The 48,979-nt window shown below is 72.3% G+C and carries 33 protein-coding genes and 2 pseudogenes; 18 read left to right on the top strand and 17 right to left on the bottom strand.

Annotated features, from left to right (window positions below; all coding sequences use genetic code 11):
- From ACGFSH_RS32710 to thiO, 4 genes are all read left to right on the top strand, one after another.
- Positions 1-1,075, top strand: a 1,075-nt coding sequence (locus tag ACGFSH_RS32710) for a beta-ketoacyl reductase (RefSeq protein ID WP_393354898.1), incomplete at its 5' end; no start/stop codon positions are given.
- 56 nt (positions 1,076-1,131) lie between these two features.
- Positions 1,132-1,722, top strand: a complete 591-nt coding sequence (locus ACGFSH_RS32705; protein WP_393354896.1) for an FcoT family thioesterase — start codon at positions 1,132-1,134, stop codon at positions 1,720-1,722.
- Between the two features lie 67 nt (positions 1,723-1,789).
- A complete protein-coding gene (locus tag ACGFSH_RS32700; protein WP_393354894.1) occupies positions 1,790-4,093 on the top strand; it encodes a type I polyketide synthase in 2,304 nt (767 codons plus the stop codon).
- 103 nt (positions 4,094-4,196) lie between these two features.
- Complete coding sequence (gene thiO / locus ACGFSH_RS32695) at positions 4,197-5,324, top strand: glycine oxidase ThiO (protein ID WP_393354892.1); 1,128 nt, start codon at positions 4,197-4,199, stop codon at positions 5,322-5,324.
- 95 nt (positions 5,325-5,419) lie between these two features.
- Here the strand turns inward: thiO and ACGFSH_RS32690 are convergent, their stop codons facing one another.
- The 4 genes from ACGFSH_RS32690 to ACGFSH_RS32675 form a co-directional block, all read right to left on the bottom strand.
- On the bottom strand, positions 5,420-11,641 hold the full coding sequence (locus ACGFSH_RS32690) for a type I polyketide synthase (RefSeq protein WP_393354890.1): 6,222 nt from the start codon (positions 11,639-11,641) through the stop codon (positions 5,420-5,422).
- 624 nt (positions 11,642-12,265) lie between these two features.
- Positions 12,266-15,031, bottom strand: coding sequence for an AAA family ATPase (locus ACGFSH_RS32685; RefSeq protein ID WP_393354888.1), 2,766 nt, complete (start codon positions 15,029-15,031; stop codon positions 12,266-12,268).
- 1,099 nt (positions 15,032-16,130) lie between these two features.
- Complete coding sequence (locus ACGFSH_RS32680) at positions 16,131-17,006, bottom strand: PaaX family transcriptional regulator C-terminal domain-containing protein (protein WP_393354914.1); 876 nt, start codon at positions 17,004-17,006, stop codon at positions 16,131-16,133.
- Between the two features lie 35 nt (positions 17,007-17,041).
- Entirely contained in the window at positions 17,042-17,683 is a 642-nt protein-coding gene (locus tag ACGFSH_RS32675) for a GNAT family N-acetyltransferase (RefSeq protein WP_393354886.1), read from the bottom strand.
- Positions 17,684-17,788: 105 nt separating this feature from the next.
- Between ACGFSH_RS32675 and ACGFSH_RS32670 the strand changes: the two genes are divergently transcribed.
- From ACGFSH_RS32670 to ACGFSH_RS32660, 3 genes are all read left to right on the top strand, one after another.
- Positions 17,789-18,880, top strand: a complete 1,092-nt coding sequence (locus tag ACGFSH_RS32670; RefSeq protein WP_393354884.1) for an alpha/beta hydrolase family protein — start codon at positions 17,789-17,791, stop codon at positions 18,878-18,880.
- An 82-nt stretch (positions 18,881-18,962) separates the two neighbouring features.
- On the top strand, positions 18,963-19,859 hold the full coding sequence (locus tag ACGFSH_RS32665; RefSeq protein ID WP_393354882.1) for an aminoglycoside phosphotransferase family protein: 897 nt from the start codon (positions 18,963-18,965) through the stop codon (positions 19,857-19,859).
- Positions 19,860-19,883: 24 nt separating this feature from the next.
- On the top strand, positions 19,884-20,015 hold the full coding sequence (locus ACGFSH_RS32660; protein WP_393354880.1) for a hypothetical protein: 132 nt from the start codon (positions 19,884-19,886) through the stop codon (positions 20,013-20,015).
- 65 nt (positions 20,016-20,080) lie between these two features.
- Here ACGFSH_RS32660 and ACGFSH_RS32655 read toward each other — a convergent pair whose 3' ends face one another.
- Both ACGFSH_RS32655 and ACGFSH_RS32650 read right to left on the bottom strand, forming a co-directional pair.
- The gene (locus ACGFSH_RS32655; protein ID WP_393354878.1) at positions 20,081-20,662 is read right to left on the bottom strand and encodes a DUF3291 domain-containing protein; all 582 of its coding nucleotides are present in this window, start codon (positions 20,660-20,662) and stop codon (positions 20,081-20,083) included.
- 321 nt (positions 20,663-20,983) lie between these two features.
- A complete protein-coding gene (locus ACGFSH_RS32650; RefSeq protein WP_393354876.1) occupies positions 20,984-21,262 on the bottom strand; it encodes a hypothetical protein in 279 nt (92 codons plus the stop codon).
- 150 nt (positions 21,263-21,412) lie between these two features.
- Between ACGFSH_RS32650 and ACGFSH_RS32645 the strand changes: the two genes are divergently transcribed.
- Together ACGFSH_RS32645 and uvrA are read left to right on the top strand one after the other, a co-directional pair.
- Complete coding sequence (locus ACGFSH_RS32645; RefSeq protein ID WP_393354874.1) at positions 21,413-21,955, top strand: MOSC domain-containing protein; 543 nt, start codon at positions 21,413-21,415, stop codon at positions 21,953-21,955.
- A gap of 210 nt (positions 21,956-22,165) precedes the next feature.
- A complete protein-coding gene (uvrA, locus tag ACGFSH_RS32640; protein WP_393354872.1) occupies positions 22,166-24,628 on the top strand; it encodes an excinuclease ABC subunit UvrA in 2,463 nt (820 codons plus the stop codon).
- A gap of 112 nt (positions 24,629-24,740) precedes the next feature.
- Here the strand turns inward: uvrA and ACGFSH_RS32635 are convergent, their stop codons facing one another.
- A complete protein-coding gene (locus tag ACGFSH_RS32635; protein ID WP_393354870.1) occupies positions 24,741-25,949 on the bottom strand; it encodes an MFS transporter in 1,209 nt (402 codons plus the stop codon).
- A gap of 89 nt (positions 25,950-26,038) precedes the next feature.
- On the opposite strand from ACGFSH_RS32635, the gene ACGFSH_RS32630 reads away from it, so the two are divergent.
- Both ACGFSH_RS32630 and ACGFSH_RS32625 read left to right on the top strand, forming a co-directional pair.
- Positions 26,039-26,800: a DeoR/GlpR family DNA-binding transcription regulator gene (locus ACGFSH_RS32630; RefSeq protein WP_393354868.1), complete on the top strand. Its 762-nt coding sequence runs from the start codon at positions 26,039-26,041 to the stop codon at positions 26,798-26,800.
- Positions 26,801-26,971: 171 nt separating this feature from the next.
- Positions 26,972-28,558: an amidohydrolase family protein gene (locus ACGFSH_RS32625; protein ID WP_393354866.1), complete on the top strand. Its 1,587-nt coding sequence runs from the start codon at positions 26,972-26,974 to the stop codon at positions 28,556-28,558.
- Between the two features lie 26 nt (positions 28,559-28,584).
- Here ACGFSH_RS32625 and ACGFSH_RS32620 read toward each other — a convergent pair whose 3' ends face one another.
- The 3 genes and pseudogenes from ACGFSH_RS32620 to ACGFSH_RS32610 form a co-directional block, all read right to left on the bottom strand.
- Complete coding sequence (locus tag ACGFSH_RS32620; RefSeq protein ID WP_393354912.1) at positions 28,585-30,309, bottom strand: RICIN domain-containing protein; 1,725 nt, start codon at positions 30,307-30,309, stop codon at positions 28,585-28,587.
- A gap of 88 nt (positions 30,310-30,397) precedes the next feature.
- Positions 30,398-31,678, bottom strand: a pseudogene (locus ACGFSH_RS32615) (beta-galactosidase); the annotation flags it as partial.
- Positions 31,679-31,741: 63 nt separating this feature from the next.
- Positions 31,742-32,716 carry a LysR family transcriptional regulator gene (locus ACGFSH_RS32610; RefSeq protein ID WP_393354864.1) on the bottom strand — a complete coding sequence of 325 codons (975 nt, stop codon included), beginning with the start codon at positions 32,714-32,716 and terminating at the stop codon, positions 31,742-31,744.
- A 183-nt stretch (positions 32,717-32,899) separates the two neighbouring features.
- Between ACGFSH_RS32610 and snpA the strand changes: the two genes are divergently transcribed.
- From snpA to ACGFSH_RS32590, 4 genes and pseudogenes are all read left to right on the top strand, one after another.
- The gene (gene snpA / locus ACGFSH_RS32605; RefSeq protein ID WP_393354862.1) at positions 32,900-33,601 is read left to right on the top strand and encodes a snapalysin; all 702 of its coding nucleotides are present in this window, start codon (positions 32,900-32,902) and stop codon (positions 33,599-33,601) included.
- A gap of 152 nt (positions 33,602-33,753) precedes the next feature.
- Positions 33,754-34,026 (top strand): annotated as a pseudogene (locus tag ACGFSH_RS32600) (helix-turn-helix domain-containing protein); the annotation flags it as partial.
- A gap of 336 nt (positions 34,027-34,362) precedes the next feature.
- The gene (locus ACGFSH_RS32595) at positions 34,363-35,331 is read left to right on the top strand and encodes a hypothetical protein (RefSeq protein ID WP_393354918.1); all 969 of its coding nucleotides are present in this window, start codon (positions 34,363-34,365) and stop codon (positions 35,329-35,331) included.
- A gap of 345 nt (positions 35,332-35,676) precedes the next feature.
- Positions 35,677-36,294, top strand: coding sequence for a hypothetical protein (locus ACGFSH_RS32590; protein ID WP_393354860.1), 618 nt, complete (start codon positions 35,677-35,679; stop codon positions 36,292-36,294).
- Between the two features lie 164 nt (positions 36,295-36,458).
- On the opposite strand, the gene ACGFSH_RS32585 is transcribed toward ACGFSH_RS32590, so the two are convergent.
- The gene (locus ACGFSH_RS32585; RefSeq protein WP_393354858.1) at positions 36,459-37,346 is read right to left on the bottom strand and encodes a hypothetical protein; all 888 of its coding nucleotides are present in this window, start codon (positions 37,344-37,346) and stop codon (positions 36,459-36,461) included.
- Between the two features lie 399 nt (positions 37,347-37,745).
- On the opposite strand from ACGFSH_RS32585, the gene ACGFSH_RS32580 reads away from it, so the two are divergent.
- Both ACGFSH_RS32580 and ACGFSH_RS32575 read left to right on the top strand, forming a co-directional pair.
- Complete coding sequence (locus ACGFSH_RS32580; protein ID WP_393354856.1) at positions 37,746-38,750, top strand: SDR family NAD(P)-dependent oxidoreductase; 1,005 nt, start codon at positions 37,746-37,748, stop codon at positions 38,748-38,750.
- A gap of 60 nt (positions 38,751-38,810) precedes the next feature.
- The gene (locus tag ACGFSH_RS32575) at positions 38,811-39,854 is read left to right on the top strand and encodes a terpene cyclase (protein ID WP_393354854.1); all 1,044 of its coding nucleotides are present in this window, start codon (positions 38,811-38,813) and stop codon (positions 39,852-39,854) included.
- A gap of 123 nt (positions 39,855-39,977) precedes the next feature.
- Here ACGFSH_RS32575 and ACGFSH_RS32570 read toward each other — a convergent pair whose 3' ends face one another.
- Positions 39,978-41,096: a fatty acid desaturase family protein gene (locus ACGFSH_RS32570; protein WP_393354852.1), complete on the bottom strand. Its 1,119-nt coding sequence runs from the start codon at positions 41,094-41,096 to the stop codon at positions 39,978-39,980.
- A 7-nt stretch (positions 41,097-41,103) separates the two neighbouring features.
- Positions 41,104-42,159, bottom strand: coding sequence for a ferredoxin reductase (locus ACGFSH_RS32565; protein ID WP_393354850.1), 1,056 nt, complete (start codon positions 42,157-42,159; stop codon positions 41,104-41,106).
- Positions 42,160-42,246: 87 nt separating this feature from the next.
- Between ACGFSH_RS32565 and ACGFSH_RS32560 the strand changes: the two genes are divergently transcribed.
- Positions 42,247-43,386: a PucR family transcriptional regulator gene (locus ACGFSH_RS32560; protein WP_393354848.1), complete on the top strand. Its 1,140-nt coding sequence runs from the start codon at positions 42,247-42,249 to the stop codon at positions 43,384-43,386.
- Positions 43,387-43,815: 429 nt separating this feature from the next.
- On the opposite strand, the gene ACGFSH_RS32555 is transcribed toward ACGFSH_RS32560, so the two are convergent.
- The 4 genes from ACGFSH_RS32555 to ACGFSH_RS32540 all read right to left on the bottom strand — a co-directional run bounded on the left by ACGFSH_RS32555 (position 43,816) and on the right by ACGFSH_RS32540 (position 48,951).
- Positions 43,816-45,585, bottom strand: a complete 1,770-nt coding sequence (locus ACGFSH_RS32555) for an RICIN domain-containing protein (protein ID WP_393354846.1) — start codon at positions 45,583-45,585, stop codon at positions 43,816-43,818.
- Positions 45,586-45,781: 196 nt separating this feature from the next.
- Positions 45,782-46,603, bottom strand: a complete 822-nt coding sequence (locus ACGFSH_RS32550) for a carbohydrate ABC transporter permease (protein WP_393354844.1) — start codon at positions 46,601-46,603, stop codon at positions 45,782-45,784.
- Positions 46,600-47,583, bottom strand: a complete 984-nt coding sequence (locus ACGFSH_RS32545) for a carbohydrate ABC transporter permease (RefSeq protein ID WP_393354843.1) — start codon at positions 47,581-47,583, stop codon at positions 46,600-46,602. The genes ACGFSH_RS32550 and ACGFSH_RS32545 overlap by 4 nt, the downstream gene beginning before the upstream one ends.
- 111 nt (positions 47,584-47,694) lie before the next feature.
- Positions 47,695-48,951, bottom strand: coding sequence for an extracellular solute-binding protein (locus ACGFSH_RS32540; RefSeq protein ID WP_393354841.1), 1,257 nt, complete (start codon positions 48,949-48,951; stop codon positions 47,695-47,697).
- Between the last annotated feature and the right edge of the window lie 28 nt (positions 48,952-48,979).

The raw sequence follows: 48,979 nt of genomic DNA, 5'->3' as shown, positions 1-48,979 counted from the left end.
CCACCCCGTCCTGCGCGCCAAAGCCGACACCGCCTGGCACCTCCACGACCTCACCCGCCACCACCCCCTCACCCACTTCGTCCTCTACTCCTCCGCCGGCGGACTGGTGTCCGGAGCGGGCCAGGCCAACTACGCCGCCGCCAACACCTTCCTCGACGCGCTCGCCGCCCACCGGCAGGAGGCCGGACTGCCCGGCCAGTCCCTCGCCTGGGGACTGTGGGCCGAGGCCGACGGCATGGGCGGCACGCTGACGGCTGCCGACCTCACCCGACTCGAACTCGCCGGCAGCGCCGCCCTGTCCACCACCGAGGGCCTGGCCATGCTCGACGAGGCACTGACCCGCCCGGACGCCCTGCTCGTCCCACTCGCCCTGAATCTCACAGCCCTGCGAGCCGGCTACGACCAGCTGCCCGCCGTGCTCAAGGACCTCGTCGCCCCGCCGGCCCGGCAGTCCGACACCACCGGCGACGTCCCCGCCCCGGCCGACGCCGAGGAACCTCTCACCCGGCGGCTCGCCGCCCTCGAGCCCGAACAGCGGCCCGCCCTCGTCCTGGACCTCGTACGGCAGCACGTCGCCCACGTCCGGCACGACGACCCGGCCGCCATCGACCCCGAGACGCCGTTCACCGCCTTCGGCATGGACTCGCTCGCCGCGATCGAACTGCGCAACGGCCTCAGCGCCGCCATCGGAACCCGGCTGCCCGCCACCATGACCTTCGACTACCCGACCCCGGCCGACCTCGCCGGATTCCTGCTCGCCGAACTCGCCCCGGACGTCGAGGCCCTGGCCGCCGAGCACGCCGACGACGAGCTGCGCGCCAGGATCGCGGCCATCCCGCTGTCCGCCCTGCGCACCGCCGGACTCCTCGACGCCCTCCTCGGCCTCGGCGACCCCGGCCCCGCGACGCCGCGGCCCGGCCCCGCCGGGCAGACGGCCGCGACCACGCCCGACGCCACGAAGCCCGACGCCGCGCCGGACGACCCCGCCGAAGAACCCCCCGCCCCCGCCACCGCGCTGCGCGACATGAGCGTCGAGGAACTGCTGCTCGCCGCCCGGCGCAACCACAGCGGCTGACCGGATCCTGGCCCCCAAGCCCCACACCGCCCCCGGACGAGCTGGAGACACGAGCCATGACGACATCCCTGGCGCGACCCGCGCGGCGCGCCGACAGCCCCACCGCCCGCCGCCTGCCCACCGACGAACCGCTGCTGCACCGTGTGCTCACCCCCTACCGGGCCAAGCGGTGCGAATACCTCAAGACCGCCGACGTCATCGTCGACGGCAACCCCAACGACGGCGGACGGCTCGCCGCCGAATGCACCTTCGAGATCCCCGAGTCCTGCTACATCGACGACACCGGCCACTTCAACTCCGTCGAGTTCAACATCTGCTACAACCAGATGGCCTACTACCTCATCGCCAAGTCAGTCCAGGACGCGCTCACCGAGCCGTTCAACCAGTGGGGCATGGACGACTTCTGGCACCGCCAGCTCGGCGACATCCTCATCACCGACTTCTCCAGCTCCTTCCGCGTTCCCATGCGCGGCCGCTTCTTCGAAGGGTCCATGGAGATCGTCGACATCGTCGCCTGGGACGCCAACGACATCCGCGACGCCCTCGTCGTCGTCAAGACCTCCTGCCGCTACTACGACGAACACGGCGGCGACTCCAAGGGCGACGTCACCGCGGCCATCACCAACCCGCCGCCACTGAAGGGCTGACACCGGGCACCGCTCCGGCACCGACTCGCACGGCACCCCCGGGTCCCCCCTGCCACGAAGGAAGCCCATGACCGTCCCCGCTCCCCGCCCCGGCGAGACCCTCCTCGGCGCCACCCCCACCACCGCCACCCCCTCCACCGGCCACCGGTGCCCACACGGCGGACACGGCACCGGACCCGCCGCCACCCCGGCCGCCGCACCCCGCGCCTGGCCGCCCGCCGGCAGCGAACCCGTCGACATCCCCGAGCTCTACGACCGGCTCACCGCCCGCGGCATGGACTACGGCCCCGCCTTCCGCCTCCTGCACGCCGCATGGCGCCACGGCCCCGAGATCTACGCCGAAGTCCCGCTCGACGGCCCCGCCCCGCCCGCCACCGGCCTCCTCATGCACCCCGCCCTGCTCGACGCCGCACTCCACGCCGCCAGCATCCCCTTCCTCGACCGCGACGACGACGCCACCTACCTCCCCTTCGCCTGGCAGGGCGTCCGCGTGCACCGCCCCGGAGCAACCGCCCTGCGCATCCGCATCACCCCCACCGACGGCGACAACCTCACCCTGACCGCCACCGACACCGACGACCGGCCGGTCCTGTGCGCCCGCTCCCTCATGGTGCGCCCCGTCAGCCTCGAACAACTGCGCGGCACCGGCGCCTCCGGCGCACTGCTGCGCCCCGACTGGCAACCCCTCGCCGACGTACCGGCACGCCCCGCGGCCGACGAACCCTGGGCCTTCCTCGGCACCGACCACCTCGGCATCACCGGCGAACTCAAGGCCACCGGCAAATCCTTCGAGAACTACAGCTCCTTCCCCGCCCTCGACACCGCACTGCGCCGCGGCGCCCCCGTCCCCTCCGTCGTCCTCGTCAGCTGCGCCGACGGCGGAGAGGACGCCGACGAAGCACGAGCACAGGCCCAGCGCTGCCTCGTCCTCGTCCAGGAATGGCTCACCGACGACCGCCTCGCCGACTCCCGCCTCGTCTTCGTCACCCAGCAGGCCCAGTCCTGCGAACCGGGCGAAAGCATCACCAGCCTCGCCGCCTCCGTCGTCTGGGGACTCGTCCGCAGCAGCCAGACCGAACAGCCCGGCCGCTTCGCACTCGTCGACATCGACGAGGCCGACGGCTCACGCCGCGCCCTCGTCTCCGCGGTCTCCGCCCTCACCGGCCCCGACGCCGCCCACGCCCAGCTCGCCGTCCGCCGCGGCAGCCTGCTGCGCCTGCGCCTACAGCGCTCCCGCCCCGACGCCGCCACCCGGCCACGCCGTACCGAACGGGCCCACGGCACCGTCGTCCTGACCGGCGGCACCGGAGCCCTCGGCAGCGTCCTCGCCCGCCACCTCGCCGAACGCCACCGCGTGAGCCGCCTGCTGCTGCTCAGCCGCTCAGGACCGGACACCCCCGCCGCCAGCCGCCTCGTCACGGAACTGCGCGAACTCGGCGCCCACGCCACCGTCACCGCCTGCGACGTCGCCGACCCCGAAGCCCTCGGCCGGGCCCTCGCCGACCTGCCCCCCGAGCACCCGCCCACCACGCTCATCCACGCCGCAGGCGTCACCGACGACGGCGCCGTCGGCACCATGACCCCCCGGCGCCTCGCCCGCGTCATGCGCCCCAAGATCGACGCCGCGCTCGCCCTGCACCAGGTCGCCCAGACCCTGCCCGACGACTGCGAACTCGTCCTCTTCTCCTCCGTGAGCGGCATCGTCGGCGGCGCCGGCCAGGCCAACTACGCCGCGGCCAACACGTTCGTCGACGCCCTCGCCCTGCACCGCCGCTCCCACGGCCGGCACGCCGTCTCTCTCGCCTGGGGACTGTGGGACGAAGCCGGCATGGGCGAACGCCTTGCCGCCGCCGACCTCAAACGCATGGAACGCGCCGGCCTCTCCGCCCTGCGGGTGTCCGACGGACTCGCCCTCTTCGACGCCGCCCTCGGCCGCGACGACGCCGTCCTCGTCCCCGTCCAGCTGCACGAGCCCGCCCTGCGTGACCACTCCCCGCAGATCCCCGACGTCCTGCGCGACCTGTGCCCCCCGAAACGCCACGACCCCGCACGCTCCGCCCGCCAGACCACCCCCGCCGACGCCGACGAACTGCGCCGCACCCTCGCCGAACTGCCCGAGGCCGACCGCACCCACGCCCTCCAGCAGCTCATCCGCACCGAGGTCGCCGAAGTCCTCGCCTGCACGGGCCCCGACGCCGTCGCACCCGACGCCGAATTCTCCGCCATCGGCTTCGACTCACTGACCACCGTGGACCTCAACCGCCGCCTGGCCGCCCTGACCGGACTGCGGCTGCCCGCCACGCTCCTGTTCGACTACCGCACCCCGGCCGCCCTGGCCGTCCACCTGCTGCGGCTCACCCAGCAGGACTGAGCGCTCCGCCCCGCGGAGCAGACCGAGCGTTCCGCCACATGGTGCAGGGGCCCTTCGCACCGTCCTCTTGCCCCCGCCCCCGTCGCGGAGCGGAGGAGAACCCATGCGCGTCATCATCGTCGGCGGCGGCGTCATCGGACTGGCGACCGCCTGGCGCTGCGCCCAACGCGGCGCCGACGTCACCGTCATCGACCCGGAACCCGGCGGCAAGGCCTCCCACGTCGCCGCCGGACTGCTCCCGCCCTCCGGCGACATGCTCATCGGCGAGCCCGACTTCGCCCGCTTCGTCCTGCACTCCCGCGCCCTGTACCCCTCGTTCGCCGCCGAGGTCGCCCAGGCCGCCGGAACCCCGGTCGGCTTCCTGCGCAACGGCATCCTCGACGTCGCCTACGACGCACACGCCGCCGAAGGCCTGGACAGGCTGCGGCAGATGGCGGACGGCTTCGGCGTCCGGTACCGGATGCTCACCCCGGACGACTGCCACCGCCTCGAACCCCACCTCGCCGCCGAGGCGCACACCGGCATGCTGTCGCCCGACGACGGCTCCATCGACCCCCGCGCCCTCACCCGCGGCCTCACCGCGGCACTCCAGCACGCCGGCGGACACCTCGTGAGGGAACGCGCCGCACGGCTCCTCCTCGACACCGACACCCCGGCCGTGCGGCTCAGCGGCGGCGCCCTCCTGCACGCCGACCGGCTCGTCCTCGCCGCCGGCCCGTGGACCCACCTGCTGCCGGGCCTGCCCGACGGACTGGTCCCCGAGATCAAGCCGTACAAGGGCCAGGTGATACGCCTGCACGGCGACGCGACCGTCCACCACACCGTCCGCTGCGGCTACGAGGACCGCGCCGTCTACATCGCGCCGCGGACCGACGGCGAACTCGCCGTCGGCGCCACCTACGAGGACACCGGATACGACGAGCACGTCCGCGCCGAAGGAGTCGCGGACCTCCTCGAACGCGTACGCCGCGTCCTTCCGGCGGCCTCCCGCATGCACTTCGCCGGCGCCGACGCCGGACTGCGCCCCGGCTCCCCGGACGGCCGGCCGATCCTCGGACCGACGTCCCGCGACGACGTCCTGCTCGCCACCGGCCACCACCGCGTCGGCGTCCAGCTCACCCCCGCCACCGCCGAAGCGATGGCCGAGGCCGTCGTCACGGGCCGGCTGCCGCAGATCGCGCGCCCCTTCGGCGCGGACAGGTTCGCGTCCACCGTGCCCACCGCGGCCTGACCCGCCCGACTTTCGTCCCACGGCCCGGCCACCGGGCGCACGGCGAAGGCCCGGACCCCCGACGGGGGCCCGGGCCTTCGCCTTCGGCGCAGACGTCAGACGGCGGCCAGGGTGCCCGTGGCGTTCCGGGTCCAGCCCTCGTCGTCGGCGTCCCGGCTGTAGATCGTGATCGGACGGCGGCCGCAGTCGTCGACCGGCCCCGCCAGGAGGTGCAGCACCCTCTCCCGATCACCGGAGAGAGCCACCGGCGACTGGAACAACAACTCCTCGACCTCCTCACACCCCGTCCGCAGCCCGGCGTGCAGAGCGAGCTCCAGCAGAGCGGTGCCGGGCAGGAGGGTGGTGCCTGCGATGGTGTGGTCGGCGAGCCAGGGGTGGGTGTGGGTGGTGAGGGTGGTGGTGAACAGGTGGCTGCCGTCAGGGAGTTCGGTGGCGGTGGCGAGGAGGGGGTGTTCGGCGGAGTCGAGGCCGAGGTGTTGGGCTGTGGTCGTGGGCTGAGGGGTGAGCCAGTAGTGGGTGCGGGTGAAGGGGTACGTGGGCAGGGGGGCGGGGGGTGTGTCGGTGGTGGGCCAGGTGAGGCCGTGGAGGGTGGTGGTGTGGAGGGCGGCGAGGGCGTCGGCGAACGTCGCGTTGTGGTTGGTGCGGGGATTCTGCGTGGGGATGCAGGTGACGGATCCGGTGTCGTCGAGGGTGGTTCGGGTGAGGTGGGTGAGGGTGGTGTCGGGTCCGATTTCGAGGTAGGTGGTGACGCCGAGGTCGGTGAGGGTGGTGATGCCTTGGTGGTAGTGGACGGCGGTGCGGGCTTGGGTCGCCCAGTGGGCCGGGTCGGTGAGTTGCCCGGTAGCGGCGACCTGTCCCGTGGTGTTGGTGATGACGGCGATGGTCGGCGTGTGGTGGGTGAGTTGTTGGGCTGCTTCGGTGAGACGGGGGAGGAGGGGGTCGAGGTGGCGTGAGTGGAAGGCGCCGGACACGGTGAGGGTGCGGTGGGTGATGTCAGCGGCGTGGAGGTCTTCGGCGAGTGCGGTGAGTGCGTCGTGGGTGCCGGCGAGGGTGGTGTGGTGGGGGGAGTTGTGTCCGGCGACGTCGATCTCGGGGTGGCGGTTGAGGATCTGGTGGAGTTGCTCGGCTCCCGCGTTGGCGCTGATCATGCTTGTGTGGGTGGGGAGTTGTTGCATGAGGTGGGCGCGGGCGGCGACGAGGGTGACGGCGTCGTCGAGGGTGAGCACGCCGGCGGCGTGGGCGGCTGCGAGTTCGCCGATGGAATGCCCCATCAGGTAGTCGGGGGCCAGTCCGTGTTCGGTGAGGTAGGCGAACACCGCGGCCTCGAAGGCGAACAGCGCGGGCTGGGTGTACTGGGTGTGGTCGAGGAGCGCGGCGAGTTCGCTGCCGGGCTCGGCCCACATGACGTCCAACAGCGGCTGGTCGAGGTGGGTGTCGAAGCGCGCCGCGATGTCGGTGAGGAGGTGAGCGAACCGGGGGTGCGCCTCGGCGAGGGCGCGCCCCATACCCGCGTACTGCGAGCCCTGGCCGGTGAACAGCACCGCCAACTTGCCGGTCTGTGGGGTTCCGGTGGTGAGGCCGGGGTGGGTGTGTCCGGTGGCGAGGGCGCGGGTCTGGGTGAGGAGTTCCTCGCGGGTGTGGGCGTGCAGGACGGCGCGGTGGGTGTGGTGGTGGCGGCGGGCGAGGGCGTCGCCGATGGCGCTCGCGGTGAGTTCGGGGTGGGCGGCGGCATGATCGGCCAGACGCTCGGCCGCACGCACCAGCTCCTCTCCCGTCCGCCCCGACAGCACCCAGGTGATCGGCATCGGAGAACGTCCGACGAGTGCGAGAGCGTCGGCGAAGACGTCGATCTGGTCGGTGCGGGGGTTCTGCGTGGGGATGCAGGTGACGGATCCGGTGTCGTCGAGGGTGGTTCGGGTGAGGTGGGTGAGGGTGGTGTCGGGTCCGATTTCGAGGTAGGTGGTGACGCCCAGGTCGGCCAGGGTGGTGATGCCTTGGTGGTAGTGGACGGCGGTGCGGGCTTGGGTCGCCCAGTGGGCCGGGTCGGTGAGTTGCCCGGTAGCGGCGACCTGTCCCGTGGTGTTGGTGATGACGGCGATGGTCGGCGTGTGGTGGGTGAGCTGTTGGGCTGCTTCGGTGAGACGGGGGAGGAGGGGGTCGAGGTGGCGTGAGTGGAAGGCGCCGGACACGGTGAGGGTGCGGTGAGGAATCTCCGCGGCGTCCAGATCCTCAGCCAGTGCGGTGAGTGCGTCGTGGGTGCCGGCGAGGGTGGTGTGGTGGGGGGAGTTGTGTCCGGCGACGTCGATCTCGGGGTGGCGGTTGAGGATCTGGTGGAGTTGCTCGGCTCCCGCGTTGGCGCTGATCATGCTTGTGTGGGTGGGGAGTTGTTGCATGAGGTGGGCGCGGGTGGCGACGAGGGTGACGGCGTCGTCGAGGGTGAGCACGCCGGCGGCGTGGGCGGCTGCGAGTTCCCCGATGGAATGCCCCATCAGGTAGTCAGGGGCCAGGCCGTGTTCGGTGAGGTAGGCGAACACCGCGGCCTCGAAGGCGAACAGTGCGGGCTGGGTGTACTGGGTGTGGTCGAGGAGCGCGGCGAGTTCGCTGCCGGGCTCGGCCCACATGACGTCCAACAGCGGCTGGTCGAGGTGGGTGTCGAAGCGCGCCGCGATGTCGGTGAGGAGCTCGGCGAACCGCGGATGGGCCTCGGCGAGGGCGCGCCCCATGCCCACGTACTGCGAGCCCTGGCCGGTGAACAGCACCGCCAACTTGCCGCTCTGGAGCGGGGGTTCTTCGATGATGACGTGGGCGTTGGTGCCGCTGATGCCGAAGGAGGAGACGGCGGCGCGGCGGGCGCCGTCGCCGCCCGGCCAGGGGCGTCCCTCGGTGAGAAGGGTGAGGGGGGTGTCGTCCCAGTCGATGTGGGCGGTGGGTTCGTCGGCGTGGAGGGTGGCGGGCAGTTGCTGGTGGTGCAGTGCTTGGACCATTTTGATGATGCCGCCGACGCCGGCGGCGGCCTGGGTGTGTCCGATGTTGCTCTTGAGGCTGCCGAGCCAGAGGGGCCGGTCGGCGGGGCGCTCGGTGCCGTAGGCCTGGTGGAGGGCCTGGACTTCGATGGGGTCGCCGAGGGTGGTGCCGGTGCCGTGGGCTTCGATGGCGTCGACGTCGGCGGGGTCGAGTCCGGCGGCGGTCAGTGCCTGTCCGATGACGCGTTGTTGTGCCGGGCCGTTGGGTGCGGTGAGGCCGTTGGAGGCGCCGTCCTGATTGACGGCTGAGCCGCGGACCACGGCCAGGACCGGGTGATTGTTGCGTCGGGCGTCGGAGAGGCGTTCGAGGAGGAGGAGTCCTGCGCCTTCGGCCCAGCCGGTGCCGTCGGCGTGGGCGGAGAAGGCTTTGCAGCGGCCGTCGGCGGAAAGGCCCTGCTGGCGGCTGAACTCCACGAACATGCCGGGCGACGACATGACGGTGACACCGCCCGCCAGGACCATGCCGCACTCGCCCGAACGCAGTGCCTGAACCGCCTGGTGCAGGGCGACCAGGGACGAGGAGCAGGCCGTGTCGACCGTCACCGCCGGTCCTGACAGACCGAATGTGTAGGCCATGCGCCCAGATATGACGCTCGGGGTGACCCCCGTGAGGAGATGCCCGGCCGTGTCGGACGAGGCGTCCGCGAGCCGGGGCCCGTAGTCGAGCCCGGTGGCTCCCACGAACACGCCGGTGTCGCTGCCCTGGAGGGCCGTCGGATCGATGCCCGCGCGCTCGAACGCCTCGACGGCCAGTTCCAGCGTCAACCGCTGCTGAGGGTCCATCGACAGGGCCTCACGGGGGCTGATGCCGAAGTGGGCGGGGTCGAACTCGGCCGCGGTGTACAGGAAGCCGCCGTGGCGGGTGGTCGAGGTGCCGGTGTGGTCGGGGTCGGGGTGGTAGAGCCGGTCGAGGTCCCAGCCGCGGTCGGTCGGGAAGTCGCCGATGGCGTCCGTGCCGTCCGCGACCAGCCGCCACAGGTCGTCGGGCGAGGTGACGCCGCCGGGGTACCGGCAGGCCATCGACACCACCACGACCGGATCGTCCTCAAGGGCGGACCGGACGGCTCCCGCCTTACGGGCCTCGCCCTGGTCCTTGTCCCGGGCCACCGACGGCGTGGATCCGGCGCGTCTATCGGTGAGGTGCCGGGCGAGTGCGTTCGGGGTGGGATGGTCGAAGAGCACGGTACTGGGCAGCTCGATGCCGGTCTCGGCCTGTACGGCGTCGCGCAGCTCCACCGCTCCGGTCGAGTCGAGTCCGAGGTCCCGGAAGGTGAGATCCGCCCCGACGTCCGTGGCGGCGGCGTGGCCGAGGACGACCGCCGCGGCGCGACGTACGACCTCCAGCAGGTCGCCGGCTCCCACAGCGAGACGCGCCCTGGCCCCCTTCACGCCCGTCAGGCTTTCGACGCCCGCGCCCGCGCCTTCGGAAGCGGTCTGCACGGCGTCCGGGATGCCCGCGTCGCCCGTGACGTCCTCCGCACGGGTGGGCGTTCCCCCCGGAGCCACCTCCCCTTCGGGCTCCGGCCAGTAGCGGGCCCGGTCGAACACGTACCCCGGAAGCGTGACTCGGGCCGGACTCATACCTGCGAACACCGGTGCCCAGGCGACGACTTCGCCCGCCTCGTAGCGGTCGACCAGTCGGCGTACGTCCGGGGGAACCTGCGGGTGAGCCGTCCGCCGGCCCCGCGCCACAGCGTCCAGAGCGGCGGTCAGAGCCTCGCGGTCGGCGGCGAGGACGACGGCGCGGTGTGCGAAGTCCTCGCGCGTGGTCGCCAGCGAGAAGGCCACGTCCACCAGGTCGAGTTGTTCGGCTGCCGGACCCGGTTCCAGTGCTGCGTGCAGGCGTTCGGCCTGGGCGCGCAGCGCGGTCTCCGTGCGCGCCGACAGCGGGAAGGGAAGCGCCGAAGCGAGGGGCGCGGGCGTAGGCGCGGGTGCGGGCGTGGACCGCAGTGGTACGGCGGGGGACGCCTGCCCACGGGAGGCCGGAGCCGGGGCCTCGCTCACCACCAGGTGGCAGTTGGTGCCGCCCATGCCGAACGAGCTCACGCCGGCTATGAGCGGGCCGTCCGGATCCGGCCAGGACGTGAAGGAGCGCTGCACGCGCAGGCCGAGGGCCTCCAGGTCGATGGCCGGGTTCGGCGTGTCGAAGTTCAGGCTGGCCGGGAGGCGCCGGTGGCGGATGCTCAGCACCGTCTTGATGAGCCCGGCGATCCCGGACGCGGCCTCCAGGTGGCCGATGTTGGTCTTGACCGAGCCGACGTGCAGGGGGGTTTCGCGCAGGCCCGCCCCGAAGGCCGTGCCCAGCGCGGCCGCCTCGACGGGGTCGCCCACCCGGGTACCCGTGCCGTGGAGTTCGACATACTGCACCTCGGTCGCGGAGACGCCGGCGCAGGCGTGGGCGCGCCGCAGCACGGCGGCCTGCGCGTCGGGACTGGGGACCGTCAGGCCCTCCGTCGCGCCGTCGTTGTTGACCGCGCCGCCGCGGATCACGGCGTGGACGCGGTCGCCGTCCACCATCGCGTCGGAAAGGCGTTTGAGCAGGACGACACCGCCGCCCTCACCCCGGACGAACCCGTTGGCACGCGCGTCGAAGGTGTAGCACCGTCCGTCCGGAGACAGCCCGCCGAAGCTCTCGACGACCGTGGTGGCCGCCGGGTCGAGCAGCAGGTTCACACCGCCCGCGACGGCCAGCCCGGCCGCACCGGCGCGCAGGCTGTCGCAGGCCAGCTGGACCGCCACGAGGGACGAGGCCTGGGCCGCGTCGACGACCATGCTCGGACCCTGGAGGCCGAGTGCGTACGAGACGCGGTTGGCGATGAGTCCGCGCCGGGTGCCGGCGAGGGTGTGGCGGGTGACGGAGCCGGGGGCGACACGGTGCATGACGGTGCCGAAGTCGTCGGCGAACGAGCCGACGAAGACCCCGGTCGAGGTGTCCCGCAGGTCGGTCGGACGGATGGCCGCGTCCTCGAGGACCTGCCAGCTCAGTTCGAGGATGAGCCGCTGCTGGGGATCCATCGTGACGGCTTCCCGGGGGGATATGCCGAAGAAGGCCGGGTCGAAGGTGTCGATGGATTCCAGGAAGCCGCCGTGACGCGACGGGCCGTCCTCGGGCGGCGGCGCGATGCCGGCCAGCTCGGCACGGCCGGTCGGCAGCGTGGCGACGGCGTCGGCGCCGGTGCGGAGGAGCCTCCAGAAGGAGGCCAGGTCGGGAGCGCCCGGGAAGCGGCACGCCATGCCGATGATGGCGATGTCGACCGGTGCGGACTGCGTGGCGTAGGTGTGCTGTGGCTCCATGGCGCCTGGGCGGCCTTCCTGCGCGGAATCCGGCCGGCTGGACCTGGCGCCTGCGGATCACGGCGCTCTCGGACTGCCCTGCCCGATGGACGAGTGTCGTGCCGAGTTCAGGGCCGATCCTGGTCGATGGCCTGCCGGGTCACCACCCGTAGGCACCCCTAGGGCGTGTGTCGGAAGTAGCGTCGTCTGCCCGAAGGGCAGGCCGGGCGGCGTCCGGCGCGTGCCGGGCGGCGTCCGGCAGACGGGACTTTCGAAACACGCCCTGGGCCCACGGCCCCGAGCCGGGCCGGTCGCTCACCCGGTGACGGCCGTGCAGGCGGCGGCTCGACTGGCATGACGTCCGTGTGCACGCAGGCTCGTTCGCGCATGACGTCCGTGCGCGCGGGGGCTCCGTCGTGTTACAGCGGGCCTGCGCGCGGAAGCGCCTCGGCGTCGTGCCCGACCGTGCCCGCGGAAGCCCGCCAGCCCGGTATCCCCGGGCCGTGCACGCGGATCCGCCGTGTACTTACGGCCCTTCGTACAGGGGGTACGCACCACGGGCACGGACCGGCGGAGTTCACCGGGCCGGATCGGCTCGGCGGCCTGTCGGGTCCGTGACCGTGGTGCGACGCGCGTAGCGCTGGTTCAGGCTGCCGTGGCCCGCAGTTTGACGGGCAGGTCCTCACGGCTTCGGACCTTCATCTTCTTGTACACGCGGGTCAGATGCTGCTCGACGGTGCTCACGGTCACGAACAGCTCCTGGGCGATCTCCCGGTTGGTGAGACCGCGTGCGGCCAGCGTGGCCACGCGCTGCTCCGACTTGCTCAGCTTGTCGAAGTCGTGCTCGATCTTCACCGGCCACTCGGCGGTCGGCTCCAGCGGCGGGGCGGCCACCATCAGGGCCTCGGGCATTGTGTCCGCGTTGCACACCTTGGCCATCCGGCGCGCCCGGAGACCCGCGGTGCGGGCCTTGTCCTTGTCGCCGATGGCGCGGTGCGCCGAGCTGAGATCGGCGAGGCAGCGCACCAACTCGTAGCGGTCGCCGCCGGCCTGGAGGAGCTGCATGGACTTGTCGAGGATCGTCAGACGTTCCTTGAAGTCGCGGGTGGCGGCCAGTGCGCGCAGAGCCATGCCGCGGGAGCGCGTGCTGGCGAAGCCGCGCATGGCCAGCTGCGCCTCGAGGAGCCCGGCCGCCTTCTCCTTCTGGTCCAGCGACAGCCAGGCCTCGGCCGCGCCGACTCGCCACGGCACCAGCACGGGTGTGTCCATGTCCCACTGCTGCGCCTGCTTGCCGCAGGTCAGGAAGTCGGCGAGGGCCGCGTACGGTCGGCCGCCCGCCAGGTGGTGCCGGCCGCGGGCGTAGAGGTAGTGCAGCCCGGAACGGGTCTGGAAGAGTGCGGGAGCGGCCGCGGTAGCGAAGCACTGCGCGGCCTTGTCGTGGTTGCCGATCGAGGTGTGCGCCTCGGCGAGGGTGGCCAGCGCCAGCCAGCCGTGGGTGTCCAGGGAGCGGTTCGTCGTCGGGGCCAGTGCCGCCGTGCTGTGCTCGACAGCGACGTCGAGTTCGCCGCGGCGCAGCGCGATCATGGCGAGCAGGCCCCGCAGCACAGCGGTCCAGCCGGGGAGTTCGCTCTCCGCCGCGCTCGTTAGAAAACGATTCGCTGTCCGTTGCGCGGAGTCCAGCGACGAGGAGTAGATGAGCGTGAGCACGGCGGGCACCACGCAGGCCCGGACGGACGCGTCGAACAGGCTCCCGGTCTGCAGCGACTGCTCGGCCTGGGCCGCGATGTAGGCGTCGCCGTTGCCGGTCAGCACGGAGAGCAGGGACTGGTGTGCCTGGAGCCTGGCGCGGACGGCGGGCGACGCGTCGGCGGTCAGGGCCGCGGCCGCCGGCCGTGACCTGGCGGCCGCCGAGGCTCCGGCGGGGCGCTGCACCCCGGGGAAGCTGGACGCGATCTGCAGTTCGGTCACCTGCATCTCGACGCAGATGTCGGGCCGGTCGACGTCGGCACGCCGCACGATGCTGTCGATGACCTCGACGGCGTCGTGCACCTGGGCGTTCCACAGCATGGCCTGGGCGACCGGAAGGGCGGTGTCCGGGGCCATCAGGCCGGTGAGGATCGAGGTCTTGAGCGACTGGTAGCGCGCGAGGGCCCCGCCGAGTTCGACCATCGCGCAGATCTCCGCCAGTTGGGCCTTGATCTCGTACCGCGTCCTGTCGTCGGTGCAGGAGGCGTCGGCCAGCTTCAGACAGCGGATGCCGAGGTCCATCTGACCGGCGGCGAGCGCGTGGCGTGCCGCGTCGCGCAGCACGGGCAGGCCCCATGTGTCCTGGACGGGGCCGGCCGCGAGGAGATGGAAGGCGATGGCCTCGGGCGGTGCGCCGTGGGCGTGCAGCAGGCGGGCGGCACGGTGGTGCATCTCGATCATGGTGGCGCTCGGGATGGTGCTCAGCACGATCTCCCGGACCCGCTTGTGCCGGAAGGCGCCCCCGACCAGCAGTCCGCTGGCCTGGAGCCGGCGCAGCGCGGTGCGTATGAGGCCGAGGGGCGCCTCGCACAACTCGCTCAGCTGGTATTCGTCGCAATTCTCCCCGAGCAGCGCCACTCCCTGCGCGACGAGGCGGGCCAGAGCGCCCATACGGTGCAGGCAAACCTGAACGGCCCTCTGGAAGGCGTCACCCGCGAACGGGCCGCAATCGGAACCCGGAAGTTCGCTATCTTTTACGGCGGCCTTTACCTGGCTGTCCTCCATGAGCGCGGATACCAGCAAGGGATTTCCGCCGGTGAGTTCGTGGTAGTGACTCGCCAGTTCCACCGCGATCGGATCAGGGCTCCTCTCGGCGATCATCCGGGCGACCGCGTCGGAATTCAGGAGTGCCAGGGAAACGCTGCAGACGTGGGTCTCGTAGAGCATCTCCTGGAGAATGGGAGAGGTGGCCTCCACGGTCGCGTCCCATGACACGAATACCGAGAGGGGAAGGGCGAGCGGCGCGAAGCGCGCCGTGAGGAGGCGCAGGCAGCGGATGGAGAGCGGGTCGGCGTGGTGGATGTCGTCGACGACCAGGACGACGGGACCGGGCTTCGTGAGGGCGGCGACGGCGGACTGCGCCAGCTGCGCGACGAACGACCAGACCGAGGTGTGGCCCGGAGCGCCGTGCCCGTTCAGGGGGGTTTCGGGGTTAGTCTGCGCTAAGAGTTGCTGGACGACGGAGAAGGGCTCGTTGCGCTCCTCCGGCAGCGCGCAGGTGCTGAACACCGTTGCGCCTGCGGCGCGACTCCGGTCGGCCAGGGCCCGCAGGAGGGTGCTCTTGCCGACACCGGTGGGCCCGTTCACCACGGCCAGGGTGCCGACACCTTTGGCGACCCGTTCCAGCAGGAGATCGATCTCTGTTCTCGCATTGCTGTGACCCAACAGGTTTATCACGAAACCTCGCTTTCACGTAGTGGCGCGGGCCCTCGACGAAGGGTTCCGGCGCACACTCGGCCTGCCGCTCACGTTTTCCCAGATACCGCGGGATTTGCCAGTGGATCTACCGCGTGACTACCGCGTATCCTGTACGCAGCTACATAGCGTGGTCAACAACTTTCTCGAACGTTTGCCCAATCTTGGGGCCCGGGGCCAACGCGAAACCGTCCTCGGGGACGGGGTGGATGGCGTGAGGGAGCGCGAGGTGGCCTGCGGCGACGGCAGTACGTGGCCCTTGCATCGCATGCGATGGCAAGGCGACTCGTAATCGAATCCGCGACGGTTCCGTGTCCATTCACCGGACAGGCCCGCGGCCCGGCCCCCGAACCTCCGTCAGCTCGAGGCGGGACCCCGGTCGAGTGCGCCGGGGGCTGGGTCGCCGAGCAGGGGGTCGCGGGAGGCCGCCCGGGACTTTCACTTCGCAACGCGCGGGCGATGGCGCGCGCCTCGATTCCGGCCTGGCGAAGGGCCTCCGTGAGGGGATCGGTGTATCCGGTGAAGTAGAGGCGTGGTGCCGCGTGATGCCTCTGTTCCTCCACGGCGGTGGGCTGCCCGGCCTCGTCGATCACTCCCAGGGCGCCGACCAGGTCGCGCGGGTCGGACCGGTACCCCGTGGGGCGATGACCGTGTCGGGGCGCAGCCGGGTCGTCGTCGGCCAGGACGACGTCGGGGCCGTCGAACGCCTCGACGGCCGATACCGGCTCGACCCGGCCGGACCGGACGGCGTCCACGAAGCCGTGGTCGAGCACCGGGTTGACCGTTTCGCGGACGTTGCGCGTGTACAGGCCGGTGCGGGGGCGGGGCAGTCCACGAGCCGTGCGCCCCGCAGGCCATCTGGGGCCGGCCCTCGCGGGGGCCGGCCTCGCCTACGGCGGCTTCGGGCTCCTGCTCGGCTCCCTCGTCCGCGGTGAGCTGGAAGGCCCTCTTCCTCATCATCATGCTCAGCCTGGTCGACACCGGGCTGCAAATCCCGTCTTCAACCGTTCACGTCCCTCCGCCGGAGCGCAGTGAACGCCCGCTTCACCGCAGCGGATACGCGGCCGCGTCAAAGGGCTTCTGAGCTGCCGGCCGTCGTTCCCGACTCGCACCGGTGTGCCGCTTCGCGGGCGATGTCGGTGTAGGCCCGGAAGAGGGTCGGGCCGGTTTCGCCGGGGTCGCGTTCGTTCAGGGCCGCCCAGCATCGGGCGACGAGTTCCCGGGCCTCGGCGCCGGGCCAGGGCCGGGGCAGCAGCTCGGGTGGCAGCAGCGGGTCGGGCGTCATGGCCCGGGTGAGCTCGGCGGCCAGCTCGACGGCGATGGTGAGGAGCGCGGCCGGGGACAGCCCGGCCGGACCCGTGAGCCGGTCGAGCCGGGTCCGGGCGATCCGGCCGAGCCGGTGGTAGCGGTCGGCCGTCTCCTCCAGGGGCCACAGGGCGCGGGTGAGTTCCTCGGGCTCTCGGACGTCGCCCCGGCGCAGGTCCGTCGTGGTGAGGAGGGTGAGCACGCCATCGGCGCCGACGCGGCGGGCGGCGTCCTCGACATGCGGTTCCCACGCGTTGGCGCAGACGTACAGCCCGCCCTGGAGCGGCGCGCCGCCGAGGTGGACGAGCGTCTCGCGCAAGACGTCGCGAGCGGTGCGCGCGGACTCGGGCACCGCGAAGGCCGCCAGGTGCCAGACGCCGTCCCAGGGGGCGAGTCCGGCGTCCTGGCGGAACGCGTGCCGCAGGAACTCCGGATGGGGGGCCAAGGCGTGTGCGGTCTCCTCGGTGGCGTGCAGCAGCGCTTTGCGGCCGCGGCCTTCTTGGGTGAACCGGCCTTCGGCGACCAGGCGTTTGACGCACAGCCGCACCTGCTGGTCGCTCATGCCCAGGGATCCCGCGACGGCGTACAGCTCGTCGGCGCCGACCGTGCCGTCCTCGCGGATCAGTGCGTGGACGAGCATGCGGGTGGGAACCTCGACGGCCTCCGTCCCGGCGCTCACGGTGCTCCCGTGCCTTTCGCCCCGACGGGGCGGCGCATGGTGGTCACCGCACCGAATCCCATCAGTCCGCGCAGGTAGGGAGTGTGCTCGGTGCGCACGGCGGTGAAGCCGCGTCGCTCGTAGAGGGCCCTGGCGCGCGGATTGACGTCGATCACGTCCAGTCTGATCTCCCGGCAGTCCCGCTCCGCCGCGACTTCGGCCACCTCCGCGAGGAGCAGGCTCCCGACGCCGCGGCCGCGCAGGTCCACGTGCACGGCGATGCCGTCCATGACGAGCTGCCCGCGAGCGGGGCGGCGTTCGAACAGGGCGAGGAGCAGGAGCCGGTGCAGTCCCCGGAGCCGTCCGTACGCGCGCAGCACGGCAGAGGCCGAACCCCCGGTGAGGCCCCGGCCGCCGAGCTGGTAGCCGGCGAGCCCGACCAGCCTCCCGTCGAGGAGTGCGCACACCGCGCGATCGGCGTTCAGGTGGGCGGCGATGAAGGGCACCGCCTTGTCAGGCGGGTTCAGAGCGGGGCCCAGTTTGCGACCGAAGGCGGCCCAGTACAGCTCGGCCGCCTGCCGCTCGGCACCGGCCGGAACGCCCCGCCGGATCACCACCCGCCCCGCGCCCGCATCCGCCATGTCCAGCCCCAGTCCCATCCGTGCCCCCTCGTCGCTGTCACCGCCGCCGTCGCCGTCGCTCCGACAGCCCTCGACCTGAAAACTATCATCTTCTCTACGACCGTTTCTGTGATGATAGTTTCCATGTCAGATTCCATGTGTCCCAAGAACCGGTTCCGACGGCGCGGGCTCGGCGTCGTCGTGTGGTCACTAGTCACCGTCCTGGTCGTGGCCGCCGGGCTGGTCGGAGTGGTGCTGTGGCAGAACTCCTACGACATGAACGAGCAGCGAGTCACGATCCGCCACGGCGGTCACACCCTCCACGGGGTGCTGGCCACTCCCCGGGACGGGCGTGAGCGTCACGGCCTGATCGTGTACGTCCATGGCGACGGCCCCGTCGACGCCACCCACGACGACGGCTACAAACCCATGTGGGAGGCGAACGCCGAGGCCGGATACGCCTCCCTGTCCTGGGACAAGCCCGGCGTCGCGGGCGCACCCGGCGAGTGGCTCGACCAGTCCATGGACGACCGGGCCGACGAGGCGGCCGCCGCCGTCGCCTGGGCGCGCACCCGCCCGGACATCGACGGCGACCGGATCGGACTCTGGGGCGCCAGCCAAGCGGGCTGGGTCCTGCCGAAGATCGCCGCCAGGACGCCGGTGAGCTTCGTCGTCGCGGTCTCACCCGCGGTCAACTGGCTCCGGCAGGGCCGCTACAACCTCCTGGCCGAACTGCGCGCCGAGGGCGCGTCGGCGGCCCGCACCAAGGCCGAGGTGGCCAGGAGCGACGCCACCCGCCAACTCCTGGACCGGCACGCGACCTTCGAGGAGTACGTGAAGGCCGTGCGCGGCGACACGCGCGGAATGACCGCCGACCGCTGGGGCTTCATCTCCAGGAACTACACCGCGGACGCCACGCAAGACCTGCGCGCGCTGCGCGGCGTGCCGGTGCTCCTGGCCCTCGCGGGCCATGACGTCAACGTGGACACCGCCGACACGGAACGCACCTACCGCAGGGTGCTGGACGCAGACGGCGAACTGGCGGTCAGGCATTACCCGGAGGCGACGCACTCGCTGCTCAAGCAGTCCGTCGAGCAGTCGGACCTGAAGATCACCCTCACCGCGCTCTTCGCCCCGCGCTCGCTCTTCGCGGACGGATTCCTGGACGACCAACGCCGGTTCCTCGACGGTCTCGACCGGGCCGGCACGGTCGGCTCGCCGCTTCCGCACCGGTGACGTCGGCGCCATCGCAGGAGGCGTCCCGGAGAGCGAAGCCGCACCGCCCGCCCCAGCGGCATCATGACTAGGGTCACGTCGCATGACCGACGCCGAGATCGTGATCACCGCAGACCTGGTCCGCAGCCTGCTTCGTGAGCAGCATCCAGATCTTGCGGGGGAGCCCGTCCGTGAGGTGGCGGGCGGCTGGGGCAACCAGATGTGGCGTCTGGGGGACGAGTTGGCCGTACGCATGCAACGCATGGACCCCACCCCGGAACTCCAGTTCAAGGAACGGCGGTGGCTGCCGGAGCTGGCTCCGCGCCTCCCGCTCCCGGTGCCGCTGCCGGTGCGGTGCGGGGAACCGTCCGAGCGCTTCCCCAAGCACTGGACCGTCATGACATGGGTTCACGGTGAGCCGCTCGATCACGCGTCGATCAGCCGCGGCGACCACGCGGCCGGCGCGCTGGCGGGCTTCCTTCGGGCGCTGCACGAGGAGGCGCCCGCCGAGGCGCCGACGGCTACGGACCGCGGTGGCCATCCGAAGGACTGCGCGGACGGCTTCGAGACGTTCCTGCGTGCCGTCGTCCCGGACGAGGTCGCCCCCGACGTCCGGGTCGTCTGGGACGAGGCCGTCGCGGCCGGCGCGTGGGAGGGCCCGCCCGTCTGGGTGCACGGCGACCTCCATCCCGCGAACGTCGTCGTCGCGGACGGAACGCTCTCGGGCATCGTCGACTTCGGCGCCCTGTTCGCCGGCGACCCGGCGTGGGACCTCGCCGCCGCGTGGTTGCTGCTGCCCCCGAGAACGGCATCACGGTTCTTCGACCTGTACGAGCGGGCGGACGACGCGACGATCCGCCGCGCCCGAGGACTGGCCGCGATGAAGAGCCTGTTCCTGATGCTCATGGGTCAGAACGGAGACCGAGGCCTTCCCGGCGGCAAGCCGCACTGGGGACCAGTGGGCCGGGCCGCGCTTGATCGCGTACTGAACGGCCTCTGACGCCCGCTCCCTTGGCTCCGCGCGATGCGGATAGCCAGACGAGCAGCCAGAGTCGCGGTCCTGGACCCGTCGGGGGCGGTCTTCATGTTCCGGTACGACAACAAGGAGGTCGGCCTCCACTGGGCGATGCCCGGGGGCGGGCTGGAGCCCGGGTAGCGGGCGGGTCGGCGGCAGCTGGTCGCCGGACGGGCCGGGGAGCGGTTCCGGCGGGTGAGGTGACCTCAGGCGGGCAGGCGCCACTCCCTGGTCTCCGACGTCGGCTGCCGGTCGCCGGTGTCCTTGATGCTGGTCGGTGTTCCGTCCGGAGCGAACGGGTGGCGGAAGGTGAAGGCGTGCGGTGCGGAGCCGTGCCGGTGGAGATGCTCCAGCCGGGCGACCGCGTCCCGCCAGACGGGCGTCACGCCGTCGGTGACCCACCAGGACACGTAAGCGGGGCGCCCCGTTTTCTCGAACCAGTCGTGCCGCCTGTTGAGCGACTCACGGTGTGTGCGGGTGTAGACGGCGTCGAAGGCGGGGCGCACGTCGGTCCACAGGGAGAGGGTGGCGGCCAGTGCGGTGGTTTCCGCGGTGCGCCCCTTGTCGTACCAGGCGGGTACGGCGAACTCTCCCCATGCGCCCCAGTCCGCGTCGAAGAGCGTGCCCCGGTCGCCCTCTGACGCTTCGGCGTGAGCGAGGTATCCGGGATGCCGGCCGATCTGCTCGTAGACGGCCGCGCCCACTTCGTAGAACTCGTGGGTGAGGGGAGAGGGGTCGGCGAGGGGCGCCTTCAGGACGCCGAAGGTGTACAGCGCAAGACGGGGCATGTGTCTCTCCCTGGTCGGGGGCTCCCGGCGCGGAACCGGTGCGGGGGCGGCGCGGCGGCCGAAGGACGGTGACGGCGGCGGGCGAGCGGCGGTGGGCTGACGGGCTCGTCGCGTCGGAGTGGCGGGCTGGAGCAACTCGGCCGCGATCGTTGTCGATCGGCGAGGACCAGGTGAAGGTAGCTGTTCATGCGGGCGCTGTCGAAGTTGCGTTTTCCCCGTTCAAGTGGCCTTGCACTGGGAAGGGTTCAGCGTTCGGCGGTCGGCGTGCCGGGTCGGGGCCCGCCGGCGCCGCCGCGCCGCCGGCCCCCGCCTCGGGGTGGGTCAGTCGTCGAGCGCGAGATAGCCGGGGGACGGATGCGCCAGCTCGGGACGGTCGACCGTGTACTGAGCGCCGTGGATGGACAGCATCGCCCAGTGCCATGCCTCGTCGTGGAAGACCAGCCCGCGAAACGACGTCTCGGCCGGTTCGTACGGGTAGTGCTCCAGAGCGGCCTGACTCGCCTCCTGCGGGGTCAGCCCGCCGTGATGCTCCATCACCCATGCGTAGGCACGCCGTTCGGATTGCAGGTAGTCGACGTACTCGGCTTCGTCCCAGGTCACAGCTGAAGGGTAGACGGGCCGCCGGAGAGGGCGGCGGGCCGCCGCAGCGACGCGGACGGCTCCGGCGGTGCCTCGAGGACCTCACGGGGTTGCGGTGAGCGGGGTACGGTCGTGGTTGTCATGATCAGGGAAGAAGGGGGTTTCCGAGGTATGAGCGGGACAGTGACGGCGGTCAGCAGCAACCGGGAGTACTCGTTCACCAAGCCGAACCGGGACAGCGTCAGACTGCTCGCCGGCCTCGGCGTGGAGGGGGACGTGCACGCCGGTGTGACGGTCAAGCACCGCTCGCGCGTGGCGCAGGACCCCACCCAGCCGAACCTGCGCCAGGTCCACCTCATCCACGAGGAACTCTTCGCCGAGGTCGGCGAGGACGGGTTCACCGTGGCGCCCGGCGAACTCGGGGAGAACATCACCACGCGCGGCCTCGACCTGCTCGGCCTGCCGGTCGGCACACTGCTGCGCATCGGCGACTCCGCGGTCCTGGAAGTCACCGGCCTGCGCAACCCCTGCCTGCAGATCGACGCCTTCCGGGAGGGGCTGCTGAAGCGGGTCGTCGGCCGGGACGAGGCGGGCAACGTCGTGCGCAAGGCCGGAATCATGAGCATCGTGAGGGAAGGCGGCGTGGTGCGCCCCGGTGACACCATCGAAACGGAACTTCCCGAGGGTCCGCACCGTCCCCTGGACCGCGTCTGACCGGCTCCTTCCCGTCCACGGCGTGAGTCCGCCCGGCCGCGGGAGACCGGCGCCCGGAGGGCGGAGCGCCGGCAGCCGGCCCGACCGCCCCCGCCGTGCGTCCCTGCCCGTCCGGGGCCGCGGCGCGGGTCCGGGCCCCCGTGCGCGTCCGCGCCGTGCACGGGACCCGCCTGTCGCGCGGATTCCGTCGCGATCGGGTACCCAGGAACGGTGAGCAAGGATGCGAGCGACTCCTTCGTGCATGTCCGGGGCGCGGGCGAGAACAACCTGCGCAACGTCGACGTTCCGCGGGACGCGATGGTCGCCTTCACCGGCGTCTCCGGTTCGGGCAAGTCCTCGCTCGCGTTCGGCACGCTGTACGCGGAGGCCCAGCGCCGCTATTTCGAGTCCGTGGCACCGTACGCCCGAAGGCTGCTGCAACAGGTCGGCGCACCGCACGTGCAGGAGATCACCGGACTGCCGCCCGCCGTGGCCCTTCAGCAGCGACGCGGGTCGCCCAGCTCGCGCTCGACGGTCGGCACCCTCACCACGTTGTCCAATCTGCTGCGCATGCTGTACTCCCGCGCCGGCACGTACCCGCCGCGGGCCGCACGGCTGGAGGCCGAGTCGTTCTCACCCAACACCGCGGCCGGCGCCTGCCCCGAGTGCCACGGACTGGGCGTCGTGCACGACGTCGCCGAGGACCTGCTCGTCCCGGACCCGTCGCTGAGCATCCGCGAGGGGGCGATCGCCGCCTGGCCGGGCGCCTGGCAGGGCGCCAACCTGCGCAGCGTCGTGAACGGCCTGGGGATCGACATCGACCGACCGTGGCGCAGGCTCCGGAAGAAGGACCGGGACTGGCTGCTGTACACCGATGAGCAGCCCTCCGTGTACATCGAGCCGGAGGAGGACCGCGTCGACTACGGCTACCAGGGCAAGTTCTGGAGCGCCCGCAAACACGTGATGCACGTGCTCGCCGATTCGAAGAGCGAGAAGATGCGCGAGCGGGCGCTCCGCTTCGTCAGGAGTGTGCCCTGCCCCGAGTGCCATGGCAGCGGACTGCGTCCCGAGGCGCTCGCCGTGACCTTCGCGGGACGCTCCATCGCCGAGGTCAACGCGATGCCGCTCACCGACGTCGTGGCACTCCTGCGGCCCGTGGCGGGGCGGCCCGAGGCCGACGCCGCCACGTCGAGCGCCCGCTCCGGGGAGACGACCGAGGTCGCGGTGCGGATCTGCGGCGATCTGGTCGCCCGGATCGACGTCCTGCTCGACCTGGGCCTCGGATATCTCAGCCTCGGGCGCCGCTCGACCACCCTGTCACCCGGCGAGGCGCAACGCCTCAGGATCGCCACCCAGCTGCGCTCGGGACTGTTCGGCGTCGTGTACGTCCTCGACGAACCCTCCGCGGGCCTGCACCCGGCCGACGCGAAGCCGCTGCTGGACGTGCTGGAGCGGCTCAAGGCCGCCGGCAACTCGCTGTTCGTCGTCGAGCACGACATGGACGTCGTCCGGCGGGCGGACTGGGTGGTCGACATCGGCCCCGGCGCGGGCGAGGGCGGCGGGCGCGTGCTGTACAGCGGCCCGGTCGCCGGTCTGGAGCGGGTCCGTGACTCGGCGACGAGCCGGTACCTGTTCGGGCGCGCCCGGCCGCTCGACCACAGCCCGCGCACACCGCAGGGCTGGCTGCGCCTGCGCGGCGTCTCCCGCCACAATCTGCACGACGTGTCCGTCGACGTGCCGCTGTGCGTGCTGACGGCGGTCACGGGCGTTTCCGGGTCCGGAAAGTCCACACTGGTGACGCAGGTGCTCGCCGAGGTCGTCCGCGGCCACCTCGGGCTCGTTCCCGAGGAGCCCGACGAGGCGCACCTGGAGGTCGACGTCCAGGACGCGTCGGGGGTCGAGTCGTTCGACCGGCTGGTCCGGGTCGACCAGCGGCCCATCGGCCGCACGCCCCGGTCCAACCTGGCCACGTACACGGGCATGTTCGACGCGGTCCGCAGGCTGTACGCGGCGACGGACGAGGCCCGCAGGCGCGGCTACCCGGCCGGGCGGTTCTCCTTCAACGTGCCCGAAGGGCGGTGCGAGACCTGCCAGGGCGAGGGATTCGTCGCGGTGGAACTGCTGTTCCTGCCCGGCACCTACGCGCCGTGCCCGACCTGCGAAGGCGCCCGGTACAACGCCGAGACGCTGGAAGTCACCCACCGCGGTAAGAACATCGCGGACGTGCTGGCGCTGTCCGTCGGCGCCGCCGCCGAGTTCCTGTCGGACCTCCCGGCCGCCTCCCGCAGCCTGGAGACCTTGCGGGAGGTGGGCCTGGGGTACCTGCGGCTGGGCCAGCCCGCGACGGAACTCAGCGGCGGGGAGGCGCAACGCATCAAACTGGCCACCGAACTCCAGCGGGCCCGCCGCGGGCACGCCCTCTACCTGCTCGACGAGCCGACGGCGGGACTGCACCCCTCGGACATCGCGCTGCTGCTGCGGCAACTGCACCGGCTCGTCGACGCCGGCAACACCGTCGTCCTCGTGGAGCACGACCTGGACACGATCGCCACCGCCGACTGGGTCGTCGACCTCGGCCCCGGCGGCGGCGACGCGGGCGGGCGGGTGATCGCCGCGGGCCCGCCGGCCAAGGTGGCGAAGGCCCGCCGCAGCGCCACCGCGCCCTACCTCGCGACCCGCCTCGCCCGCTCCTGACGACGGCGCGAGGCGACGGCGTCCATGGGGCCGCCCCCGGCCCCGGCCCTCGTGACCGGGGGAGAGGGCAGCCTGTGCGGCACGGTTGTCGGGGACCGTGCCGCACAGGCGGTCAGCGGGTTCCGGCCGCCGTCTCGCGCCGGCGGGCGCGGTCGGGCGCCGGGCGCAGGACGCGGGCGCCCACGGCGGTGGTCACGCACAGCACCGTCAGCAGGGCGAAGGCGCGGTCGAGGGCGACGACGCGGGTCAGCCAGCCGATCACGGCGGGGCCCGCGAGCATGCCGACGTAGCCGAGTCCGGCGACGCGGGAGACGTTGGTCCCGGCGGCGGACGGGTCCGTGTGTCCGGCCGCGCTGAACAGCTGCGGGACGCACCCGGACAGGCCCAGGCCGAACAGCGCCCAGCCGGCGAACACCGCAGGCGTCCACGGGATGAAGATCACCAGGGTGATGCCGGCGGCGGCCATGGCCGCGCCGTACCGCAGGATCGCCAGGGAGCCGAACCGGGCGGCGACACGGTCGGCGAGCAGCCGGCCGACGGTCATGGCCGCGGCGAAGGTGCCGTACGCGAAGGCGGCCGTGCCGGCGGACGCGCCCAGAATGTCCTCCATGTGCAGGGCGCTCCAGTCGTTGGCGGCGCCTTCGCACAGCATCACCATCAGTGCCAGGACCGCCAGCAGCCAGACCCGGCCCGTGCCGCCGGCGACCTCGGCGGCCGGTGACGTCCCGCCCCCGGACGCGGGGTCCGGGCTCTCGGCGGCGGGCGCGGACGGCAGCAAGGAGCGTGCCGCGGTCAGGGCGACCGCCACACCCAGCGCTGCCGTGGCGGCCATGGTCAGGACCGGGTTCAGCCTTGCGCTCGCCGCGCCCGCTCCCGCGAGAGCGGCGAGGACGCCGCCGACGGAGAACGTGGCGTGGAAGCCGGACATGACGGGGCGGCCGTAGGCCTTCTCCACGTGTACGGCGTGGGCGTTCATGCTCACGTCCAGGCAGCCGTTGCACAGCCCGAAGACCAGGAGCGCGGCGGCCAGCGTCCACGGTCCGTGGGCGAGGCCGGGCAGGATCAGGGCCGCCCCGCACAGGACGCCGCCGGCGGGCACCACGGTGCGGGCGCCGAGGCGATCGGTCAGGGGACCCGCGACCTGCATGCCCACCAGGGCCCCGAGTCCGAGTACCACCAGCAGACCGCCGAGGGTGGCGTGGCTGACGCCCACGCGGTCCTCGACGGCGGGGATGTGCACCACCCAGGTGCCCAGCAGGGTGCCGTTGAGGACGAAGTAGACGTAGGTCGCCGCGCGGGCGGCTCGCAGGGAACGTTCCATGCTCCCACCGTAACGAACATAAAGAATGTTTTAAACCCAAGCTTGCGAACATGATGAGTGTTCGTTGTCTGGTGGTGTTCAATCGCGGTATGAGCAACGCAGACCGGCACGGGCTGATCGCGAAGGTCGTCAGGGACGCCGGAGGCGCCACCGTCCAGGAACTGGCCGAGTTGACCGGCGCCTCGGAGATGACGATCCGGCGCGACCTCGACGCCCTCGCCGCCCAGGGCGTCCTCGAACGCGTCCGCGGCGGCGCGCGCACCCTGCTGCTCCGCGGCGAGGAGCCCCCCTTCGCGCTGCGCGCCCGCGAGGGGACCGACGTCAAACGCAGGATCGCCGCCGCCGTCTGCGCACTGATCGCCGACGGCGAGAGCGTCCTGCTGGACAGCGGCACCACCTGTCTGGAGGTCGCCCGCCTCCTGCGCGAGCGGCCCGTCACCGTGATGCCCCTGTCCCTCCAGGCCATCCACCTGCTCGGCGAGACGCCCGGACCGGCCACCCTGGTCGTGCCCGGCGGGCAGCCCCGCGCCGCCGAAGGGGCCCTCACCGGGCCGCTCACCCTCGCCTCCCTGGCGGCCCTGCGCTTCGACACCGCCGTCATCGGCTGCTGCGGGCTGACCGCGGCGGACGGCCTGACCGCCTACGACCTCGACGACGCCGCCGTGAAGAAGGCCGCCATCGCCTCCTCCCGCCGGATCGTCGCCGCCGCCGACGGCAGCAAACTCGGCCACACCGCCTACGCCCACGTCGGCCCCGCCGCCCTCGTGCACACCCTCGTCACGGACGCCACCGCGTCCGCCGAGGAGGTCACCGCGATCGAAGACGGCGGCACCGTCGTCCGCACCGTGTGACACCGCGCCCGTACGCCTGCACGACCGCGCGGAGGCGGCGGCAGCCCGGTGGTCCCAGCACCACCCCCACGCACACCGTCTGGCCGCACTGTCCTTTCCCGGCGTGTGCGCCAGAGTCGTGAGGGCCGGCGGGACACCGCCGGCGGACGCGGCAGCAGGAGGGGGAGCAACATGTCCGAAGCACCAGGCGGGGCACGTCGCGGAATGGTCCGCAGGGGGTTCCTGACCGGGGCCGCCGCGGTGACGGGCGCGGCGCTGACGGGCACGGCCCCCGCCGGCCCGGCACACGCGGCCGCGGCGGCGCCCGCGAACGACGCCGGCAGCGGCCCCCTGGCGTTCACCCACGTCACCGTGATCGACGGATCGGGAGCACCCCCGGCCCCCGGCATGACGGTCGTCGTCGAGGGCGGCCGTGTCACAGCGGTCGCCCCGAGCGCCCGCACCCGGCTCCGCCCGGGCACCCGCACGGTCGACCTGACCGGCAAGTACCTGATCCCGGGACTGATCGAGGCGCACACCCACAGCGACGGCCCGGAGGCGGTGGTCCCGCCCCTGTACGCCCTCGCCGGCGTCACCACCGTCCGGGAGATGAGGGGCGAGCCGGTCCACCACGAGTGGCGCGAGAAGATCCGCAGGGGAGCACTGCTCGGCCCCCGCTGGGTGGTCGGCAGCCCCATCGTCGACGGCGCGCCCTCTCTGTGGGCGGCCGACGTGGGCCCCACCGTCGAGGTACGCGACGCGGCCGAGGCCCGGCGTGCCGTACGGCGGGTCAAGCGCGAGGGCGCGGACTTCGTCAAGGTGTACTCCCGGCTGTCCCGCGAGGCCTACTTCGCCATCGCGGACGAGGCCCGGCGCCAGGGCATCCCCCACCTCGGGCACTGCCCCGACACCGTCGGGATCGCCGAGGCGAGCGCCTGCGGCCACCGCAGCGTCGAGCACCTGCACGCACTGCTCCTGGCGACCTCGCGCCACGAGGAGGAGATTCGGCGCGGCCTGGCCGCCGTGCGCATCGACCCGCGCGACCCCAGCAGCCTGTCCCGCTACCACAGCTGGTTCCAGCAGGTGCACCCCCTCGAATGGCGGGCGGTGCAGGGCTACGACCGGGACCGAGCGGACGCCCTGTTCCGGACTCTGGCCGCCCACGGGACCGCCGTCGTCCCCACGCTCAGCGTGCACCGCACACTCGAACTGCCCGACGCCGTGCCCTCCCGGGCCGAGGAGTGGAAGTACCTCCCCGCCTGGCAGGTGGAGAGCTGGCCCGACCAACTCGCGGCCCTGACGGGCGGACGCACCCCCGGGCAGCAAGAGCGGATCCACCGGATCTTCGCCCACCGGCTGCGGCTGGTCGGCGAGTTGCACGGCGCGGGCGTGCGGCTGGACGCGGGCACCGACACCGGCACGGGCTACCTCGTCCCGGGCTTCGCCCTCCACGACGAACTGGCCCTGCTCGTGGCGGCAGGCCTCACCCCGGCCGAGGCCCTGCGCGCGGCCACGCGGGACGCGGCCCGCACCCTCGGGCTGCCCGCCGTCGGCACCGTGGCCCGCGGACACGCCGCCGATCTGCTCGTCCTCGACGCCGACCCGCTGCACGACATCCGCAACACCCGCCGCATCCACGGCGTCGTCGTCGACGGCAGGTGGATCCCGCCCCAGGAACGCCACCGGCTGCTCGCGGCCGTGGAGGCGGCCGCCGCACAGACCCCGCCGCCCGAGGCGGGGGCGGCCCTGCGGGGATGCGGCTGCGGCGGACACCCCTGACGACCCCCGCCCCCGGGGGGCACGGGCTACCGGACGAGCTTCCAGTCCTGCGAGCCGTCCGTTGCCGCGCTCTGCAAGGTGAGCGGCGCCCCCGCGGTCGCGCCGGTCAGATACAGGCTCGTGTTCTTGACGGCCTGGAGCCTGTAGTAGCCGTCGGAGCCCTTGACCAGGGTCCAGCTGCCCGTCGCGCTGTCGTCGACCCACTGGCCGATGCGCTGCCCGGCCGTGGCGGCGCCCGTCCAGATCGCGGCGGCGCGACCGCCCGACCTGTTCAGCAGGGTCGTCCCCCCGTTCGGCTCGGTCACCACGTGCCACTGCTGGGTGTCGGGGTCGGCCGCCGCACCGGCGTCCTCCAGGACCACGTCCGGCGTGTTCCCGTTGCCGAGGTTGGCGTCATTGCTCTTGTTGCCGGTGCCGATCACCTGGCCGGTCCTGCGGTTGACCAGCCGGAAGTAGTCGCCGGCCGAGTCGCCGAGGTCGACCTCCGCGAAGGCGATCGTGGACGTGCCCTGGTTGTTGAGGATCGCGACGCGGCCGGTGCCGTCGACGTACTGGAGGTTGCGGCTGTAGCCGGCCGGGGACGTCGTCTGGTACTCCGTCCACACGCCGTCGCCGCGTCCGCTGTCGTCCACCCAGACGCTGCCGCTGCCGGCCGCGTTGTAGACCAGGCGCCCGTCGGGCAGCGCGATCAGCACCGGACTGCCGCCGCCCGTGAGGGGACGGGACCCGGCGACGACCGGCAGCGATCCGACCGACATGCCCGTCTGGCTGCCCTTGAAGAACGTCAGCGGGTCGTCGGCGACGACGTAGCGGGTGTCGGCTCCGCCGCCCCAGTACTCGAAGGTGAGCATCCACCGGCCGTCGGCCGTGGGGACGACGTTGGTCATGCCCGGCCGGCCGCCGCCGATCTCGGTCTTGCCGCCGCCCACGTCCTGGACGGACCCGGAGACGTCGACGACGGGGTCGCTCCAGCCGCTGCTCTTTCCGTCCCAGGTCCGGTGTACGAGGATCTGGCCGTGCGAGTCGTTGGCCGGGTCCTTCCTGGGCACGCCGGTGACCGGGTCGAAGCCGGTGTAGTCGTTCTCGTCGGAGTAGTAGCAGACCAGCTTGCCCTTGTAGACCATCAGGTACGGCTCCCAGAGGGGGTCCACCTGACGGTTCTCGTTGGCGGCTGCGATGTTCTGCCCGACCGCGCCCGCGCTGCCGCCCTGCCAGCCGGCGGTCGCCACCACGTTGACGACCTTCCAGCTCCTGCCGTCGTCCGTGCTGGAGTACAGGGCGATGGCCAGGTCGCTGCGGTCCCCGTCGTTGGACGGGGTCCAGTTCGGGTCGGCGGCCTTGTGCTCCTTGTAGTAGGCGTCGTCACCGGAGACGACACTCGCCAGCAGCAGCGTGCCGGCCTTCAGGCCGCCGACCTTCTGAGGCAGGACGTACAGGTACGGGTTGGTCCAGTTGCTCGTGTACCTGGCGTATGCGGGGTCCTTGGAGAGGTAGGCCGGCGCCTTCACCTCCGACAGCGGCTGCCAGCTCGTCCCGTCGTCGTCGCTCTTGTAGACGGGGAGGGTCTGCCCGGCCGCGCTGCCCGACGACGCCACGACCGTCGACTTCTCGAACGCGGCGACCAGCCGCCCGCTCGGGAGCTGGGCCGACTTCGGATAGACCGCGCAGTTGCCCCGCCCCTTCAGGCACGGTTCACCGCCCAGCCGGTACACGGTCCCGCCCGTGGGGTTGTACGCCTGCGCGCCGGCCATGGAACCGGCCAGCAGGGCCGCTGCCGCGAGGGAACTGCCCAGCGCCTTCGCTGTGGTACTTCTCTTCACTGCCCCTCCTTCGGGGAAATCACGGTGTTGCGGTGATCAGCACACGGACGTCCCAGGGGCCGAGGTCCAGCGGTGAACCGGCGGGAACGGACGTGCCGTCCAGAACGTCGGCGAGATCGGCCGGCACGCGCACGCGTGCGGCCTCCCAGCTCCAGTTGTGGACGATGTGGACCCGACGGCCGTCGGGTGAGGCGCCGGTCGCCGCGGTGACCGGCTCGGGAAGGTCCTGCCAGCCGTGGGACGCGGCGGGCGCCAGCCACTCGGCGAGCGCCCGGGCCAGGTCGCGGCCCGGTGCCGTGCCTACGGTGGTGACCCGGCCCGCGCCGTGCCGGCGCGTGGTGACGGCCGGCCAGCGGCCGAAGTGCGGGTGGTCGTACCCGGCGAGCACCTCGGCGTCGGTGACGTCCAGACACTCGATCCAGTGCGTCGCGGCGGCGGTGGCCGCAAGCCGCAGCGGGCCGCCGGGCACGCCGTGCACGGGGACCTCCTGGTGGAGGTTGCTGAACTCGTCGTACGCGACCCCCGCGGCCTCGGCGAGCCGGCCGGGGGCCGGGGTGAGCCGGGCCCGGGCCTCGTGGTCGGCGTAACCGGTGCGGGGTCCGAGGACGAGATGGCCGCCCGCGTGGGCGTAGGCCGCCAGCCGGTCGAGGGTGACGTCGTCGACGACGTACAGGGCCGGCGCGATGAGGACGGGGTGGCGCCGTACCGCCTCCTCAGGGGGCAGGTCCCCGAGCTGCCGCGCATGGACGATCCGCACCTGGCGGCGCGCGTCGAAGGCGCCGCGGTAGAAGGGGTCGAAGAGGCGGTGGTAGGCGGCGGCGTCCGGTTCGCCGTCGGGGGTCGCGAGCGGCGGGTACTTCTGCATCAGCCACTTGCTCGGCGTCGAGTACACCATCGTGATGTCGGCGTCCGGTTCGAGACCGGCGACCAAAGCGCCCGCCTTCTCGAACTCCACGCCCAGCCGCGCCACTTCGGCGTACGTACGGCCCGGCCGCCCGCTGTGCGGGAGGACACCGCCCCAGTACGTCTCCGCGCCGAAACGCAGGGTCTGCCACTGCCAGTACTCGACCATCCGCGCGCCGCGCGCCACGTGCGCCCAGGCGGCCTGACGCCACTGGCCGTCGTAGCCGGGCCGGTTGTCCCACGGGAAGCCGATGCTCTGGGCGTTGGTCTCGGTGACGAGGAAGGGCTCCTGCCGGGAGGAGAACATCCAGTCCGCGGTCTGGTACATCGACCACACCCCGGTGGTCTTCCACTTCTGCTCGTGGGCGTCGGGGGTGGGGTCGGGGAGCGCGAGGCCGAGACGTGTTCGGTGTGCCCGGCGCGACCGGTGTGCCCGGCGCCCAGGCTCCACGCGGGTTCCTCAGCGGGCGCCCACGGTACGCAGGGCGTGGGCGGGACGGCCGGCGGCTCTGCGCGTCAGCCACTCCTGGTAGACGGGCGCCTGCCGGGCCGCCTCCCAGTAGGCCCACTCCAACGACGGGAACCCGGTGTCGAGTTCATCGGCCGTCCGGGCCGCCAGGAGCAGCCGCACCCCGATCGGGTCACCGTGCAGGGGCCGGATGACGAGGTCGGACCGGGGCGGCAGCGCCGTCGGCTGGCTGACGGTGACCACCTCGCCGATGGCGGCCTGGAAGTAGGCGGTCAGGTAGTCGCCGTGCAGCACGTCCGGCTCGATGCCGGCGGCACGCAGCACCCGGTACACCCCGTCCCATTCGCCGTCGACGGTGGCGTCCACCATCCAGCGGTCGTGCGCGAGATCCGCGAGCCGCACCTCGCGCCGCGCGGCCGCGGGGTGGTCGGCGGCCATGGTCACGAACTGCGGCTCGCGCTGCATGAGGATCCGCACGCACAACCCGCTGGGCACGGACAGCGGGCTGCCCTCGACCTCGTGCACGAACGCCAGGTCGAGTCTGCCTTCGGCCACCTGGCGGAGCAGGGCGTTCGCGGACGCGGCCATCTGAAGGCTGGGTTCGACCGAGGGCATGCGGGCGCGCAGCCGTCTGAGCCAGCCGGGGACCGCCCGGCTGGCGGTGGCGCCGATGCGCAGCCGTGGACCGCAGGCCGCGCGGGCGGCCGCGGCGCGGGTCTGGGTCACGATCGCGGCGAGTTCGGCGACGAGCGGGCGGGCACGGCTCACCACGACGTGGCCCAGGGGCGTGGGGCGGCTGCCGGTGCCGTCGCGGATGAAGAGCCGGCAGTCCAGCAGTTGCTCGATGCGGCGCAGCTGTGTGCTCAACGAGGGCTGGCTCATGCCCAGTTCACGAGCAGCCTTGTGCAGGCTGCCGGTGTCGGCGATGGCGCACAGCACACGGAGGTGCCTCACCTCGAGCTCCATGCGCGGAGCGTAAAGGCTTGGCCTGATAGCGCGCCAGATGTTCAAACGCGAATGAAACAACACGAGTTGCCCGATAGCCGTGGGCTATCGCCTGTTGCCATCATCCGCCGGGACGCGTCACTGTCCCACACTCGGGTCGACCCACCGTTCACCACCCCACACGAACGAGTAGGAGCCCCCCACATGACGTCCACCCCTGCGTCCCCGACGACCGCGAAGACGTCCAGAAGGCTGCTGGCCATCGGCCTGGGCGTGACGTTCGCGGCGCTCGGCAGCGCGGTTCCGGCGAGCGCCCGGACCGCCGCCCCCGCCGCCACCGTCTCCTCCTCCGCCGCCGTCGGTGCCGGCTACACCGGTTCGGCGCGGGAGGCGGCCGAGAACAAGGCGTTCTTCGAGGCCGTGCTCGCCTCGGTCGCGAAGAAGCAGGCGGCCGACCCCGGCCTGCGGTCGGTGACCGTGTACTACAACGCCTCCCAGGCCCCGTCCTTCCGCTCCCAGATATCGAGCGCCGCCTCGGTCTGGAACAGCTCGGTGAGCAACGTGAAGCTCCAGTCCACCACGGGCAGCGCGGACTTCTCCTACTACGAGGGCAACGACTCCCGCGGATCGTACGCTTCGACCAACGGGCACGGCCGTGGCTACATCTTCCTCGACTACGCCCAGAACCGGCAGTACGACTCCGTCCGCGTCGCGGCACACGAGACCGGCCACGTGCTGGGACTGCCCGACCACTACAGCGGTCCCTGCAGCGAGCTGATGTCCGGCGGCGGCCCCGGAACGTCCTGCACGAACCGCTACCCCAACTCGACCGAGCGGGCGCGCGTGAACCAGCTGTGGGCCAACGGGCTCGCCAAGGCCCTCGACAAGCTGAACAAGGTCCGCTGACGGGCTGAGCACCCGAGGACTCCCGTCCCGCGCCGGAGCGGGCCGTGCCACCGACGGCACGGCCCGCTCCGGCGCGTCCCGAGGTCAGGAACCGCCCGACCCGTATCTACGTGCAGGTAGAGGGAGCGCCCCGGACGCCGTGCCGCCGTGCCATGCCATGGCATGCCCGAAGCAGACGGGGCCGCAGCGGCCGATGGACGGATGTGAGTACGGAATCCATGGATGAACACCAGGACGACGTAGCGGAGTTCGCGCTCCTGCTGACGCGTCTGAAGAAGCGTGCGGACCGCAGCTACGCGGTGCTGGCCCGCAGTCTCGGCATCACCGCCTCGACACTGCACCGCTACTGCACCGGGGAGGCGGTCCCCCCGGACTTCACGGGGATCGGCCGGTTCGCCGCCCTCTGCCGGGCCACCCCCGGCGAACGCGCCGAGCTGCACCGCCGGTGGATCCTGGCGACCGCGGCACGGCAGCGTTCACGACCGTCCGGCGCCCGGAGGGTACCGGCGTCCGGAGGCGACCCCTGCTCCGCGGCGGCGATGGCATCCTCGAGTCGGAGCGGTCCGGCGGACGAGGCACGCGAACCGGGTGGAAGCCCCGTGCCCACGGCGAGGCAGCCGTCCACCTCACGCCCGGAGACGTCCTCGCTGTCCATTCCGTGCCCGGAGCCATCCTTGCTGTCCATTGCGCGCCCGGAGGCGGCCTCGCCGGGCGATCCGGGTCCGCGCCCCGGACGCCGTCGGCGACGGCCCGGGCGAGCCATGGCACTGGCGTTGTCCCTCGCCGTCGCCCTCGGCTCCCTCACGGCGTCCGCCGCCGCCCCCGCGTCCGACGGCGCCGAGCCGTCGGCTTCCGCCCGCGTCGCCCTGCCGGAGACCTCGGCACCGGTCACGCGGAGCGGCGGCGACCGGGGGGAGGAGAGCGGCGGCAGCGGGCCGGAAGGCCGAGCGACCGCCGATCCGGTCCCGCCGTCGCCGTCCGCCCGCCTCACCGCGCCGGAACCCTCCGCGCCGGTCACCCACGGCGCCGACGGCGGGCAGGGGAAGGGGAGGAGCGCCGGCACGACCGCGCTGTCGCCCCCGCTCACCTGGACCGCCGACTCCCACATCTGGGGGGAGCTCGCGTGCGACCACGACTACGTGATCGCCAAGCCGCCGCAGCGGGTTCCGCCACCGCCGCACCCCGCGGACGCCGGGGCGTGGGCCGCCTCCCAGGGCGCCGTGCACGGGCGTGACACCAATGTGCGGATCACGGTGCAGGGACGCGGCTCCGACGCGGTCGCCCTGGAGGCGCTGCGTGTGCGTGTGGTCGAGCGGACCGTCCCCTCCGGCCGGCCCGGAGCCGCCGCCTATTCCATGGCCGACGGCTGCGGCGCCACCCTTCAGCCCCGCTACTTCTCCGTGGACCTCGACGCGCACAGCCCCCTGCCCCGTGCCATGCCCGCGGGCCGCCCGGACTCCCCGAGCTTCGCGGTCGACTTCCCCTACCGCGTCTCCTTGCGCCAGCCGGAAGTTCTGCTGGTGGTCGCGGACGCCGAGTCGTGCACCTGCGACTGGTACCTCGAACTCGACTGGTCCTCGCAGGGCCGCAGCGGCACGGTGCGCATCGACGACCACGGTCGCCCGTTTCGCACCACCACCGTCGAGGGCCTGCCTCACTACACGTATCGCAGGCCCGGCGGCTGGGTCCCCATGCCCACGGCCGACGGCGACGCGGGGACGGACGGCTGACGCCTGACGTGGGCCGCGTCCGACGGCCGGGAGATGCGGCGCCCGCGGTCCACGCGTCCCGGAACGGCGTCCCAGGGACAACCGTTTCCCCAGGTCAACAGGGGTGGGACGATCCCTTCGTCCCGGCCTCGGCGGCAACTGTGGCCCGGGGCCGCCGCGGTCCTGGAGTCTGTGGACGTCGCACCGGGCCGGTCGGCACGATCGCCGGGCCGGCAGGGCGGAGCGACCTCTGCGTCCGTTCACCGGGACACCTCCGCCATGGGGCCGTGTCCGGCGCCTCGCACCACGCTCCGTCCCGCGACGCAGGGTTCACCCAGGTTCGTCTTCAGACAAGGAAGTCACCACATGAACAGCAGCACTCCCGCTCGCCGTCGTCCGGGCCGCCGCGTGGCCGTCGCCGCCGGTCTCGTCCTGGCCCTCGGACTGGGCGCGGCGGCGCAGGCCTCGGCCGCCGCACCGAATTCCGTCGGCGCCGAAGCCCGCGTCTCGTCCCCGTCCACCGCGTTCTCGGACTCGGACGCCTCGCTGTCGGGCCGGCAGATGATCCGGGTGCTGAAGTCCCTGCTGCCCAAGGGCGCGAAGATCTCCGACCAGCAGAGCCAGGAAGGCTACGGCGCGCTGGTCTGGGACGACGGCCGCGGCAAGAGCCTGATCGGGGTGAACGCCCAGGAGGACATGGGCGACGTCCTCGAAGGGCGGATGGGCTGTGACGTCGGCCAGTACATCGAGTGCCAGGCCCTGACCCTGGCCGACGGCACGCAGGTGAAGCGGGCCAAGCGGGCTTCGGAGAAGGGCGGTTCCGCCGTGGTGTGGCTGGTCGACACCCTCCACCCCGACGGCCGCCGGGTCATCGTCCAGGAGGTGAACTCCTACGCCGAGAGCGGCCCGGTGACGCGACCGCAGCCCCCGCTCTCGCTCAACCGCCTCCAGGCCATCGCGCTCGACCCCCGCTGGGCGGGCTGAGCCGACCGCTGTCCGGAGACGACGGTCCGGGCAGGACGGACCACTGACCGCCGCACCTTCCTCGGACGGTGCGGCGGTCGGTGGCGGCGCGGGCGTACGGTCGGCCGGGGATCCGGCAGACGATCCGTGTCCCGGCGCTCGCCCAGCCGGATCGCGAGACGTCCTCAAGCACTCCCCGCGCTCAGGCGGGCGACAGCCCAGGGCAGGACCTCCTTGGCCACGGCAAGGCTGAACGGCCGCGCCAGCGAGCACAGTTCGGCGCAGGCCGCAGGACCGAGCGTGAGGTAGGGGAGGGCGGCCAGCCTGTCCGTGGTGTGCTCGATCTCCGCCCTGCGCCGCGTACCGTCCTCGGACAGCGCCAAGTGCGGCCCGTCGTCGAGCCATCCCTCCTCACGCAGGCGCCGCACGGCCTCGTCCCACTGCTGCGGCGACCATGCACGCGAGTCGCGCAGCACCCCCGCGTCGACGTCGCCCGCGGCGGCATGCGTGACGAGGGACTCGATCCCGCTCAGTCCGGCGGTCAGCAGCGCCCCCACGTGACCGTCGCCACGGAACTCCCGCAGGAGGGTCTGCGCGTGCCAGAGCACGAGGTGCGGCGCCGTCGGCCACGGAAGTGCGGCGTGCGCGGCGAAGAGGGGGCGCCCCTGCGGGTGACCCACAGCTGATTCGGCGGCGGCGCGGGCGAGTTCCGCCGCGCGGACCATCTCCGGTGAGGCGATCTCCTGGCCGAGGACACGGCGGAGCGTGGCATCGATCCCGGCCAGCCGGGCTGCGGCGAACCGCTGTGGCGTGGCGGCCTCCCATGCCGCGGGTACGGCCCGGCGCACCAGTTGCGGATTGAAGTTGTAGAACGTGGCGATCACCAGGTCCGCCGAAGCGGCGCCGAGCGCGGCCGAACGGGACGCGAAGTAACCCGTCCTGCGGTCCACGCCCAACTCGGCGTACCGGGCGGCGGCTTCGGGCGAGAAGTAGACGGCGCCGTGGTAAGGCTCCAGGGTTCTCCAGGTCTCGCGTGCGAGGGCGAGGCTGTCGCGGTTCGTGCCGTGCGTCATCAGCGGCTCTCCGTCCTGTGGCGGATGAAACGACGTTCTCCGGCGAGCAGTTCACTGAGCACTTCACCGAGCAGTTCGTCGGTCGGTTCATCGAGCGATGAAGCGCAGGACGGCGCATCGACCGCATCGGTCGTACCGTCTGGTCGGTACGCTACCGGAGAGCTGCGTCGGCGACTACGGCGAAGTCGCGCCAGTCGCGCCAGTCGCGGCAGCGAGTTCCGGCGTGTGCCGGAGCGCGGGGAGGCGCACGCGGCGTACGGCGGCACGTGGGGTGCGCACGGTTGCGTCCGCTCGGTCCGCGCGCTCCCTGCCCCGACGTGGGCGGCCGGGGCAGGGTGGGCGGACGCCGGGGGGAGAGCCGCCGTCCCGGTAGGCCGTCTGGAGGGGTGGGTGTGCCGGGTGGACGAAGGCCGTGACGAGGGTCGTGACGAGGGGCGTGACGAGATCCGGTTCGACGGCCGCGTGGTCGTGGTGACCGGTGGGGGCCGGGGACTGGGCAGGGCGTACGCGCTGCTCCTCGCGGCGCGCGGCGCGCAGGTCCTGGTCAACGACGCGGGGACCGCGACCGACGGACGCGGGGCGTCGCCCGCGCCCGCCCGGGCCGTCGTCGAGGAGATCCGGGCGGCGGGCGGGCAGGCGCTCGCGGACGGGCACGACGTCGCCACCGCGACCGGCGCCCGGGCCCTGGTGGCCGCCGCGCTGGAGCGGTGGGGACGGCTGGACGCCCTGGTCAACAACGCGGGCATCTCGATCCTGCGCCCGCTGGAGAAGCTCACCGACGACGAATGCCGGAGGGTGCTGGACACCCACGCGGGCGGCACGCTCAACATGCTGCGGGCCGTATGGCCGCACATGACCGCCGCCGGGTACGGGCGGATCGTCAACACGTGCTCCGACGCCCTGTTCGGCGACACGGGGCTCAGCGCGTACGCCGCGGGCAAGGGCGCCGTGCTGGGGCTGACCACCTCCGCGGCGGCGGAGGGCGCCGCACACGGCGTCAAGGTCAACGCGGTCGTGCCCGTCGCCGCGACCCGCATGTCCCTGGAGGCGGTCCGCGACGACGAGCGCACGACCGCGCTGCTCACCGAGCTGTTCCCCGCCCGGCACGTCGCCCCCGTGGTGGCGTTGCTCGCCCACGAGAGCGCCCCCTGCACCGGTCTGCTCCTCCACGCGGCCGGCCGGCGCACCGCCCGGATCTTCCTGGGCGCCACCGAAGGCGTCGTGTGGACGGGGGACCCCACACCGGAACTGGTCCGGGACGCCTTCCCGCGGATCTGCGACACCGGAGCGTTCCGCACCCCGGGGAGCGTCAGCGAGTCCATGAGCTACTCCCTCGCCCGGCTGGGCGCCGGGGCGGCCGGGCCGCCTGTCCTCGACCTCACGTCCCCGGCCGCCCGCGAATGACGTGCGCACACCTGCCCCGCGCCGCCCGCTACGGCTCCGGGAGGACCCGTGCCACAGGACATGGACTTCGCTCTCCCCGCCGCCACGCAGATCAGCCCCTGCCTCGAAGACGCCCGCCGGCACAACCTGGCCTGGGTGCGCCGCACCGGGCTGACCGGTGACGACCGGTCCCTGGCCTGGTACGCCTCCTGGGACATGCCGCGCCTGGCCGCGCTGGGCTTCCCGCACGCCCGGGGCCCGGCCCTGGACCTGCTGGCGGACGCGATGGGGTTCTTCTTCGTCTTCGACGACCAGTTCGACGGTCCCCTCGGCCGCGACCCGGCCCGGACCGCCCGCGTCTGCCAGACGCTGATCGACATCGCGCACGGCGCCCCGCCGCCGCTCGGCGCCGACCCCTGCACGACGGCGTTCGCCGACATCCGGGCCCGAAGCACCGACGGCGCCCCTGCGGCCTGGACCGCCCGCACCGCCCACGAATGGGAGTACTACTTCGCCGCGCAGGCCCACGAGGCGCGCGGTCGCCTCCGCGGCTCCCCGGCCGGTCTCGACGCCTACCTCCAGGTCCGGCGCGGCGTCGCGGGCACCGACCTGCCCCTCTCGCTCGGGGAACGCGCGGCCGGCCTCACCGTCCCCGCCTGCGCCTTCCACAGTCCCGAGCTGCGGATCATGCGCCGGGACGCCATCGACGTCACCCTGATGTGCAACGACGTGTACTCCCTGGAGAAGGAGGAGGCCCGCGGCGACATGGACAACCTCGTCCTCGTCCTCGAACGGGCCCGGCGTCTCACCCGCGGCCAGGCCCTCGCCGCGGCTCGCGACGAGGTGGACCGGCGCGTCCGGCGCTTCCAGGATCTGGCCGGCCGGGTGCCCGCCGTCTGCGCGCAGCTCGCCCTGGCCGAACGGGAGCGGGCCGACGTCGCGGGCTATGTCGACGTCATGCGCGCGTGGATGAGCGGCTACCACGCCTGGCAGACCGCAACCCGCCGCTACCGGGACGCACCCCGCGTCGTGCCGCCCTCGGGCCCCGGCCACCTGGGCCGGGTCCTGCACACCGGCGCGGCCCGGCCGCCGCGTCCCGGGCCGAGATCGTTCCCGGCCCGGTGACGGAACCGCGCCCTGTCGTCCCCGCCGCCCGCCGTCCGTGAAACCTGACCGCTCACGCCGACCGAACCGTCGGAGCCACAGCCGGGCCGCCGGTCGGGCCGGGGGTCGGTTCCGTGCCCGGGATCAGGCCGCGAGCAGCTCCGGCTCGCGTTCCGGCGTCCTGGCCTGGGACTTCCTGTTGGGCAGCGAGAGCCGGAAGACCTTGCTCCACGCGGAGAAGACCTGCTTGGGCAGCGGCCCGGTGACGTACTCCAGCTCGTACTTCTCGAACAGTGCGCGCACCTTCACCGCGACCTCGGCGTAGCGGTTGCTCGGCAGGTCGGGGAAGAGGTGGTGCTCGATCTGGTGCGAGAGGTTGCCGGTCATGAAGTGCATGGCCTTGCTGCCGCTGATGTTCGCCGAGCCCATCATCTGGCGCAGGTACCACTGGCCGCGCGTCTCGCCCTTGATCGACCGGCGCTCGAAGACCTGGACGCCCTCGGGGAAGTGCCCGCACATGATCACCGAGTGCGACCAGATGTTGCGCACCAGGTTCGCGGTGAAGGTGGCGCCGAGCGTGGTGAGGAACGACGGGCCCGACAGCAGCGGGTGGATCACGTAGTCCTTGAGCACCTGCTTGCGGATCTTGCGGCCCACGGCCCTGGCCCGCTCACGGAACTCCGGGTTCTTGCGGCGGCGCTTGCCCAGGTTCTTGCCCAGCTCCAGGTCGTACGCCGCGATGCCGTACTCGAAGAAGCAGGCGTTCAGGAAGTTCCACAGCGGCTGGCCGAGGTGGAACGGGTGCCACTTCTGGTCCTCGTCGACGCGCATGATGCCGTAGCCGAGGTCGTTGTCCTTGCCGATCACGTTGGTGTACGTGTGGTGCAGCTCGTTGTGCGAGTGCTTCCACTGGTCGGCCGGCGAGACGTGGTCCCACTCCCACGTGGTGGAGTGGATCTTGGGGTCCCGCATCCAGTCCCACTGGCCGTGCAGGATGTTGTGCCCGATCTCCATGTTGTCCATGATCTTCGCCACGGACAGACCGGCGGTGCCGATCAGCCACGCGGGCGGGAAGAACGAGAACAGCAGCACACCCCTGCTCACCAGCTCCAGCTTGCGCTGCGCCGAGATGACCTTGCGGATGTAGGCGGCGTCCTTCTCTCCGCGGCCGGCGATCACCTCGTCGCGGATCGCGTCCAGCTCGCGGCCGAGCTCCTCGATCTGCTCCGCGGTCAGGTGGGCGGTGGGGTCGATGGCGGTCAAGATGCTCCTACCGTTCGATGTCACAGGGGCCCGCGGCGGCGGACACGCAGGTCTGGATGAGGACGCCCGGCTCGGCCTCGGTGATCTCGCCGGTGCGCAGGTCGCGGACGGCGCCCGCCTTGAGCGGCGTGAGGCAGCCGAAGCAGATGCCCATGCGGCACCCGGAGGGCATGAGCACGCCGGCCTCCTCGCCGACGTCCAGCAGCGGCGTGGCGCCGCCCGCGTCGGCTGTCCTGCCGGTGACGCTGAAGGTGACCTCGCCGCCGTCGCCGGTGACGACGACGCCGGGGCGGAACCGCTCGATGTGCAGGCGCTCCGGTACGCCGTGCTCGCCCCAGTGCTTCTCGGCGGCGTCGAGCAGGCCGGCGGGCCCGCAGGCCCAGGTCTCGCGCTCGGCCCAGTCGGGCACGAGTTCTTCGAGGCGGGTGACGTCGAGCATGCCGTCGGTGTCGCTGTGCACCTCGGTGAGCCGCAGCTTCCCGTCCGCGACCATGCGGTGCAGTTCGGCGCGGAAGATCACGTCCTGCGGCCGTGGCGCGCTGTGGACCAGGACGACGTCGTCGAGCCCGCTGTCGCGCAGCATGCCCATCACGGGCGTGATGCCGCTGCCGGCCGTCAGGTAGAGCACCTTGGCGGGCCTGGCCCGCGGCAGCACGAAGTCGCCGGTCGCCTGGTCGAGGTGGATCAGCGTCCCCGGCTTCGCCCTGCGGACCAGGTGGTTGCTGACCTTGCCGTCCGGGATCGCCTTCACGGTGACCGTGACGCGTCCGTCCCGCCGGTCCGTCGGCGACGTGAGGGAGTAGGCGCGCCACAGGCGCACCCCGTCGACGTCGACGCCGATCCGCACGTACTGTCCCGCCGTGTGACCGCGCCAGCCCCGCCCCGGCCGGATCACGACCGTCGCGGCGTCGGCCGTCTCGGGGTGCACGGCCTCGATGCGGCCGCGCAGGTCGGCGCCGGCGCGCAGCGGGCTGACCAGGTCGAGGTAGTCCGACGGCAGGAGCGGCGTCGTGACCATCTCCAGCAGTTTCCACGCCCTGCCGCGGAGGGCTGTACTCGTCATGATTCCAGCTTGCTGCGCCTCAAGGCGTAAAGTCCTGACCGCAGGACGTGAATCTGGTCTGCTGAATTGTTCGCAGGGAACAAAAACGTGAGTCATGCAATCCGGAGGGCCAGCGAACTGGCTCTCGACGAGACGACGGTGACCGCACTGCGGTCCGCGCTGGGAAGCACCGCCGACGAGATCGTCCAGGCGATCATCGACGAGGTCCCTTCCTACGCCAACGCCCTTTCGGGCAGCATGGGCGGCACCATCCGCCGGGCCGTGCGCACCGCTCTGGGGCACTACCTGGACCTCGCGAGCGGGAACGCCACGGGCGGCGACGGCGGTGACGCGGCCTACGAGCTGGGCCGCGGCGAGGTGCGCGACGGCCGCTCGATGGACGCCCTGCTCAGCGCCTACCGCGTGGGCGCCCGCGTGGCGTGGCGGTGCCTGGCGGCGGGGGCGGTGCCGGCGGGTCTGCCCGCCGCCGAGGTCGCCAAGTTCGCCGAGCTGACCTTCGCCTACATCGACGAGCTGTCCGCCGCGAGCGCCGCGGGCCACGCCGACGAACTGGCCGCCCGGGGCCGGGCCCAGGAGCGCCATCTGGAACACCTGGCCCGCGACCTCCTCGCCGGCGCGAGCCCGGACGTGCTGCTGGCCTCGGCCCAGCGGGCCGGGTGGCAGCCCCCGGTCTCGCTGACCGCGGTCCTGCTGCCCGCCGCCCAGGCCCGGCCCGCCTACCGCGCGCTCGACCCGAGCACCCTCGTCCTCGACGACCTGCCGGACGCCACCGGTGTGCTGTTCGTCCCCGATGCCGACCGGTCGCACCTCCTGCGGCAGCTGACCGACCGCACCGCCGTGGCCGGCCCGGCCCGGCCGTGGACCCGCGCGTCCGCCTCCTACTCACGGGCCCTGCGCGCGCGTTCCCTCTCCTCCGCGATCCGCGACACCGAGGACCATCTGCCCGAGCTGGTGCTGAGCGCCGACATGGACGCCTTCGCGGACCTGCGTGCCCGGGCCCTCGCACCGCTGCGGACCCTGCCCGCCGCGACCGCGGCGCGGCTGGAGGAGACACTGCGGGCGTGGCTGCTGCACCAGGGCAGACGGGACGAGGTGGCGGCGGCGCTGTTCGTCCACCCGCAGACCGTCCGGTACCGGATGTCGCAGCTGCGGGAGCTCTTTCCGGATCTCGCGTCGCCGCACCGGGTCCTGGAACTGACGCTGGCGGTCGGTCTGCGGCCCGGCTGACGCGTGAGTCGACGGCCCACCAGAGCCGTCCGGGAACCGTGCCGGGCCCGCCGTCGCCCCGGCCGAGCGGGCGACGAGGCTCATCCGCTCCCGGACAGGCGGCCGGAGACGACTCGTGCGGACCGCGCACCCGGATGACGCGGATCCGTGTGCGTCGTCGACGCAGATCAGGACGTCGCGCGGCCCGCACACCCCGGCCGGCCTCGCCAGGCCCGCGCATGCGGGTCACGCCGTCCAGGAGGACGAACCGGGACAGATCGGCCGGTGCCGCGTTCTTGTCCGTTCCCTGCGTCAAGCCCCAGACCCGCCCGTCGGTCCCTCGCCGCCCGGTCTCCCAGGGGACCTGTTCCGTCCCCGGGCTCCGGCAGAGCGAGGGCCCCGCGTCCGCCCTGGTGAGGCGGGCGCGGGGCCGTCGTCGGGAAGGGGGGCTCAGCGGGAGGTGAGCTTCCAGAGATGGTCGGCGGTGCCGTTGTCGCTCCACTGGATGACCTGGGCGCCGGAGGACGTGCTCATCCCCGTCACGCCGAGCAGCCGGCCGCTGTTGTAGTTGGCGATCTTGTAGTAGCCGTCACGGGCCGGGATGACCTGCCAGAGGTGGTCGGCGGTGCCGTTGTCGCCCCAGATGAGCGCGGTGCCGCCGTCAGCGGTGCCCGCGTTGGTGATCCCGAGCAGCAGGCCGCTCTTCTGGTTGACGATCTTGTAGAGGCCCGAGCCGGCGGCGGTCAGCGTCCAGTTCTGGTCGGTGCCCGTGGTGGACGTGGACTGCACGACGGCGGTGCCCTGGGCGGTGCCTGCCCCGCTGGTGTCCAGGGCGAGTCCGCTGTTCTTGTTGGTGATCTGGTAGCGCCCGGCCAGCGAGGTGTTCGTGCCGCTCGGGGTGATCACCAGGTGGTAGCCGTCGGCGGCGTTCATGGTGACGGGCACGGTGATCGAGCCGTTGCTCACGGTGTAGTCGGCGTCGGAGACGGTGATCGGGCCGGGAGAGGCGGTCGTACGACCGGTGTCGGGGCTGTACTCCAGCTTCACGTGCACCGTGGACCCGAAGGCCGACAGGGACGACAGGCCGTTGACGGTCACCGCGCAGGAGCCGCTGCACCCGCCGGCGACGACGCTGATCTGGTTGCCCGCGCCGTTGCGGGACGCGATGCCGTCGATGCCGGTCTGGGCGGGCGGCGTGGTGACCAGCATGCTGCCGGACATGTCGCCGTACCACTTGTAGGTCCAGTACGAGCCGTTGGGCGAGCCGCCGGTGTCGGTGAGGGTGTCGCCGAGGGTGCCGTAGTGGTTCCAGAAGGCGAGTTCGGCGTCGCGCACTCCGGCCCGCTCGAACTTGGCGGCGTAGCCGATGAGCGCTCCGCTGTCGCCCATCTCGGCCGGTGTGCCGTACTCCTCGATGTCGATCGGACGGGGACTCAGGCCGAGGCTGGACTCCAGGGCCCGGTAGTCGGAGATGTGCGAGGCGATGCTCGCGCTGGACTGCAGCTCGTGCCAGGCGATGACGTCGGGCACGGCGTTGTTGGCGATGGCGTCCTGGAGGAACGTCTGCATCTTGGCCCGGGTGTAGAACCCGAAGCTCGGACCCTGGATCGGGGTGGTGGCGTCCTTGGAGCGGATCTCCTTGTACGTCAGGTTCCAGGCGGTGTCGAACGGGCCGGCGTGGGTGGTGTCCCAGTTCAGATCGGGCTCGTTCCAGATGGCCCAGGCGGAGATGTTCGTGGCGCTGGAGGCCTTCACGGCGGCGATCTGCTTGTCCACGGCGGACAGCCAGTCGCTCATGCTGACCCACTTGTAGGGGAAGTCCGGGTACCAGTCCGGCATCCGTGCGACCACCTTGGCGCCGGCGCGGGCCGCCTTCGGCGCGACGACCAGGGCGTCGCCGGCCGGGCGGGGCTCGCCGTTGGGCAGCTGGGAGCCGCCGGGCGCCATCTGCACGAACGTGTTCGGCTTCAGCGCCTGGACCAGGCTGTCGGAGGGGGTGGTGTCGTCGGCGAGGCCGTAGAGGCTGCCCGTGCCGACGTGCGTGACCGGACGCAGGGTCTGGTTGGCGTTGACGACCAGGGTGGTGGAGGAGGTGGGGGTGGCCTGGGCGGAGGCGCCCGTCAGGGCGACGGCGGTCGCGGCCAGGGTCGTCGCGAGCGCGGCGGCCGTGGCGCGGCCGAGGACTGCTCTGCGGTGGTGCTGGGGGCTCAGGTACGACATCAGCGGCTCTCCTGAGAGCGGATGGGGACTTGCCGGTGGTGCGGAGGCCGGCGGGCGGCTCGGGGCCGGCCGGCCGATCACTGGTGCAGGGGACGGAGGCCGTCGCGACGGGTGACCACCCTGCGTGAGGTGGCGGTGGGTGGGGCGGCCGACGTGGGCGGTGCGCGTCCCCGGCCGGTGACGGCGGACATCGCGGTCAGTCCTTGACCGCGCCCGCCGTCACACCCGCGGCCACATAGCGCTGGGCGAGGACGAGCAGCACGGCCGCGGGCAGCGACGCGACGACGGCGGTCGCCATGATCGCGTTCCATTCCTGGTTGTTGTTGCCGATGTAGTGGTAGATGCCGAGGGTGATCGGCCGCCAGTCGCCGCCGCCGTCGAGGGTGTTGGCGAAGACGAAGTCGGACCAGGCCCACAGGAAGCTGAAGAGCGAGACGGTGACGATCGCGTTGCGGCTCACCGGCAGGACGACGGACCGGAAGGTGCGCCAGGTGCCGGCTCCGTCGATGCGGGCCGCGGCGATGAGTTCGCCGGGGATGCCCGACATGAACGCCGTGAAGATCATGACGCCGAACGGCACCGCGATCGTCGAGTCGGCGATGATCAGGCCCCACCACGAGTTGAGCAGGCCGAGGTCCAGGAAGATGCCGTAGAAACCCATCGCCATGACGATGCCGGGGATCATCTGGGCGATCAGCAGCACCAGACCCAGGATGCCCCCGCCGAAGGGCCGGAGCTTGGCCAGGGCGAAGCCGGCCGGCGCGGCGAGGACCAGGGTGAGGACCACCGTGCCCAGACCGATCAGCAGGCTGGTGCCGAGGTAGGGCATCTGGTCGTTCGCCACGGCGCGGTAGCCCTCGAACGTGGGGTGCAGGGGCAGCAGGTCGGGCGGACTCTTGCGCATGTCCTGCTGCGGGGTGAGGGACACGTTGACCATCCAGTACACCGGGAACAGCATCAGCGCGGTGAGCACGATCCCGATGACGGTGTAGCGGCGGGAACCCTTGCGGAAGGTCATGCTTCCTGCCTCCTCTGGACGCGGACGTACAGCAGACCGAAGACGAGGGCGATGAGGATGAGGATGTTGCCGACCGCCGCGCCCGGCCCGAACTTGGGCAGCAACGTGCCGAAACCGAGCTGGTACGACCAGGTCGCCAGGGTCGACGAGGCGTCTCCCGGCCCGCCCTTGGTCATGATCCAGATCAGGTCGAAGACCTTCAGCGTGTAGACGAGCCCCAGCAGCAGGGTGATCGCCGACACCGGCCGCAGCAGCGGGAAGGTGATGCGCCGGAACTGCTGCCAGGCGCTCGCCCCGTCCAGCGAGGCCGCCTCGTACAGCTCGCCCGGGATGTTCTGCAGCCCGCTGTAGAGGATGACCAGGTTGAACGGGATGCCGATCCAGATGTTCGCGATGATGACCGAACTCAGGGCCCAGTCCGGTGAGTTCAGCCAGTCGACCGGGGCCACGCCCACGAGGTGCAGGGCGTAGTTGAGGACGCCGGACTCGCTGTTGAACATCCACGACCAGGTCGACGCCGACACGATCAGCGGCAGCAGCCACGGAATCAGGAACAGCGCCCTGAGGGTGCCGGCCAGCCGGAAGTGGCGGTTGAAGAACACCGCCAGGGCGAGCCCGGCCACGTACTGGAAGGCGATCGACACGAACGTGAAGACCATCGTGTGACGCAGCGCCGGACCGAACGTGGGATCGTCCAGGACGGTCCGGAAGTTGTCCAGCCCCGAGAAGGGCGCGTCACCCGCCACGAACGAACGGACCGTGTAGTCGCGCAGGCTCAGGTCGAGGTTGCGGTACAGGGGATAGACGTAGAACGCGGCGAGGTAGACGACCAGCGGCGCGAGGAACGCCAGGGCGGTCAGCCGGCTTCTGCGCCGCTGGCGGCGCAGAAGTGCCGATGCGTCCGTCGGGTCGGCTGCTCCGGTCGCCCCGGATGTGACCGGGCGCCGCTGCGAGCGGCGGTCGACGCGGGCGATGGTCATGCGAACTCCTGTGTGCGGGTGGCCTGCCCGGGGTGGCGGTGTCCGGACGGTTTCGGGTGTCCCGCGGTCCGGCCGGAGGAGGTCCCCGGCGTGCCACGAAGACCTCGCATGTCAGCCGTTGCCCTTGTCGGCGGCCTTCTGCGCGGCGTCGAGCGCGGCCTGCGGGCTCTGACCGCCGGACAGCGCGGCCTGGACGGCGGTCCACAGCGGCTGCGAGATGGTCGGGTACTTGGTGCCCAGGCCGTCGCTGGTGCGACCGCGTGCGGCGGCCACCGCGGCCACCCACGGCTTCAGCTTCGGGTTGGCCTTGACCTGCTCGGCCTGCACCGCGGTGACGGGGGCGACGTAGGCGAGGGTCGTGTCGGTGGGCAGCAGGTTCGCGTCGCTGGTCAGACAGGTGACGATCTTCTTGGTGACCTCGTAGCGCGAGGTGTCCTTCTGCACGGGGACGGTGACGAACTCACCGCCGGTGGGCACCGGAGCCGCGCCGCCGTCCTGCCCCGGAATGCTGACGACGCCGTAGTCGAACCCGGCCTTCTCGGCGTTGCCGAGCTGCCAGGTGCCGTTCTCGCCGAACGCGTACTCGCCGGTGGCGAACTCCTGCCAGCTGGTGGTCTGGGTGTTCTGCAGGACGTCCTTGGGCGCGTAGCCCTCGTCGACCCACTGCTTCCACAGGGACAGCGCGGCCACGCCCTTGTCCGAGTTCAGCTTCGTGAGGTCGGCGCCCGAGCCCCAGAACCAGGGCAGGAACTGGAAGCTGCCCTCCTCGGTGTTGATCGCCGAGAAGGTGATGCCCTTCTTGCCGGCGGCCTTGACCTTCTTCAACGCCTCCGACAGGGCGGCCCAGTTCGTGAGCGAGGCGGGGTCGACATGGGCCGCGGACAGGACCTTCTTGTTGTAGTAGAGGGCGAGGGTGTTGGCGCCGATCGGCACACCGTACGGGTAGCCGTGCAGGGTGCCGGCCCCGATGATGTTCTTCTGGATCGACGTGGTGGCGATCCCCAGGTCGTCCATCTTGTTGAGGATCCCCGCCTCCACCAGCGTGGACACGACCGGATTGTCGACGAGCATCACGTCGGGGGCGTTGCCCTGCTGGGCGGCGAGCAGCGCCTTGTTGCCCAGGTCCGAGGTGTCCATGCCGGTGCGCTTGACCGTGACCCCGGCGTCGCTGCCGCACTTGGTGACGAGCTTGCCCCAGTCGGAGGAGGCGTCGAACTGCGGGTACGGGTCCCAGAAGGTGTACGTCCCGCCGGCGGCCTTGCCGGACCCGGAGGCCGAGGAGTCGGAACCGTTGCCGCAGGCGGCGAGTGCGGTCAGCGCGCCGACGGCGGCGACGGCGGTGATGAGGGTACGGCGGTGGTTTCTCACGGTGACCTCGTTGTCTTGTGGTGGGACG

Origin of the sequence: Streptomyces sp. NPDC048481, assembly GCF_043200075.1 — a bacterium.
Taxonomy (GTDB): Bacteria; Actinomycetota; Actinomycetes; order Streptomycetales; family Streptomycetaceae; genus Streptomyces.
This window is presented reverse-complemented; position numbering and strand designations above follow the sequence as displayed.

Excerpts from the sequence above, each read along its gene's own strand:
- ACGFSH_RS32705 (WP_393354896.1), top strand. The coding sequence starts at position 1,132 with ATGACGACATCCCTGGCGCGACCCGCGCGGCGCGCCGACAGCCCCACC.
- ACGFSH_RS32700 (WP_393354894.1), top strand. The coding sequence starts at position 1,790 with ATGACCGTCCCCGCTCCCCGCCCCGGCGAGACCCTCCTCGGCGCCACC.
- thiO (WP_393354892.1), top strand. The coding sequence starts at position 4,197 with ATGCGCGTCATCATCGTCGGCGGCGGCGTCATCGGACTGGCGACCGCC.
- ACGFSH_RS32690 (WP_393354890.1), bottom strand. The coding sequence starts at position 11,641 with ATGGAGCCACAGCACACCTACGCCACGCAGTCCGCACCGGTCGACATC.
- ACGFSH_RS32680 (WP_393354914.1), bottom strand. The coding sequence starts at position 17,006 with ATGCTCGTCCACGCACTGATCCGCGAGGACGGCACGGTCGGCGCCGAC.
- ACGFSH_RS32675 (WP_393354886.1), bottom strand. The coding sequence starts at position 17,683 with ATGGGACTGGGGCTGGACATGGCGGATGCGGGCGCGGGGCGGGTGGTG.
- ACGFSH_RS32670 (WP_393354884.1), top strand. The coding sequence starts at position 17,789 with ATGTCAGATTCCATGTGTCCCAAGAACCGGTTCCGACGGCGCGGGCTC.
- ACGFSH_RS32665 (WP_393354882.1), top strand. The coding sequence starts at position 18,963 with ATGACCGACGCCGAGATCGTGATCACCGCAGACCTGGTCCGCAGCCTG.
- ACGFSH_RS32660 (WP_393354880.1), top strand. The coding sequence starts at position 19,884 with ATGCGGATAGCCAGACGAGCAGCCAGAGTCGCGGTCCTGGACCCGTCG.
- ACGFSH_RS32655 (WP_393354878.1), bottom strand. The coding sequence starts at position 20,662 with ATGCCCCGTCTTGCGCTGTACACCTTCGGCGTCCTGAAGGCGCCCCTC.
- ACGFSH_RS32645 (WP_393354874.1), top strand. The coding sequence starts at position 21,413 with ATGAGCGGGACAGTGACGGCGGTCAGCAGCAACCGGGAGTACTCGTTC.
- ACGFSH_RS32635 (WP_393354870.1), bottom strand. The coding sequence starts at position 25,949 with ATGGAACGTTCCCTGCGAGCCGCCCGCGCGGCGACCTACGTCTACTTC.
- ACGFSH_RS32630 (WP_393354868.1), top strand. The coding sequence starts at position 26,039 with ATGAGCAACGCAGACCGGCACGGGCTGATCGCGAAGGTCGTCAGGGAC.
- ACGFSH_RS32625 (WP_393354866.1), top strand. The coding sequence starts at position 26,972 with ATGTCCGAAGCACCAGGCGGGGCACGTCGCGGAATGGTCCGCAGGGGG.
- ACGFSH_RS32620 (WP_393354912.1), bottom strand. The coding sequence starts at position 30,309 with ATGGCCGGCGCGCAGGCGTACAACCCCACGGGCGGGACCGTGTACCGG.
- ACGFSH_RS32610 (WP_393354864.1), bottom strand. The coding sequence starts at position 32,716 with ATGGAGCTCGAGGTGAGGCACCTCCGTGTGCTGTGCGCCATCGCCGAC.
- snpA (WP_393354862.1), top strand. The coding sequence starts at position 32,900 with ATGACGTCCACCCCTGCGTCCCCGACGACCGCGAAGACGTCCAGAAGG.
- ACGFSH_RS32595 (WP_393354918.1), top strand. The coding sequence starts at position 34,363 with ATGGCACTGGCGTTGTCCCTCGCCGTCGCCCTCGGCTCCCTCACGGCG.
- ACGFSH_RS32590 (WP_393354860.1), top strand. The coding sequence starts at position 35,677 with ATGAACAGCAGCACTCCCGCTCGCCGTCGTCCGGGCCGCCGCGTGGCC.
- ACGFSH_RS32585 (WP_393354858.1), bottom strand. The coding sequence starts at position 37,346 with ATGACGCACGGCACGAACCGCGACAGCCTCGCCCTCGCACGCGAGACC.
- ACGFSH_RS32575 (WP_393354854.1), top strand. The coding sequence starts at position 38,811 with ATGGACTTCGCTCTCCCCGCCGCCACGCAGATCAGCCCCTGCCTCGAA.
- ACGFSH_RS32565 (WP_393354850.1), bottom strand. The coding sequence starts at position 42,159 with ATGACGAGTACAGCCCTCCGCGGCAGGGCGTGGAAACTGCTGGAGATG.
- ACGFSH_RS32555 (WP_393354846.1), bottom strand. The coding sequence starts at position 45,585 with ATGTCGTACCTGAGCCCCCAGCACCACCGCAGAGCAGTCCTCGGCCGC.
- ACGFSH_RS32550 (WP_393354844.1), bottom strand. The coding sequence starts at position 46,603 with ATGACCTTCCGCAAGGGTTCCCGCCGCTACACCGTCATCGGGATCGTG.
- ACGFSH_RS32545 (WP_393354843.1), bottom strand. The coding sequence starts at position 47,583 with ATGACCATCGCCCGCGTCGACCGCCGCTCGCAGCGGCGCCCGGTCACA.